Origin of the sequence: Brucella pecoris (assembly GCF_006376675.1) — a bacterium.
GTDB classification, from domain to species: Bacteria; Pseudomonadota; Alphaproteobacteria; order Rhizobiales; family Rhizobiaceae; genus Brucella; species Brucella pecoris.
The window spans coordinates 114,207-171,877 of record NZ_VEWK01000005.1 but is presented as its reverse complement, the minus strand read 5'-3'; the positions used below and the strand labels follow the sequence as shown (position 1 = coordinate 171,877).

Here is a 57,671-nt window from a genome sequence, read left to right as displayed (position 1 = left end):
AGTTTCTTTTCTTCCGATTGGCGCGTGACGCGGTAAAGATCGCTTGCCTCGATCAGGCTTGTCGGCGCAGCCGACACGATGCCGCGCGACTTGCGAAACAGCCCGCGGCTCACCAGTTCATCGACGTCGCGATGCGCTGTCATCAGGCTGATGCCGAACCGTTCGGTGAGGTCCTCGATACGCATCGAGCCTTCAGCCATTACAGTTTCCGCAATCTGCTGGCGCCGGACGAGCTGACGCGCATGCCGGCTGTCGTTCGGCACCTGCTCCGTCATCAGCTTGTCAATGCTTGCTTTGTTGCTCACTGCCATGCCTGTCACTTGTCCCCTTGCTTGCGCGTTCCGAAAGCTTTGGAATCGCCTGATAGGCCCTATATTGCGTGGGACTTCTGGAAATGCGCACCCCGAAAGTGTTTCTGCTTACGGGATGCGCCTTGTTCAAACCTTACTGTTCGAGAACGAACGGCGAGGTGTACTTGTCGACATTGTCCTTGGTGATCAGGATGCAGTCGAAGAGCTGCTTTTCCTGATCCACACCGGTCTTGCCGGTCTTGATGAAGTTGTCGGCCTGCTTGACGGCAGCTTCCGAAAACACGGCAACAGGCTGAAGAACAGTGTACTGCAGTTCACCGGCCTTGATGGCGGCAACCGCATCCGGCGAACCGTCGAAACCGCCAACCTTCACCTGATCCAGCTTGCCAGCCTTCTTCAGAGCAGCAATCGCGCCCAGAGCCATTTCGTCATTGCCGGAGATAACGCCGATAATGTCCGGATTGGCCTGAAGCAGCGCCTGCATCTTGTCGTGGCCCTGGGTGCGATCCCAGTTGGCGACGTCCTGACCGGCCTTCACCAGGTCCGGATACTGCGACAGAACGGTTTCATAGCCGTTCGAACGCGTTGCGGCGTTGTTGTCCGATGGCGAACCGAACAGTTCGACATACTTGCCCTTGTCGCCAACGCTTTCGACCCACTGGGTCGCACCGATAGCGGCGCCCTGTGCGTTGTTGGAAACGAGCTGCGCCTTGGCCAGACCTTCCTGGTTGATTTCCGCATTGACGAGGAAAACCGGGATATTGGCGGCGATTGCACGCTTGACCGCACCAACCGAACCGTCCGCATTGGCCGGATCGAGAATAATGGCAACCGACTTGTTGGTGATAGCCGTGTCGATCAGGTTGCTTTCGGTGTTGGTGTCGCCCTTGTGGCCACCGACAACAGCCTTGTAACCGAGACCTTCGGCGGTCTTCTTGGCGATTTCACCTTCGGTGTACCAGTACGGGTTGGACGGATCGTTGACGATGATCGTCATCAATCCTTCGGCCCAGGCCGTGCTGGCGATGAGAGGCAACGCTGCCGCAGCGGCGAACAGAACGCGCATACCCTTCTTGAACATAGTCTCACTCCCTTGACGTTTTTCATTTGCGTTATGCCGGTTCCCCGGCGGTACTTATTTCCATTGGGCCGTTTTCGAGATGGTGCGCCTTCCTGGAAACCGTTCGATACACCCGGATGTTTCTGCGGCTCCGCCCGGAACGGTGGACAGAGCCGCTATCGATCATCGCCGGGAGTATTGAATGCTGTTGAGCAGAACCGCGAGCACGATCACCGCGCCGGTAAAGACGGTCTGCCAGTAGGAGGACACACCGATAATCACGAGGCCGTCGGAAAGGAAACCAATCACGAAGGCGCCGAGAAGTGTGCCCTGGATAGTACCGCGCCCCCCAGTGAGCGCAGCGCCACCGATAACCACAGCAGCGATTGCCGTCAGTTCATAGGTGGTGCCTGCCGTCGGACCAGCCGACGTAAGCTGCGAAGAAAGAACCAGACCCGCGATGGCAGCGCAGATGCCGGAAATGACATAGACCGACACCTTGACGCGCTTGACCGGAACGCCGGACAGTTCAGCCGCACGTTCATTGCCGCCCGATGCATAGAGCCAGCGGCCGAATGCAGTGCGGTTGAGAACGATGGCGCAGATAATGGCGAGAACCGCCAGAACAAGAACGCCAATCGGCACGCCGAAAAGCTTGTTGAAACCGAGCCAGTCAAAGCCGGTATTGCCAAGCTCTGGACGTCCGCCAAGATTGTTGTAGGTCAGGCCATTGGTCATCAGCAGCGCCACACCGCGCGCGCAATAGAGAACGCCAAGCGTCGCGACGAAGGCTGGAACGCGCAGATAGGCGATCAGCACACCATTGACCGCTCCCACGAAAGCGCCAAGCGCGCAGGTGATGAGGACCACGGCCCAGACCGGAAAATAGAGGATGATGCCGAATTCCTGCAGCGTCACGCCCTGCATCAGGAAGCCCGCAACCACGCCTGCCAGTCCCAGTGTGGAGCCGACAGAAAGATCGATGCCGCCATTGAGGATGACGAGCAGCATGCCGATGGCAAGCAGACCGAAAATGGCGACGTGCGACGACATGATGAGGAAGTTGTCGACCGTGAAATAATAAGGCGAAAGGAACGAGAAAACTGCAATGATCGCGATCAGCGCAAAAAATGCACGACCTTCGAGCAGCAGATGCACGATACCGGGTTTCCGCTTCGCGCCGTTCGGAGCCGCTGTTTCTTTGTTGGTGCTCGTGACTGACATTCTATCAGTGCTCCATGATTATTTTAATGACCGACCATGGCTTCGCCCGAGGCGGCCATGATCTTTTCCTTGGACACGTCCGATCCGAATTCGGCGGAGATGCGTCCACGGTGCATGACGATGATACGGTGCGCGATGCTGAGGCATTCACCGACTTCCGATGTCGTATAGACAACGGCCAGCCCCTGCTTCGCCTTTTCGGCCAAAAGCTTGAACACTTCGGCCTTCGCCCCGATGTCGATGCCGCGACTTGGCTCATCGAGCAGGATGACCTCTGGCTCGGTCGCCAGCATCTTGCCGATCACGACCTTCTGCTGGTTGCCGCCGGAAAGCGAACCGATTGCCGCTTCGCCGCCATCCGTCTTGATGTGCACATTCTTGATCGACTGATCGACGATCTGTTTTTCGCGCTTGCGCGACGTGAACAGCCCCTTCGTCATTTCGGCAATGCTGGCGAGCGACAGGTTTCTGCCGACCGTCATCGTCTGAACGAGACCGTCGCGCTGGCGATCTTCCGGCACCAGCACAAGCCCCTTCTCGATGCGCTGCGCGATGGTGAGGCTGGAGACGTCCTGCCCTTTCAGAACAACACGTCCACCGCTTGCCTTGAGGCGACCGGCGACGGTTTCCAGAAGTTCGGTGCGGCCTGCGCCCATGAGGCCATAAATGCAGACAATTTCACCAGCCCGAACATCGAGCGACATGCGGTCGACGAGCGCGAAGCCCGCGCCGCCCGGATCGGGAACCGTCAGGTTCTCCACGGAGAGCGCCACGTCGCCCCAGTCATATCCGGTCGGAGGCGAACCCAGATCGAAGTTTGCGCCAACCATGTTGCGCACGATCCATTCCAGATCGATTTCCTCGCGCGGTGCATAGGCCGTCATGGTGCCGTCGCGCAGCACCACCGCATGATTGGTGATCTGCAGCGCTTCTTCCAGATGGTGCGAAATGTAGACGATGGCCACACCACGCGCCGTCAGGTCGCGGATCACCTTGAACAGGACCTCGACTTCCGAGGCGCTGAGCGCCGATGTCGGCTCATCCATGATGAGAATGCGCGAATTGACCGAAAGAGCGCGGGCGATTTCCACGACCTGCTGCTGGCCAAGGCGCAGTTCCTCGACCGGCGTCAGCGGGTCGATGTCTTCTTCCAATTCCTTCAGAAGCTCACGTGTCAGCCGTTCTTCCTCGGCAAAATCAACGCCAGTGGCGGTGCGGATTTCGCGTCCCATGAAGATATTGTCGCGCACGTTCATGTTCGGCGCGAGGCTTAGCTCCTGATGGATGATCGAGATGCCGCGGTCGCGCGCTTCAGTAGACGAGTTAAACGTCACCGGTTCGCCATCGAGAATGATCGTGCCGGAGGTCGGCTGGATGACGCCGGAAAGCACCTTCATCAGCGTCGATTTTCCGGCACCGTTTTCGCCGAAAAGTGTCGTGACCTGGCCACGACGGATTTCGAAATTCACGCCCTTCAGGGCATGAATGCGACCGTAGGATTTGGCGACGTTGTGCGCGGCAAGAACGACATCGCCGTTTTTGCCTTCAATTTTTGGAGCGGCGCTCATTTCACTTCGAGCCCCACAGGCGTGACGAGCCAGTTCTTCGGATTGACGACCTTGAAGACGCCAACCACCGTCACGGTCTTGCCGACGAGATTCTCGACATCGACGCCCGAAAGCACCTGCTTCTTCATCTCATTGTTCAAAGCCGAGCCGGCGTTCTGATATTCGATCTGGTTCTTAAACTGGCCGAACTGGATTTCGCCGGTCGCATCGCGCAGATCGGTGCCGTTGACGGCAGGGCCGGTCTGGACACGGATGACGACGCCTTCCGGCAGGCCATCGACCTTTACGACATTGTAGTTGGACTTGCGCTCTTCGACGACGCCCGTGAACTTGACCGGGATGACCGGATTAACATCGCCGACGCCATATTTCTTTCCGGCTGCCGCCTTGTCGGCTGCGAGCGCAGTCCCCACTTCGGCGGCATCGACGGCACGTTGCTCGACGCTGGCCTTCACCTTGGAGAACTCGGAAGCACCGTAAGCATCAGGAGAGAAAGCCTGCTGGCGCACATCGGAATCAGACCCGATCTTCACGACCTTCGTGTCGAAGGCAATCGCGCCGACAACCACGATCGCTGCGATCACGCTCCAGACGACGGCGCGGCTCAGCTTGGCGGGTTTTTGTGAAACTTGACTGGTTTGTGCACTCATTATCAAACGCCTTCAGCAATTCTGCCGTATTGTCGTTATGGAAACGGATGATGCGGCTGGATTTAAGCCGCCTGTAGACTACTCTCGATCATTGCCATCGGGCCTGCCGGATAGGCAGGAGCCTCCGCCAAAGCAGTGCAAGATGCGATAGACAAGATCACGATAGCCTCCACATGAATTCCAGGGCCCCGCTCCTCCGTGCAACCTGGAAACAGATGCGCCGCAATCAGAGCCTATGATAGCGGTGTGTTATTAACTCCAATAATGATGTTATAAAGCTTGAAAGCTGTCAATCGGATGTTTTCGAAACACCGGTTAATTAGCACCATTCCATGCTGAATCCACATCACAATCCAGAGAAATCCACTACATATTCCGTTACAACGCGAATTATTCACACCGCGACTTTTCACGATAAATGCATATGGAAATGTAAGGACTTCCCTAAATATTATTATTTATTTCATACAGTTAGTAACTTACTGATGGAAAAATCGTTGCTAGAAAGAAAAGAAACGGGGCAAAATCCGCACATTGAATCACAGCGATTTCCCCTGCAATCACTGTTTGGTGAAAAAAAATGCTCGCTATCGAAAATTTTACAGACAACGTGGTAGCGTTATGTTATCTCCAGCATACGCCATCGCCCGATTTCATTATAAACAGGGCTGCGAGCGACGTATTTTCAGTCGCCGGAGGAATCCAAATGTCTATGAAAGCACATATCCGCCATGCGTGAGACAGGTGACATCATCATCGGGATCGACGCGGGCACATCCGTGCTCAAGGCAGTCGCTTTCGACCTCGGCGGACGCCAAATCGGAACGGCGGCTGTTCGCAACAAATACGATACCGGCGATCATGGCGCCGTCACACAATCCCTCTCCCAGACATGGCAGGACTGCGCGCGCGCATTGCGCGACCTTGCCGCCAAAATGCCGGGCCTTGCCGAACGCACCGTAGCGATAGCCGTTACCGGACAGGGTGATGGCACCTGGCTTGTCGGTCGCGACAATCAGCCGGTCGGAGATGCATGGCTATGGCTCGATGCCCGCGCGGCAACGACGGTCACACGTCTTGCCGCAGGTCCCATGAACCGCGCGCGCTTTGAAGCGACCGGCACCGGGCTGAACACCTGCCAACAGGGTTCCCAGATGGCGCATATGGATAGCATCGCGCCCGAGCTTCTGGACAATGCCGAAGTCGTGCTCCACTGCAAGGACTGGCTTTACCTCAACCTGACCGGCGTCCGCGCCACCGACCCGTCGGAAGCAAGCTTCACCTTCGGCAACTTCCGCAATCGCCAGTACGACGATACGGTCATTGATGCACTCGGCCTGACGAAACGCCGTGGATTGCTGCCGGAAATCATCGACGGCACCGAAGTGCAGCACCCGCTTTCCCCCGAAGCAGCAGCCGCCACCAGCCTGAAGGCTGGCACCCCTGTCAGCCTTGGCTATGTGGACATGGCCATGACCGCGCTTGGCGCAGGCGTGCGCGGCGGTACAGCAGGCGCTGGATGTTCAACCATCGGCTCCACGGGCGTGCATATGCGCGCCAAGCCGGTTGCCGATATCCATTTGAACAAGGAAGGCACCGGCTACGTCATCGCGCTGCCCATTCCCGGTATCGTCACGCAGGTGCAAACCAATATGGGTGCGACGATCAATATCGACTGGATATTGCAGGTCGCTGCCGATCTCATGTCGACGCCGGACAAGCCGATTTCGCTCGGTGACCTTATTCCCCGCCTTGATGACTGGTTCAATGCCAGCCGTCCGGGCGCGATCCTCTATCATCCGTATATTTCGGAAGCGGGCGAACGCGGCCCCTTCGTCAATGCCTATGCCAGAGCCGGTTTCGTCGGCCTTTCCAGCCGCGACCGTTTCCCGGAAATGGTGCGCTCGGTTGTCGAGGGCCTCGGCATGGCGACGCGCGATTGCTACACGGCCATGGGTGAAATGCCTGCCGAATTGCGCATCACCGGCGGTGCCGCACGCTCAAAGGCTTTGCGCAGCACCCTTGCCGCAGCCGTGAATGCGCCAGTGCGCGTTTCCTCGCGCGAAGAGGCGGGGGCCGCAGGCGCCGCTATGATGGCGGCGGTAGCCGTCGGCGCCTATCCCAGCATGGATGCGTGCATTGCGGAATGGGTCGAGCCGCTGCTTGGCCCTTGCGAAGCCCCGGACGGTCCGCGCGCAAAGCACTATGAGGAACTCTTCGTTGCCTATCAGGAAGCCCGGCTGGCACTGACGCCGGTGTGGGACAAGTTGGCACGCATATAGACTATGGGATGCGATTGCATTCGAAGGAGCACGAAATGGCTGAACCGGAAACCTGCGATCTGTTTGTCATCGGCGGTGGTATCAACGGCGCGGGCGTGGCCCGTGACGCCGCCGGGCGCGGCCTGAAGGTGGTGCTGGCGGAAAAGGACGATCTGGCGCAGGGAACATCATCGCGCTCCGGCAAGCTGGTGCATGGTGGCCTGCGTTATCTCGAATATTATGAGTTCCGCCTTGTGCGCGAAGCGCTGATCGAGCGCGAAGTGCTTCTGAACGCCGCCCCCCATATCATCTGGCCGATGCGTTTCGTGCTGCCGCACAGCCCGCAGGATCGTCCGGCCTGGCTGGTGCGGCTCGGCCTGTTTCTCTACGACCATCTGGGCGGTCGCAAGAAGCTTCCCGGTACACGCACGCTGGATCTGCGCCGCGACCCGGAAGGCACGCCGATCCTCGACCAATATACCAAGGGTTTCGAATATTCCGACTGCTGGGTGGATGATGCGCGTCTGGTTGCACTCAATGCGGTTGGTGCTGCTGAAAAGGGCGCAACCATCCTCACCCGCACGCCTGTCGTCTCCGCACGCCGCGAAAAAGGCGGCTGGATCGTGGAGACCAGAAACAGCGACACAGGCGAAACCCGCACATTCCGCGCGCGTTGCATCGTCAACTGTGCCGGGCCGTGGGTCACGGATGTCATCCACAATGTTGCCGGATCGAACTCCTCGCGCAATGTGCGCCTCGTCAAGGGCAGCCACATCATCGTTCCGAAATTCTGGTCGGGCGCAAATGCCTATCTTGTCCAGAACCACGACAAGCGCGTGATCTTCATCAATCCTTATGAGGGCGACAAGGCACTGATCGGCACCACCGATATCGCCTATGAAGGCCGTGCCGAAGACGTTGCGGCGGACGAGAAGGAAATCGACTATCTGCTGACGGCTGTGAACCGCTATTTCAAGGAAAAGCTGCGCCGCGAGGACGTGCTGCACTCCTTCTCCGGTGTGCGCCCGCTGTTTGACGACGGCAAAGGCAATCCTTCCGCCGTCACGCGCGATTATGTCTTCGACCTCGATGAAACCAACGACGCACCGTTGCTCAACGTCTTCGGTGGCAAGATCACCACGTTCCGCGAGCTGGCAGAGCGCGGCATGCATCGCCTCAAGCATATCTTCCCAAAGATGGGCGGCGACTGGACGCATGGCGCACCGCTTCCCGGCGGCGAAATCGCCAATGCCGACTATGAAACCTTCGCCAATAGCTTGCGCGACACTTATCCGTGGATGCCGCGCACACTCGTCCATCATTATGGCCGCCTCTACGGTGCGCGCACGAAAGACGTAGTTGCAGGCGCGCAGAACCTCGAAGGTCTCGGTCACCATTTCGGCAATAGCTTCTATGAGGCGGAAGTGCGCTATCTGGTGGCCAAGGAATGGGCGAAGACGGCAGAGGACATTCTCTATCGCCGTACCAAGCATTACCTGCACCTGACCGAAGCCGAGCGTGCCGCATTCATCGCATGGTTCGACAACGCAAATTTTACTGCCTGAGGAAGCCATGGCCCTGACGCTTTCGCTGAACACCAATCCACTGGTCAACCGCTTTGCAGAGCCGGACGATCTGATCGAAACCGTTGCGCGCGATCTGCGCCTCCGTGACCTTCAGCTTACCCACGAATTCATCAATCCAAGCTGGCAGGCTTCGACCATTCGCCGCCTGACGCGCGACATGGACAAGGCACTGCAGCGCACCGGCGTTCGTGTCACCTCCGGCATGACCGGTCCCTATGGCCGCCTCAATCACTTCGGCCATCCGGACGCAGAAGTGCGTCGCTATTATATCGACTGGTTCAAGACCTTTGCTGATATTATCGGCGATCTTGGCGGCAAGTCCGTCGGCACGCAGTTTGCGATCTTCACCTATAAGGATTTTGACGATCCGGAACGCCGCGAAGATCTGATCAAGATTGCCATCGATTGCTGGGCGGAAGTCGCCGAACATGCGAGCCGTGCCGGTCTCGACTATGTGTTCTGGGAACCGATGAGCATCGGGCGGGAATTTGGCGACACAATTACTGAAAGCATCAAGCTTCAGGACCGTCTCACCGCCACCGACATGGCGTTACCCATGTGGATGATGGCCGATATCGACCATGGCGACGTGACCTCGCCCAATCCCGACGATTTCGATCCTTATGCGTGGGCGCGCGCTGTCCCGAAAGTCTCGCCGATCATCCACATCAAGCAGAGCCTGATGGACAAGGGCGGCCATCGTCCGTTCACCGCGGCATTCAATGCCAAGGGTCGTATCCAGCCGGAACCGCTTCTGAAAGCCTTTGCCGAAGGCGGCGCGCAGGACAATGAAATCTGCCTCGAGCTTTCATTCAAGGAACGCGAACCGAACGACCGCGAAGTCATTCCGCAGATCGCGGAAAGTGTGGCTTTCTGGGCCCCGCACATTGACACCGGCGCTAAGGATTTGAAGATATAGAGCATTTCCAGCAAAAGTGCGAAGCGGTTTTGCGTCGGATAATGCGGCAAAACAAATAGTTAGGGCGGTTCCAACGATTCGGTATTAATCGGAACCGCTCTAGAAAAAACAGGGGCCAACCGCTTTTAAGATGGCAGATTCGGACGACTCTCTGGCGCTGCGCGCTGCATGGCTTCATTTCGTGGCGGGCATGACCCAGTCAGCCGTTGCGAAACGCCTTGGTCTGCCCTCGGTGAAGGCGCATCGCCTCATCGCCAAGGCTGTCGCCGATGGCGCGGTGAAGGTCAGTATCGACGGTGATATCACCGAATGTATCGATCTCGAAAACCGTCTCGCCGACATGTATGGCCTCCACTATTGCGAGGTCGCGCCTGACATTGGCGAAGAGGGTCTGCCGCTCATGGCGCTCGGCCATGCCGGCGCGGATTTCATGCGGCGCGAGATCGAACATGGCGATCATGAAGTCATCGGCATCGGCCATGGCCGCACGCTTTCGGCCGCAGTCAACTATATGCCCCGCGTGGTGGCCAACGACCTGCGTTTCGTCTCACTGCTCGGCGGCCTGACTCGCAATTTTGCCGCCAACCCGCATGACGTGATGCACCGCATCGCCGAGAAGACCGGCATGCCCGCCTATGTGATGCCAGTCCCCTTCTTCGCCAACACGGCGGAGGACCGCGAAGTGCTGCTCGCCCAGCGTGGTGTTGTCACTGTTTTCGACATGGGTTGCCGTGCTGAATTGAAGATCGTCGGCATCGGCACCGTCGATGCCCAAGCGCAGCTCGTCACATCCGGTATGATAGAACTGGCCGAGGTCGAGGAGATTGCCAGCCTCGGCGGCGTTGGTGAAATGCTCGGGCATTTCTTCGACGCGGACGGCCAGCGCCTTGAAACCGCGCTGACGGCCCGTACCATCGCCGCTTCGGTGGAAAACGCGGATATGAGCCGAATCGTTGGGCTTGCCGGTGGAGTTTCCAAGGCGGAAGCCATCCGCGCCGTGCTGAAAAGCGGGCGTCTTTACGGCCTCATAACCGATGAACGCACGGCAAAGGCACTCGTTGAAAAGACAGATGGAAAATAACAAAGTAACATTTTTGCAATGGATTATTTTGTGATTTTGTGATTTAACTTCGCGCAGAAAATGTTCCGCCAATGAGATCGGAAACAGCGTGAAGCGCGACGACAGAAGACAGGCGATCATCAACCTTCTGATCGAAAATCAGGCTGTCGATCTCGACGATCTGGCGGATCGGTTTGCCGTTTCAAAAATGACGATCCATCGCGATCTGGATTCGCTGGAACATTCCGGCGTATTGCGCAAGGTGCGTGGCGGCGCGACGATCGATACCGGCACCCAGTTCGAAAGCGATTTCCGCTTCCGCGAGCGACAGGACGGCGAAGCGAAGCAGAAAATGGCCCGCGCAGCACTTGAGCTGGTTGAGCCGGGCATGACCGTGATGATCAATGACGGCTCTATGGCCGCAGTCCTCGGCGGTTTGCTACTGGAAAAACGCCCGCTGACGGTCATCACCAACAATGCCGTGATCATCGAGGAACTAAAGGGCGAGAGCGGGATCAATCTCATTGCGCTCGGCGGTGTTTTCTCGGCCAAGTTCAATGCGTTTTTCGGCATTCTGACAGAAAGCGCCTTGTCGCATCTCAGCGCCGACATCGCCTTCATTTCCTCGCCCGCAGTCAATGGAAAGCTCGTCTATCACATGGATGAAAACGTGGTGCGTACAAAGCGCGCCATGACGGCATCCGCCGCCCGCACCTGTCTTCTGGTCAATCACCAGCGGTTCGGACGCCCTGCCCTGCATGTCATGGCCGATCTTTCCGATTTCGACGCGATCATAACCGATGCCTCCCCCGACGCGACGGTCCTTACCGATCTTGCTCAGGCAGGCATTGCGCTGACCATCGCTGACGACTGCGCATAAACCTAAAGGACGAAAATTGAGCATGACCAAATTCTGGATTGGCACGAGCTGGAAGATGAACAAGACGCTGGCTGAAGCCCGCGTTTTCGCCGAAGCGCTGAAAACTGCCGATGCGAGCCGGTCGTCGGACATCCAGCGCTTCGTCATCCCGCCGTTTACCGCCGTGCGCGAAGTGAAGGAAATTCTCTCCGGCACATCCGTCAAGGTGGGTGCGCAGAACATGCATTGGGCCGATCAGGGTGCATGGACGGGCGAGATTTCGCCGCTGATGCTCAAGGACTGCAATCTCGATATTGTCGAACTCGGTCACTCGGAGCGTCGCGAACATTTCGGCGAAACCAACGAAACTGTTGGCCTGAAAGTGGAAGCTGCCGTGCGTCACGGTCTGATCCCGCTCATCTGCATCGGTGAGACACTGGAAGACCGTGAAAGCGGGCGCGCGGCGCAAGTGCTGGAAGAAGAAGTGCGCGGCGCACTTTCCAAGCTTTCCGACGACCAGAAGAAAGCCGAAATCCTGTTTGCCTATGAACCGGTCTGGGCCATCGGCGAAAACGGTATCCCGGCATCGGCGGACTATGCCGATGCGCGACAGGCGGAAATCATTGCGGTTGCAGAAAGCGTGCTTGGTCGCCGCGTGCCTTGCCTTTATGGCGGCTCGGTCAATCCGGACAATTGCGAAGAGCTGATCGCCTGCCCGCATATCGACGGGCTTTTCATCGGTCGCTCGGCATGGAACGTCGAAGGCTATCTCGACATTCTGGCCAAATGCGCCGCCAAAATTGCATCCAAATAAGGAGTAACGTCATGAAAGTAGCAGTAGCAGGCGACAGCGCCGGTGAAGGTCTGGCCAAGGTTCTCGCCGATCATCTCAAGGACCGCTTCGAGGTCTCGGAAATCTCGCGCACGGATGCTGGCGCAGATGCATTCTACGCTAATCTTTCCGACCGCGTGGCTTCGGCCGTTCTCGATGGCACCTATGATCGCGCCATCCTCGTTTGCGGCACCGGCATCGGCGTATGCATCGCGGCCAACAAGGTTCCCGGCATCCGCGCCGCGCTGACGCACGACACCTATTCGGCGGAACGCGCAGCGCTCTCCAACAATGCGCAGATCATTACCATGGGCGCCCGCGTCATCGGTTCGGAAGTGGCCAAGACCATCGCCGACGCCTTCCTCGCGCAGACCTTTGACGAGAACGGCCGTTCGGCTGGCAATGTTGACGCCATCAACGAAGTTGACGCGAAATACAACGCACGTTGATCTTCAACGCATGAAACAAAAAAGCGGAGGGTTTCCCCTCCGCTTTTCTTTTGCCGTATCGGCTGAATTTAGCTGAACTTCGGATCCAGCGAGCCATCGCGATAACGCTTTGCCATTTCGGAAAGCGGGATCGGACGGATGGATGCAGCATGACCGGCAGTGCCGAACTGCTCGAAACGCTCCTTGCAGAGCTTGGTCATCGCAGCCATTGCCGGCTTCAGATATTTGCGCGGATCGAACTCACTCGGATCTTCCTGCAGGACGCGGCGGATCTGGCCGGTCAGCGCCATACGGTTGTCGGTGTCGATGTTGATCTTGCGCACGCCATGCTTGATGCCGCGCTGGATTTCCTCGACCGGAACGCCCCAGGTCGGCTTCATCTGGCCGCCGTATTTGTTGATGATTTCCTGCAGCTCTTCCGGCACCGAAGACGAACCGTGCATGACAAGATGCGTGTTCGGCAGCTTGCGATGGATTTCCTCGATCACATTCATGGCGAGCACGGAACCGTCCGGCTTGCGGCTGAACTTGTAGGCGCCATGCGACGTGCCCATGGCGATTGCCAGTGCATCGACCTTGGTTTCGCGCACGAATTTCACAGCTTCGTCCGGATCGGTCAGAAGCTGGTCGTGCGACAGCACGCCTTCCGCGCCGTGGCCATCTTCAGCGTCGCCCATGCCGGTTTCGAGCGAACCCAAAACGCCGAGTTCACCTTCCACCGAAATACCGCCGAGATGCGACATCTCGCTGACCTGACGCGTGACGGAAACGTTGTAGTCCCAGTCGGCAGGCGTCTTGCCGTCAGCCTTGAGCGAGCCGTCCATCATGACGGAGGTGAAGCCTGCCTGAATGGCGGTCATGCAGGTGGCGGCTTCGTTGCCATGGTCGAGATGCACGCAGACCGGAATATGCGGATAGATTTCCGTTACCGCATCCATCATGTGACGGAGCATGATGTCGTTTGCATAGGAACGCGCGCCGCGCGAAGCCTGCAGGATCACCGGCGCATCAGCGGCATCCGCCGCTTCCATGATGGCGAGCGCCTGTTCCATGTTGTTGATGTTGAATGCCGGGACGCCGTAACCCTTTTCAGCGGCGTGATCGAGCAATTGCCGCAGCGTAATGCGCGCCATTTCTAGCCTCCTAGAGCGCATCCCGAAAAGTGTGAAACGGTTTTCGGAACAAGATGCGCGTAAAAACAAATGGATGGAGCATTGCCAATGCTCCAGACGATGTCAGATCAGGTTATTTCGCGAAGTATTCGCCGAGGATATCCACCTCTTCGGCCACGCCGAACACCAGCGCACTGCGGTCGTGATAGGTTTGCGGGACGATATCGAGAATGGATCTCGAACCGTCGGTCGCCTTGCCACCCGCCTCACGGGCGAGGAAAGCAATGGGATTGGCTTCGTAGACGAGCCGCAGGCGGCCCTTTTCGTAGCCAGGGCGGCTGTCATTCACATAGAAGAACAGGCCGCCGCGCTGCATGATGCGGTGCATGTCGCCCACCGCAGCACCGAGCCAGCGCATGTTGAAGTTACGCCCGCGCGGGCCTTCCTTTCCAAGGAATGCATCGTTGACATAGGCTTGCATGCCAGCGGACAAATGCCGCTGGACAGATGCGTTGAACGCCAGATCGGACGTGCGTTCCGGCAGCGTCACATTGCGGCGCGTGATATGGAAAACCCCGCTTGCCGGATCGAAGGTAGCGAAGATCACACCCTCGCCGACCGAAAAGCCGAGATCGACCGAATTGCCGTAGGAAACATAACCGGCAGCAATCTGGCGGTTACCGGGCTGCAAGAACGGCTCCGCCGTATCCGCCGGGAAAACCGAGAAAATCGTGCCAAGCGGGGCGCCGAGACCGACATTGCCCGAACCGTCAAGCGGATCGATGGCAACGGCGATCAGCCCATCGGCCTTGCCTGCTACGGGAAGATCCGCTTCCTCCGAAAGAATGGAGGCCGCACCTGCCGCGATCAGCAGCTCAACGAACAGATTGTGCGAACCGACATCAATGCACTTCTGCTGGTCCTGATCGCTGTTAACACCGACGAGCTTGCCCGGATCACCGGGAAGCGAACCGCGTGCGATGCGACCGGCAAGCCGCGTTGCGCCAGCCAGAATAGCCTTGATCGCATCGGCGGTCGCAAGGCGCAGCGCGTCCTTGCCAGCCCAGTTGTCGAGATAGGCGCCGACAGCTTCGGCTTCCACGCGATCGCTATCGCCCACCAGAACCAGCGGAGAAAAATTGCCAGCCATCGTCATTTGCCCTGCTCCAGCAAGAATTTGGCGCGGGCGATAATCGCATCGGCCGTAATGCCGAATTTTTCATAGAGCACCTCGGCCGGTGCCGAAGCGCCAAAGCCATCCATGCCGATCACATCGTCTTCACTATCGACATAACGCGTCCAGCCGAATTTGCCTGCGGCCTCGACGGCGATGCGCGGCGCATCGCCCAGAACGCCCTTGCGGTAATCCTTGCTCTGCTTTTCGAACAGATCCCAGCTCGGCATGGAGACGACCGCCGTTGCGATGCCTTCTTCGGCAAGCTTTTCGGCAGCCTTCACCGCGAGCGAGACTTCCGTGCCCGTGGCAAGCAATGTGATCTGGCGTTCGCCTTTTGCTTCACGCAGTACATAGGCGCCACGCGCGGAGAGGTTCTCGCCATTGTCGGTGCGCAACTGCGGCACGTTCTGGCGCGAAAGGGCCAGAACCGAAGGCGTATGCGGATCGGAAACCGCTACAGCCCAGCATTCCAGCGTTTCAATCGTGTCTGCCGGGCGGAAGACATGCAGGTTCGGCATGGCGCGCAGGCTGGCCAGATGTTCAACCGGCTGGTGGGTCGGGCCGTCTTCGCCGAGACCGATGGAGTCATGCGTCAACACATGGATGACACGCACACCCATGAGCGCCGAAAGGCGGATGGCGTTGCGGGCGTAATCGGAGAACACCATGAAGGTGCCGCCGTAAGGGATGAAGCCGCCATGGACCGCGATACCGTTCATGGCTGCGCCCATCGCAAATTCACGCACGCCGTAGCTGATATAGCGACCGCTCTTTTCCGCCGTGAAATCGCTGTCGACGGCAGGAACGCGGGTGAGGTTCGAATGGGTAAGGTCAGCCGAGCCGCCGATCATTTCCGGCAGGGCTGCCGTCAGGCTTTCAAGCGCGATCTGGCTTGCCTTGCGGGTCGCAACATTCTGCGGCTTGTCGAGGAGACGTTGCTTGGCATCGCCGACGACCGCTGCAAAGCCTTCCGGCAGAACGCCAGCAATACGACGGTCGAATTCGGCGCGTTCGGCTTCTGGCAGCGCATCGACGCGCTTCTGCCATGCTTCACGTTCCGAGACACCACGCGCACCGGCTTCACGCCAGACATTGAGCAACGGGGCCGGAATTTCAAAAGCTTCCGCTGTCCAGCCGAGCGCTGCCTTGGTGGCGGCATTTTCAGCGGCACCCAGCGGCGCGCCGTGCACACCGCTCGTACCGGCGCGATTTGGCGAACCATAGCCAATGACGGTCTTGAGCGCGATCAGTGTCGGACGGTCGGACTGTGCCCTGGCGCGCGTCAGAGCAGCGTCGATAGCATCATGATCGTGACCGTCGACCTTTTCGACGTTCCAGCCACACGCCTTGAACTTGGCGGGAATATCGTCGGTGAAGGCGATTTCCGTGCTGCCGTCGATGGTGATGCCATTATCGTCATAAAGCAGGATCAGCTTGCCGAGGCGAAGGTGACCCGCCAGCGAGATCGCTTCCTGTCCCACGCCTTCCATGAGGCAGCCGTCGCCGCAGAACACATAGGTGCGGTGATCGACGATATCCTTGCCGAACTGGTCGGCGAGCGCGCGTTCGGCGATTGCCATGCCGACCGAGCTGGCAAGCCCCTGACCGAGCGGGCCGGTGGTCAGCTCAACGCCTTCGGTATGACCATATTCCGGATGACCGGCGGTCTTCGAACCCCACTGACGGAAGTTCTTCAACTCATCGATGGATACGTCCTTGTAGCCCGCCAGATAGAGCGCGCTGTAAAGCAGCATCGAGCCGTGGCCGTTGGAGAGCACGAAACGGTCGCGGTCCGCCCAGTTTGGCGTCGACGCATCGAATTTGAGGTGCTTCGAGAACAAAACGGCGGCTGCATCGGCCATACCAAGTGGCATTCCCGGATGGCCGGAATTGGCAGCATCGACGGCATCGATCGAGAGAGCGCGAATGCAATTGGCGAGTTGCAGCATATCTGATACGGGCGGGGCGAAATTCATCGGCGGCAACCTCCTTGCCAAAGCAAAGCCTTAAGCATGTCGCGGAAACTGAGAACGGCTTTCCGACGCCGACATGCATAAAAACAACAAAGCCGGAGCGCATTTACGCAAAGGCAATTGCGTGCGAAGCGCTCGCGTTGCCCGAGATTTTGCGGTCTTTTCGGGACCAGCGCCCCAGGCACCAATTGCGGTAACACCGTTTCAAAAGCATAACAATACGGCCATAACATTATAACGATTTAAATGTGATATTGAGTGTGATTTTTCTTTCCACATCCTTGTTTTTGGCCGTTTAGAGGGGGCGAATCGCAGCTTCAGCGCCGCGACTCACCTCCCAAAACGCAAAAAGCAGTCCGTGGATGACCACAGACTGCTCCTTATAATGGTATCGAGATGAGGCGGATTACGCGCCGGCCATGCGCTGGCGCCGTTCACGCAAAAGCATCGGACCATATTCGAGAACATAAAGCCCGAAAGCGCCCATCCAGAGCAAGGCCGATGCGGCGAGGATGGTATGGAAGAAATTCGGCATGACTTCCGCCAGCGGGCGGATCAGCGCGGCGGCAACCAGGCACAGATAGGCAATCTGCGTGACGGGCGAGGCCGTCAGCTCGCGTCCGGTATGGCCTCGCGTCGCCCGTGTCATGACCGCCAGCATCATGCAGCCGATCGCGCCCACGGTTACGATATGCAAGGCGGAATAAGGATTGAGGCGATCGATGGCCGAGAGACCTATGGCGATGAAACCGAGCGGAATGAATGCGTAGGCAACATGAAGGATAAGCAGCAGCCTTTCCCGTGCGACCGACCATCCCCGCCAGCGGTAAAGCCGAACGATATGAAACAGGGCTGCAATCCACGCCAGAACGGCGGTTATCGTCTGATCGGGTGCGGCGATCCAGCCGATACACGCAGCCACCCCGACGAGAATACTGAAGCCGTCATAGCGGTTGAACGGCACCGGAAATCGCGTCCGCCCCATCTTGTTGAGCCAGTTGCGGGTGAAGCTTGGCACAATGCGCCCACCGATCACCATGACCAGCAGGACATAGGCACTGACACCAATGCGGTTGGCCAATGCCACGTCGCCATCGGTCAGGATCAGATAATGAAAGACGAGATTGGCAACCATCACCGTTGCGACGCCGACCAAAACCTTCAGGTTTTTCCATTGGCGTCCGGCAATGATTTCCCGTCCGCAGATAAAAAGCAGCGAGGGCAGAAACAGGCTTTCGACCGCAACGGCGAACCGTATATCGACAAGATCAGGCTCCAGAAACACGAGCCGCCCAGCAAGCCATATTCCACAAAGAACAGCAAGCGGTATCCCCGACACCGGCAGACCGCCGGTCCAGTTCGGAATGGCTGTCAACAGGAACCCTGCCAAAACGGCGGAGGAGAAGCCAAACACCATTTCATGGGCATGCCAGTTCAGCCCGCCGTAGGAACCGCCGAGCGGCATTCCAAGCGTCAGCGACAATATCCAGAAGAGCATGGCCAGAACGGCCCATATGGCTCCGCCCAGAAAGAATGGGCGGAAGCCATAGCTGAGGAGGACGGGACCGGTCATTTTCAGTCCACGCGGCATACCTTTTTGATCGGATGGCATCGCAGCAGGTACTGCCTGCAGGCTTGGCTGTCTGGTCATGATGTCCTCGTCATGTAGCCGGTTCAAGTTCGGCTCATCGAGAGTTTTCAGTCAATCTTATTTGGCGCTGGCGATGACCTTTTCCAGCCGTTCCTGAACGACTTTTGGCTTCTTGGCCGAAACGATCTGGTCGAGATTGGCCGGGCTATCGCCCACTGCAATCAGCGCGATCATGCCCATGGCATAATGCGGTGTGCACTTTACCAGATATGCGCCGGGCTGGGTAACCGTCAGCACATAGTTCTCATTGATCTTGCTTTTGAACTTTTCGGCACCTTCGGGGATCATGTCCTTGATGGACTCGACATTGTGCCCCTTGTCGATCGGTATGAAGGTGATCGTGTCACCGGGATTGGCCTTGATATAGGCGGGCTCGAAAACCATGGCGCCTTCGGCACCCTTGTTGAGCATGTGTACTTCGATATTTTCAGCTAAAGCGGGGGCCGCCAGCATGGCAAGGATGCCTACCGCAGCAAATTTGATCGCGAGGTTACGCATTTTTGTCCTGATCTCCATCGATGGGCGCGTCTGCCATTTGGGCCTCGATGCGCCCGCGTAACCGGATTTAGACCTGTCCCCGATCAACCTCTTTGATTTGGATCAAAGAGGTGAAGTTATTCCTGATAACAACGGTCAGATTTCGATCCGAATAAAATTGATTGATTTTCAGCATCCGGCTAACGCACCATTGACGAACACAGGCAGGAGAAACGGCCCGTTTTCCACCAGCCCTTTTGCCGCAGTTTCAGACCCGCCCGCCCGGCATGACAATACTGCATGCATCTTGTATGCATTCAGAGATCAGTAGCCACCTCTGGAACTGCCCCAACACTGCCAAGGAATGACAGAATGAGCGATACCATTTCGATTTCGACGGAAGAACTCGCAAAGCTTGTGCGAGAAATCCTGAACAAGGCGGGGTTCAGCGCCGGCCATGCCGCAGCCATTGCCAAAACCATTGTGGCGGGCGAACGCGACGGCTGCAAATCGCATGGTGTGTACCGCATCGAAGGCTGCCTTCGCACACTGAAGAGCGGCAAGGTTGCAGCCGATGCCGAACCGGTCGTCACGACTGACGATAGCGCTGTCGTCCGCGTCGATGCGAAGGGCGGTTTTGCCAATCTGGCCTTCGAGCGCGGCACGCCTGCCCTCGTTGAAAAGGCGCGCAAGCTCGGCATTGCGGCGCTGGCGATCAATGATTGCACCCATTTTGCAGCCTTATGGCCTGAAGTCGAAGCGCTCGCCGAGCAGGGCCTTGCGGCAATTGCCATGTGCCCAAGCTACGCCACCGTGGCGCCCGCCGGCGGAACGAAACCGCTTCTCGGCACCAATCCCTTCGCCTTTGGCTGGCCTCGCCCCGGCGATTATCCTTATGTGTTTGATTTTGCCACCAGCGTTGCTGCGCGCGGCGAACTGGAACTCTATCGTCGCGCCGGAAAACAACTGCCAGAAGGTTGGGCCGTGGATGCGGACGGCAACCCGACGACCGATCCGGAAGCCGCCCTTGCAGGCGCGATGCTGCCTTTCGGCGGGCACAAGGGATCAGCGATTTCGACAATGATCGAACTTTTGGCCGGTGTAATGATCGGCGATTTCACCAGCCCCGAGGCGCTCGATTTCCTCGGCACGACAACGCTTGCGCCACGCCACGGCGAACTCATCATCGCCTTCGACCCTGCCCGCATGGCCGGTGGCCGCGGCAACCCTGTGGAGCGCGGCGAAATCCTGATCGAAGCGATTGCCGGACAGGGCGCGCGCCTGCCGTCGCAGCGCCGCTTTGCTGCCCGTCGCGATTCACTGGCCAAGGGCATTGCACTCACTGCAGCCGAGATCGCGTTGTTGGAAAAACTGAAGGAAAAGGGACTGGACGCTGTGTCCTGACCCGAAACCGACAAAAAAGGCGCCGGAATTCGGCGCCTTTTTCTTTTATCTCAATCGATTTCAGGCTGCGTATTTCGCTGCGACGCCGCCATGCTTGTTCCAGTCGGCATACCAGGTCTGGAACAGCGTCAACTGGGTTTCGCAATAGCCGCGCTGGCTATCGGACAGCTTGTCCGTCTCGTTGAAATGCAGCTCATATTCCGGATTGCCGGTCAGAACCATCATATGCTTGTAGAAAAGAACGAGGTCCGGGCCTTCGTCGAAGGACGACAGCACGTCCAGTGCGGCTTCCAGTTCCAGCGCCAGCTTGCGCGCTTCGCCATCGCCTGCGGCCGCAGCCTTCGACAGCGCTACCAGATGCTGCACTTCCTTCGGCAGCACATTGCCAATGCCGGTGATCGCGCCGGTCGCGCCGCAATTGACGAAGCCGTGGAAAACGCCGGTATCGACGCCAACCATCAAAGTTACATCATCATCGGCGCTTGTGATGTTTTCAGCAGCGTAGCGCATGGCTTCCGCACCGCCGAATTCCTTGAACCCAATGAGGTTCGGATGTTCTGCGCGCAGTGCGAAAAACAGGTCGGCGCGGGTCGCAAAACCATAATACGGGCTGTTGTAGATAACGGCTGGCAGATCGGGAGCCGCTGCAAGGATTGCCTTGAAATGGGCCTTCTGCGCCGAAATCGATGAGCCGCGCGAGAGAACGCGCGGGATGACCATCAGGCCCTTCGCTCCAACCTTCTGCGCATGAGCGGCATGGGCGGCGGCAATCTTCGTGTTGACGGCGCCGGTGCCGACGACGACGGGCACGCCAGCCTTGGCAAGCGCTTCAACGCCAGCCATGCGTTCTTCGTCCGAGAGGAGCGGCCAGTCACCCATGGAGCCGCAGTAGACGACCGCAGACATGCCCTTCGCGATCAGTTCCTTGCCTTTGCGGACCAGCGCATCGAAATCCGGCGTGCGGTCGGGCTTGCAGGGGGTCATGAGGGCCGGAATGCAACCGGAGAAAATGTTAGAGGTCATAGCGTTTTTCCTTGAGCGCTTTTCACACAACCTGAATCTACAATCGGTCTGCCGAGCGTTGTATGGAAACAAATATACACTTTGTATTTTTCTTGTCGACCAAAATTTTATTTGAGGTTAGGATTGCTTGACTGACCGGGTCCAAACTGGTGTTTAGAATGCGGTTGGTCCGCGCTGAGCCTGTTTCCGGGTCGCCAGAACATCACGACAGAGGACAAGCACGATCATGGACAAAGACGACGCAAACCAGTCAGCCGATCGGAAGAAGGGTTCGGGCGTCAAGCTGGTTTACGACGTATTGCGTGACGAGATCATCGATCTTTCGCTCGCGCCGGGTAGCCCCATTGATGAAAACCAGCTCGCAGAACGCTTTTCCATGTCGCGCACGCCTATACGTGAAGCATTGGTGCGGCTTGCAAGTGACGGGTTCGTAACCACGCTCCCCAACCGCTCCACCGTGGTATCCAATATCGACTTTCTGAGCCTGCCCGCGTTTTTCGACGCAGTGACGCTGATGTACCGTGTGACGACGCGGCTTGCCGCCCGCAACCGGACCGACAAGGATCTCGAAAATATCCGTGCGCATCAGGAAGCCTTTGCCCGCGCAGTCCGCTCACAAAATGCGCTGGAAATGATCGCAACCAACCGCGACTTTCATGCGGCTATTGCGGAAGCGGGTCGCAATCCCTTCTACACGACTTTCTTTTCGAGGCTTCTCGATGAAGGCCGCAGGCTGTTGCGTCTCTATTACCAGTCCTTTGCCGATCGCCTGCCGGAACGCTACGTCACCGAGCACGAAGACATGATCCGCGCCATCGAAGAACGGGACGTGGATACCGCCGATCTGCTTGGCAAGGCACATGGAGACCAGATCGTCTATCAGATCCGCAAGCTGATTGCGGAAGACCGTCGCGACCAGCTCGATTTATAGAACTGCATTTCCGGCAGAGAGGCCGCTGTCACACGGCTTCCGGTAATTGCCGGGGTTCCATCACACGGTCGAACCATCCCAGCGTTGCCTTGCTATCCGCCGCCAGAAGGATACCGCAGTCACCGGCAAAGTCGTTCCATCCGTCGACATAGGATTCCCGCACCACCGTCAGTACCGGAATCTGGCGCGCATAGGCCGTTTCGATGATGGCGCGGAAACCGTGCCCTTCCGTCTCGCCCTTGCCGAAACGGTTGAGGATCAGCATATCGGCGCCGCCGTCCAGTTCCGCCAGAAGCGAGCCTGCTACATCGGCAAGTGCCGCCGGATCGAGACGGCATCCCTTCGAACCCGAACCGAGCGACTGCGAGATGATCTGCGTCACGCCGGTGCCTATATGCTCGATCTCGATATCGCGGCAGCATTCATCCGTGTTCTTTTCGCGGTGCTGAAGAAAGCCAGCAACGCGCAAACCCGCCTGCCTGGCACGGTGCGCCACGCCTGCCAGAAGCTGATCCACCGGCTCGTCCTTTGCGGCCCGGATGGCCGCAAGCATCGGTACACCGCTCATCCATCCACTCCCTCATTCGAAAGCAGATCGATACCGGTAATATCGGCATCCGCTGCGAGGATCGCGATATATTGCGACACGGCCTTCGACCAGGTGGAAGCTTCCAGCCAACCAGCGATCCTGTCGGCAACATAGTCGAACGGGAGCTCTTCGCCTTCGATGCGGCGATCAAGGCGCACAATGTGAAAGCCAAAGCGGCTTTCAATCGGCGCCGGCGTTATTTCGCCGGGCGTGAGGCGCTCCAGCGCCCGTTCGAATTCGGGCACTGTGCTGCCGCGTGTGAGCTGGCCCAGATTGCCGCCTTGCGCGCCCGAAGGGCAGGACGAGTATTCATGGGCGACCGAAGCGAAAGTGGCAGGCTCGGTAATCACCGAGGTAGCCAGATAGGATGCCGTCGTGCGGGCCTTCTCACGCTCGCGCTGGTCGGCCGGATCGGCAGCGATCAGGATATGGCTTGCCTCCAGAATGGGCGCACTGGTGAAGCGATGGCGGTTGTTTTCGTAGAAGCGCAAGGCTTCCTCGCGCGTGGCGGAAGGCACCTCGACCTCCCGTTCAATCACCATGCGCACGAGGGCATCTTCATCAGTCTCGCTGCGCCCCTCCGCATCTTTCTCGCTTTCAGGCACGATGCCGGTTTCCCTTGCGCGCTGCAGAAGTAGTTCACGCACTGCAAGCGCCCGGGCGGCAGCAAGCAGTGCCGCGCCGGGATTTTCCGACGGATGGTTTTGTGCCTCCGTCAGAATGTCGGTTTCGTTGATCGCCACGCCATTGACGGACACTGCATCGAAAACCGGGCGTGGTTTTGGCGGCACCCGCGTATCCGGCTCCTGATAGGTCGTGTAACCGGTGTTATGATCATGGGCATGGGCGTGGGCGCCCTGATGCTGTTCAGACGGCTGTTTCCGGTCAAAAAGTGTCACCATGAGCCTTACTCCGCAGGAATACGCATATGCGAGGGCTGAGCGGTATGGTTGCGCTCACGCACAACCTGATAGCCCGGACGCCAGATGTAGCGCACCGGCGCACTCAGCATATGCACAAGCCGCGTGAACGGGAACAGCAGGAAGATGGTCAGCCCCAGGAAGATATGCATCTTGAAGATGAACGACGCATTGGCGATGTAGCTGGATGCCGCCGGATTGAAGGTGAAGATACCTTGTGCCCAGTTCATGAATGTCACCATTTCGCCGCCGTCGATATGCTGCAACGAGATCGGGATGGTGCCGAGGCCCAGCAGAAGCTGCAACCACAACAGAATGATAATCAGCGTGTCGGATGGCCGCGAGGACGCACGAACGCGCGGATCGAACACACGACGATGCACCAGCATGCTGGCGCCAACGATTGCCATCACACCGGCGATGCCACCCGCCACAACGGCGAGAATCTGCTTCGCCTCATGGCTGACGCCGAGCATGTCGAAGACCCAGATTGGCGTCAGCAGGCCAACCAAATGACCGGCGAAGATAAACAGCACGCCAAGGTGAAACAGAACCGAACCCCACATGAGCTGCTTGCGGCGCAAAAGCTGGCTTGAGCCCGAACGCCACGTATAGGGCTCGCGGTCGTAGCGGAAGATCGAGCCGAGCGCGAGCACGCTCAGCGCGATATAGGGATAGATGCCGAAAAGAAACGTATGGAGATAAGCCATTTTCCGTCTCCTAGATATGTGAAGGGTTGGACGGGGTGCCGGGCTTGCGCTGCGCTGCACGCATCTGCGTGCGCAGCCGGTCCGGGCCGCAGGGATTTTCGCCCGCATTGCCGCCAAACGTTACCGCTTCTTCTTCCCAGATGCGGTCGAGCGCGGCGAGATCGTTCGGGTCGTCTTCCTCCTGCCGAAGCAACTCTCCGACGAGGTTCTTGTCCGGCTTGGCATTGGCGACATGAAGCAGCGCCGCAAAGGCGTTCGCATAAGGCGATTGACGCTTGCGCAGACGCTCGCCGATAGCCGCTGTAATATGGCCCGTCTGGGTGAGGAGATCGTGGATTTCCTCCGGCGAACGCGTCGACAGGAATTCCAGGAACAACGGCAGATAATCCGGCAGTTCCTTGGCATCAACGACAAAGCCGTTGTCGTCATACATCTTCATCAGATCGACCATCGCCTGGCCGCGGTCGCGGCTTTCACCGTGTACATGCTCGAAAAGATGCAGCGACAGCGACCGCGTGCGGTCGAAGAGATGCACGTAGCGTTCCTGTGCCTCGTAGAGATCGCAGTCGCAGACATAATCGACGAGACTATCGAGGAGCCTGCGGATGCCGGGGGAAAGTTTTTCCCCCGCCAGCACCTCTTTCAGTTCCCCTCCGCCAAGCTGCAGCTCAGCGGACGGATAGGAAAGAAGCAACGAAATGATTTTCAGGGTCTTGTTCATTACACCTGCTCCCGGAAAATATCCGTTGGTGTCTGGACGACCTTCTGGCGCTTGGAGCCGAACAGGTCTTCGGTCGATGTTCCACCCGAGCAGCCATTGCCGAAGGTGAAGCCGCACGAGCCGCGCACATCATAGGCGTCCTCGCTGATTTCGCGATGCGTGGTCGGAATGACGAAACGGTCTTCGTAATTGGCGATCGCCATGATGTGGTACATTTCCTCGATCATCGCACCGCTCATGCCGACACGGTCGGCAATCGCCTCGTCTAGAACGCCGTCGACGGTCTTGGCGCGCATATAAGCCCGCATGGCGAGCATACGTTCCAGTGCCGAGATGACCGGCTCTTCCTTGCCTGCCGTCAGAAGATTGGCGAGGTAGCGGACCGGAATGCGCATGGAGCGGACATCCGGCAGCGGGCCATCCATGCCAAGCTTGCCAGATGCAGCAGCCGACTGCAGCGGCGAGAGCGGCGGTACGTACCAGACCATCGGCAAGGTGCGGTATTCAGGATGGAGCGGGAAGGCGATCTTCCAGTCCATCGCCATCTTGTAGACCGGCGAATGCTTGGCCGATTCCAGCCAGGCTTCCGGCACACCGTCCTTGCGCGCCTGTTCGATCACGGCAGGATCGTTCGGGTCAAGGAAGATGTTGAGCTGTTCCTGATAGAGATCCTGTTCGTTGGCTGTGGAAGCGGCTTCCGCAATACGGTCGGCATCGTAGAGCATGACACCCAGATAGCGGATGCGGCCGACGCAGGTTTCCGAGCATACGGTCGGCTGACCGGCTTCAATGCGCGGATAGCAGAAGATGCACTTCTCGGACTTGCCCGAACTCCAGTTGTAATAGATCTTCTTGTAGGGGCAGCCGGAGACGCACATGCGCCAGCCGCGGCACTTTTCCTGATCGATCAGGACGATGCCGTCATCTTCGCGCTTGTAGATCGCACCCGACGGGCAGGCTGCAACGCAGGTCGGATTGAGGCAGTGCTCGCACAGGCGCGGCAGATACATCATGAAGGTGTTTTCGAACTGGCCGTAGATTTCCTTCTCCACGCCTTCGAAATTGTAGTCCTTCGAACGCTTGGCAAATTCGCCGCCGAGAATTTCTTCCCAGTTCGGACCCCATTCGATCTTTTCCATCCGCTCGCCGGAGATCAGCGAGCGCGGGCGGGCGGTCGGCATGGTCTTGCTTTCGCCTGCGGTCTGGAGATGGCCGTAATCGAAGTCGAACGGCTCGTAATAGTCGTCGATTTCAGGCAAGTCCGGATTGGCGAAAATCTTGGCGAGGATGCGCCACTTGGAGCCCATCTTCGGCTCGATCTTGCCGTTCTTCTTGCGGACCCAGCCGCCGTTCCACTTCTTCTGGTTTTCCCATTCCTTCGGGAAGCCGATGCCGGGCTTGGTCTCGACATTGTTGAACCAGGCATATTCCACGCCTTCACGGTTGGTCCAGACGTTCTTGCACGTCACGGAGCAGGTGTGGCAGCCGATGCACTTGTCGAGATTGAGCACCATTCCAATTTGGGCACGGATTTTCATTCTGCTGCCTCCTTCGCTGCGGAGCTCTGGTTGCCTTCTTCGAGCGGACCTTCCATCCAGTCCACCTTCTCAAGCTTGCGCACCACGACAAACTCATCGCGATTTGAACCAACGGTCCCGTAATAGTTGAAACCATAGGACTGGTGAGCGTAGCCGCCGATCATATGCGTCGGCTTGGTGATGATGCGGGTGACGGAGTTGTGAATGCCGCCGCGCTGGCCAGTGAGCGGCGAGCCGGGCGTGTTCACGATCTTTTCCTGCGCGTGATACATAAAGACAGTGCCGTCCTTCATGCGCTGGGAAACAACCGCGCGAGCCACAATGGCACCGTTGGCGTTGTAGACTTCCACCCAGTCATTATCGACGAGACCTGCCCTTGCGGCATCAGGCTCCGAAATCCAGACAACCGGCCCGCCGCGATTGAGCGTCAGCATCAACAGATTGTCCGTATAGGTGGAGTGGATGCCCCATTTCTGGTGCGGCGTGATGAAGTTCAGCACCAGATGCGGCTTGCCGTCCGCCTTTTCACGGATTGCCGGGTTGACCGTCTTGGTGTCGATCGGCGGACGATAGACGCAGAAGCCTTCACCAAAAGCACGCATCCACAAATGATCCTGATAGAGCTGCTGACGGCCGGTCAGCGTGCGCCACGGGATCAGCTCATGCACATTGGTATAGCCTGCATTGTAGCAAACGGTTTCGGATTCGATGCCCGACCAGGTTGGCGAAGAGATGATCTTGCGCGGTTGCGCAACGATATCGCGATAGCGGATCTTCTCGTCTTCTTTTGGAATGGCCAGATGCGAATGGTTGCGACCGGTGAACTTCGACAGTGCCTCCCACGCCTTGACCGCTACTTCGCCGTTGGTTTCCGGCGCAAGCGACAAAATGACTTCGGTCGCGTCGATGTCGGTATAGATGCGCGGACGTCCTTCGCTTGCGCCTGGCTCATCCACTTTTCCGTTAAGCTTGGCGAGCAGGTCCACCTCATGTTCGGTGTTCCACGAAATGCCCTTGCCGCCATTGCCCAGCTTGTCGAGAAGCGGCCCGACAGACGTGTAGCGCTTGTAGAGGTTCGGATAATCGCGCTCCACAACCACGACCGATGGCATTGTCTTGCCGGGGATCGGCTCAACCTCGCCCTTCTTCCAGTCGAGAACATCCTTTGGCTGCGCAAGCTCGCCTGCCGTGTCATGCAGGGTCGGCACAAGAACAATGTCTTTCTCGACGCCCAGCACTTCCGGCGCCACTTCCGAGAACTTCTTCGCAATGCCCTTGAAGATTTCCCAGTCGCTGCGGGATTCCCATGCCGGGTCTGCTGCGCTCGACAGCGGATGGATAAAGGGATGCATGTCGGACGTGTTGAGATCGTTCTTTTCATACCAGGTCGCAGTCGGCAGAACGATATCGGAATAAACGCAGGTCGTGGACATACGGAAATCAAGCGTGACCAGCAGGTCGAGCTTTCCTTCCGGAGCATTCTCATGCCACACGGCCTCGCGGCTTTCCTGTGCGCCTTCCTGACCCAGATCCTTGCCGAGCAGGCCGTTCGAGGTACCGAGCAGGTGCTTCAGGAAGTACTCATGCCCCTTGCCCGACGAACCGAGCAGGTTCGAACGCCAGACGAACATGTTGCGCGGCCAGTTGGCCTCATGGTCCGGGTCTTCGCAGGACATCGTGACGGTGCCGTTCTTCAGCGCATTCGCGATAAAGTCCTTTGGCTCCTTGCCCGATGCGGCGGCCTCTTTGGCGAGTTCCAGCGGGTTCGTCTGGAGCTGCGGAGCGGAAGGCAGCCAGCCCATGCGTTCGGCGCGGATGTTATAGTCCATCATCGTGCCGTCCCATGCACCCTCGGGGGCCGTCGGCGAGAGGATGTCCTGCACCTTGACCGTCTCGTAGCGCCACTGGTCGGTATGCGCATAGAAGAACGAGGTTGAGTTCATGTGGCGCGGCGGACGGTTCCAGTCGAGCGCAAAGGCAAGCGCTGTCCAGCCGGTCTGCGGACGCAGCTTTTCCTGCCCCACATAATGGCTCCAGCCGCCGCCGGACTGACCGACGCAACCGCACATCACCAGCATGTTGATGATGCCGCGATAGTTCATGTCCATGTGGTACCAGTGGTTGAGACCGGCACCGAGGATGACCATCGAACGACCGTTGGTCTTTTCGGCATTGGTTGCGAATTCGCGGGCGACCGCGGTGATCTGGTCGCGCGGGACGCCCGTGATTTTTTCAGCCCAGGCCGGAGTGTATGGCAGGCCCTCGTCATAGGACTTGGCAGAGTTCTCGTCGCCAAGCCCGCGATCAAGCCCGTAATTGGCGGCAAACAGGTCGAACACTGTCGCCACCATGACGTCGCCGCCCTTGATCTTCAGCTTGCGGGCCGGAACCTTGCGCACCAGCACACTGTCATGGTCCGTGCCTTCAAAGTAATCGTGCTCGCGGTTACCGAAATATGGGAAGGCCACATCGGCAACGGCATCATGGCTGTCCTTGTCGATGAAGCTCTTGGCAAGTTCCACATCCTTGCCCTTGCCGTCCTTCTCTTCAAGGTTCCACTGGCCGTCGTCACCCCAGCGGAAACCGATGGAGCCTTGCGGCGCAACATAAGCGCCCGATTTCGTATCGAAGGCGACTGTCTTCCAGTCCGGATTGTTGCCTTCGCCGAGATCGCCCTTGAAGTCAGACGCGCGCAGAAAGCGGTCCGGCACGTAACGCCCGTCCTTCTTCGTGAGCATGACCAGCATCGGGAAGTCGGAATATTTACGGCAGTAATTCTCGAAATAGGGAACCTGCCGGTCAATGTGATATTCGCGCAGGATGACATGGCCGAGCGCCATGGCTAGCGCGGCATCGGTGCCCTGCTTGGGATGCAGCCACAGATCGGAAAACTTTGCGGCTTCCGAATAGTCGGGGCAAACGACGACCGACTTGGTGCCCTTGTAACGCACTTCCGTATAGAAATGCGCATCCGGCGTGCGGGTCTGCGGTACGTTGGAACCCCAGAGCATCAGAAAACCGGCATTATACCAGTCAGCCGATTCCGGCACGTCGGTCTGTTCACCCCAGGTCTGCGGCGATGCTGGCGGCAGATCGCAATACCAGTCATAGAACGACATGCAGACGCCACCCAGCAGCGACAGGTAACGCGAACCGGCCGCATAGGAAACCATCGACATGGCCGGTATCGGCGAGAAGCCGATCACGCGGTCCGGTCCGTAAGTTTTGGCCGTATAGGCGTTGGCCGCAGCGATAATCTCGTTGACTTCGTCCCAGGTTGCGCGAACGAAGCCGCCGAGACCGCGCACCTTCATATAGTCGGCGCGCTTGGCAGGGTCCTGCTGAATTGCGGCCCAGGCTGCGACTGGCGTTTTCACCGCACGTTCCTTGCGCCACAGCTTCAGGAGACGGGAGCGGATCAGCGGATATTTCACGCGGTTGGCCGAATAGACATACCAGCTATAGCTCGCCCCGCGCGAACAGCCGCGCGGCTCATGGTTCGGCAGGTCGGCGCGCGTGCGCGGATAATCCGTCTGCTGGGTTTCCCAGGTGATAATGCCGCCCTTGACGTAGACTTTCCACGAGCAGGAGCCGGTACAGTTCACGCCATGGGTGGAGCGGACGATCTTGTCGTGCTGCCAGCGCTTGCGATAGGCGTCTTCCCAGTCACGGTTTTCATTGGTCGTGACGCCATGGCCTTCCGAGAAGGTGCCGACATTCTTGCGCGCAAGAAAATTCAGGCGGTCGAGGAGTAGACTCATGATTTTATCCTCACTTTATTTCTTCAGGCAGCAGCAGCGGCTGTCTTGTTGCGGCGCTCGACGTCATAAAGCAGACCGCCTTTTCGGGTGTAGACGCCCCAGGTGATGACGAGGCATGTCACGTAAAAGATCAGGAAGGCCCAGAGTGCTGCTTCCGGTCCGCCGGTCATGCTGATCGAGGTGCCGTAGCCCTTCGGAATGAAGAAAGCGCCGAAAGCAGCAATGGCCGAGGTGAAGCCGGTGATGGCAGCAGATTCCTTGTCCGCTTCGTGACGGCGTTCTTCCGGGGTGGCGTTTGGCATCAGCCGCACCATTTCCTTCGACATGATCGCCGGGATCATCTGGAACGTGGAGGCATTGCCGATACCGGTTGCGAAGAACAGCAGGACGAAGGAAGCAAAGAAGCCCCAGAAAGCATTCGGCTGTTCCTTGATGCCGACGAAATACAGCACGCCCGCCACGCCGATCATCATCAGCACGAATGCCCAGATGGTAACGCGACCGCCGCCATATTTATCCGCAAGCCAGCCCGAACCCGACCGCGACAGTGCGCCGACGAGAGGTCCGAGGAAGGCGAATTGCAGCGCATTGATCTCGGGGAACAGGATGTTGGTCAGAAGCGGGAAGCCAGCCGAATAGCCGATGAACGAACCGAACGTGCCGGTGTAAAGCCAGCACATAATCCAGTTGTGCTTGCGGCGGAAAATCACGGCCTGATCAGCAAACGATGCTTTGGCCGAGGCGATATCGTTCATGCCGAACCAGTTGGCGAAAGCGGTGATGACGATGAACGGTACGAAGATGAAGCCGGCGTTCTGGAGCCAGAGCGGGGCTTCGCCTGATGCGGTCGCGACCATTGCCGGATCGCCACCAAGCTTGCCGAAGATACCGGCAGTGATGACGAGCGGAACGACGAACTGCACGACGCTGACGCCGAGATTGCCGAGACCCGCATTGAGCGCCGCCGCATTGCCCTTTTCATGCTTCGGGAAGAAGAACGAAATGTTGGACATGGAGGAGGCGAAGTTGCCGCCACCGAAGCCACAGCAGAGCGCCAACAGCAGGAAGATGAAGTAAGGCGTATTCGGGTTCTGCACGGCATAGCCAATACCGATGGCCGGAATGACCAGCGACCAGGTGGTCAGTGTGGTCCACAGGCGGCCGCCGAAGATCGGCACCATGAAGGAATAGAAGATGCGGAACGTCGCGCCCGAAATGCCGGGGAGCGCTGCCAGCCAGAAGAGCTGGTCGGTCGTGAACTGGTAGCCCACCAGCGGCAGCTTTGCCACCACCACGGACCAGACCTGCCAGATGGCGAAGGACAGGAGAAGCGCGGGGATCGAAAGCCACAGATTGCGCTTGGCGATCCTTTTTCCTTTCTGTTCCCAGAAGGTCGGATCGTCCGGGCGCCAGTCGGTCAGGACGGAATCGCCCTTTGCAGGTTTGACTTCGGCCTTCTTGAGCCCCTGCAGTTCGGCAAAGGCCGGAAGCTCTTCCGTGGCCTTGCCTTCGGCTGCACGCTCCATCTGGCGGATCGAGACATGCATCCAGGCAAAGGAGACCGCGACGATGACAAAGAGCAGCATGAAGCAGCTCGTCCAAAGGCCGGTCTGGTCCAGCAGCACGCCGAACAGGATCGGCAGAATGAAGCCGCCGAGACCACCGATCATACCCACCAGGCCGCCGACAGAGCCGACATTGCCCGGATAATAGACCGGAATGTGCTTGAAGACGGCGGCCTTGCCGAGCGCCATGAAGAAGCCAAGGATGAAGACGGTGATGGTGAAACCGATCACGCTCATTTCAGCATGGAAAGCAAGCGGGCCGTTATCGCTCTGGATGACATAATCCGTCGGCGGATAGGACAATACGAATGTCGCGACCAGCGAAACGGCGAAGGTCCAGTACATGACCCGGCGCGCGCCGTAGACATCCGAAAGATGCCCGCCATAGGCGCGGAAAAGGCTGGCCGGGACAGAGAAGAACGCCGCGATGATGCCTGCCAGGCGAATATCGACACCATAGACATGGATCAGATACTGCGGCAGCCACAACGCGAGAGCCACGAAAGCGCCGAAGACGAAGAAATAGTAAAGCGAGAAACGCCAGACCTGCACGTTCTTGAGCGGTTCCAGCTCCATCAGCGTGCTTGTCGGTTTTTCGCCCTTGCGCCGACGCTCGACCAGAACCGGATCGTCGCTCGTGGTGAAGTAGAAGATCAGTGCCATGACGACCATCGCGGCCGCCCAGATTTCGGCGACCGCATGCCAGCCGAATGCAACCATGACCATCGGCGCGAAGAACTTCGTCACCGCCGACCCAACATTGCCCGCGCCGAAAATGCCGAGCGCAACGCCCTGCTTCTCGGGTGGGTACCAGCGCGAGACATAGGCAACACCGACCGAGAACGACCCGCCCGCCACGCCGACGCCGAGTGCTGCAATCAGCATCTGCGGGTAGGTGGTGGCATAGGTCAGAAGCCAGGTGGCAACCGCCGAGACCAGCATGGTCAGCGTGAAGATGGCGCGGCCACCATAGCGATCCGCCCAGATGCCCAGGATGACACGGATCAGCGATCCCGTAAGGATCGGCGTACCGACGAGCAGGCCGAACTGGGTTTCGCTTAAGCCCAGCTCGGATCGAATTTCAATGCCGATGATTGCGAAGATGGTCCAGACCGCAAAACAGACTGTGAATGCGGTCGTACTCATCGCCAGCGCGGTAGTCTGCGCCCTGGGATTTTCCCCTGCGACATGTTGCATAGGCGTACTCCGAATTGAATACCATGGAAGGTTTCGTTTGCACTTATGCGTCGACTTTCAGATGAATACATTGATTAAGATCAATATCGCCGGACTATTCAAGTTGAATTTAAGATATTCGTGAGTTAACGCCAAAAATAGATTTAGTTTGTCCGAAGTATTGATGAATACGCATTGCCTAATTGATATTAATCAAGCATAATAGACCAACAAAAACTTGACCCCAAAAGTGAGGTTTAATGCGGAAGGAAGATATCGACGCGCTGAGAAATCTGCCGCTTTTCATGGATATGGCAGATGCCACATTCGAGCGGATCATGCGTCCGAGCTTCGTGCAGTCATTTCCGCCGCGAACGACCTTGATCAAGGAAGACGAGCCCGCCGACTTTCTGTTTGCGATCCTCGATGGCCTTGTGCTGATGTCGGCGAAATCGGATGACGGCGAAACGGCACTGGAGATATTGCGCAATGACGATATTTTCATTCTCGCTGCGGTTCTCAATGACGATGTTTGCCTGCAGACCGCGCAGACACTGACGCCCACCCGCGTGTTGATGGTGCCCTCCAGCCTTGTCCGGGATTTGATGAGCGAGGATGTCGGCTTCATGCGCGCCGTCGTTTTTGAAACCGCACGCTCCTATCGCCGTCTGGTCAAGGAACTGAAGGCACAGAAGCTTCGAAGCAGTGTGCAGCGCCTCGCCAACTGGATCGTCAAGGAATCGCTGTTGAACAACGGCGCGGAGGTCGTGATGATCCCCTATGAAAAACGAACGCTGGCCGCCTATCTCGGCATGACGCCGGAGAACCTGTCACGCAATTTTGCGACACTCGGTTCCCATGGCGTCAGTGTGCAAGCCTCCGCAATCAAGATCACGAACAAGAACAAGCTGCTGCAATTCGCAGCCCCTTCCCATCTGATCGACAAGGAAGAACCGGCCCGCATGGCCGACAGGGTTTAGCGCTGCTATCTCACGTCCAGAAATACCGCACGATATGAAAGAAGACAGGCGCCGAAAAAACGAGGCTGTCGGCACGGTCAAGCATCCCGCCATGTCCTTCAATCATGTGTCCCCAGTCCTTCACGCCGCGATCACGCTTGATGGCGGAAGCGACCAGCCCGCCGAAAAAGCCCATGATGCAGGAAGTTGCAGCAAGTGCGCCCGCCTGAACCGGCGAAAACGGCGTCAGCCAGGCAAGCCCTGCTCCCAAAAGAGACGCTGCGGCAACCCCGCCGACAAACCCCTCCCAGGTCTTCGACGGCGATATGCTGGGCGCGATGCGATGTTTGCCGAACAGTTTGCCGAAAATATACTGCAACACATCGCTGCCCTGAACGGTCGCCACCAGAAACGCGATCAGCAGCAGTTTCTTGCCATCAAAACCGGGAATATCGAGCGTCATCAGCGCGGGCACATGGCTGATGCAATAGACCGACAGCATGATGCCCCATTGCTGCTCGCTGATGCGCTCCAGAAAGCGCGACGTGTCCCCGGAAAGTGCAGTCAGAACCGGCATGGCAAGGAAACAATAGACCGGGATGAAGATGGAATAGAGCCCGTACCAGTCGATCCAGATCAGATAATATTGCACCGGAATGACCAGCAGGAACATGCCGAGCAGCACGCGATGGTCGGCGCGGCGGGTCTGGGTCAGCGTCGCATATTCGCGCAAGGCGGCGAACGAGATCAGCGCAAACAGCACGATCACGCCGCCCTTGCCGAACAGGAAAGCGATGCACATGGCGCCGACCATGATCCACCATGCTTTGATGCGGGCATTGAGATTGACGAGCGTGGACGAAAGCGGTTTTGGCGCGCGCCATGAAAGAACACCGGCAACGGCGCTTGCCGTTGTCAGAACGCCCATGAGGCCAAGAAAGAGTCGGGTCGTTTCACTCATGGGTGCTTACCATTATGGGGCTGAATATCGAGAAGGCTCTGGCGGGCGCGGACGAGAAACTCCTTGCGGTCCTCGCCGTCGCGAAGCTGCACCGGCGCACCGAAAATGACACGGCACAGAAGCGGTACTGGCAGCATTGCGCCCTTGGGCAAAACACGCGACATATTTTCGATCCAGCAGGGCACCAGCTCGACATCAGGACGCGCCAGCGCCAGATTGTAGATGCCGGAACGAAAGCGCAGCAGCGCTTCATCGGTCATGTTGCGTGTGCCTTCGGGAAAGATGATGAGCGAGTGACCATCGGCCAAAGCTTTCAGCATCACTTCCATCGGGTCCTGCGTGCGTTCCACCCAGTTGCGCTCAACCAATACGGTGCGCAGCAAAACTTCCGCCATGAACTGGCGCACGCGGTTTCCCCGCCAGTAATCCGCACCGGCAACAGCGCGGGTGCGCGCACGCTCCTCCTGATCGAGACAGGAGGAAAGCAGGATAAAATCGCCATGGCTGGTGTGGTTGGCAAAATAGATGCGCTGAGTACGCGATGGCCCGGTGCCACTCCAGATTGGCCGCACGCCGGTAATCCCGCGCGACAGGATTGCCAGAAGCGAGCCGAAAATCGATTGCACCTGATGGCGGATCAGTTCCCGCATATCAAAGCCCCTGACCGAATGGCACCGTGGCCATGAGAATGAAAAGTACGATACCCAGCCCCATGAAGAACCGCAGACGCCCCATGATGCGTCGCGAGCCTTCCATCCTTTTCGCAAGTGGACGGACCGTGCCGTCATTGGAGCGCAAACCCATGCGCTCAAGAATGCTGTCTACCTCACCCAATCCCGTTTCACCGGAACCGGCGATCAGGCGGAAAAGCGCAGCATCGAACAAAAGGTGCGCTGCAATCCCCAGCACGATCAATGCGCTCGCCAGCAGCAGCGGCCAGATCAGCCAGAAAGCCAAATCGTGTACCGGGCGCATGAAAGGGGCGACCGCAAGAAGAACGACAGCGAAAGCAATGCCGAGAACGGCATTGCGGCGCAACACAATCGCGATGGACGTTGCCGGAGAATTCATGCCACCCCCTCGGCACGATGCAGATGGACAGGCCAGCCCTTGGAGCGGATCAGCGCTTCAGCTTCCCGCGCGTTGGCAGCGTGGCCGGTAGACACGAGCCACGCAACTGCAACCGTGGCGCTGCGCTGAAAACCAAGCGCACAACAGATGAGCACCGGACCACGATGGCGCGCAGCTTCAACGGCATCGGATGCCAGTCGCACTGTTTCGGATGCAGGTGCGATCAGATCAATCGTGCCAAAGCTTTTCCATTCAATTGAATGACTTGGCAAATGGCGTGGCGGCACCATTTCAGCGGCAAGATCAACGACGGCAGCAAAGGGGGAAAGCTCCGCTGGTTTTGGATACCGTCCAAGAAACACCCCGTCGGCCAGTTCGACATGTGGCGGCAGTTTGCGCGTCCAGAACCGCACGTTCAGTCGGGCAAAAAGCCGGTAAGGCCAAAGCAGCCAACGGCTTGCAAGGCTGACCGACCCGTCTGTCTGCTTCTGGAAAATGCCAGCCCCCGCACCGAGATAGCCAAGAGCGACGATGGCAAGTGCCGTCGCGGGCCAGAGCCAGAAAATCGCATAGCCAGTGATGGACAGGCCGTGGATTGCCAGAGCCAGAAACGGGACTCCACCCGCCAGATAATAAAAACCGATCCGTTTGGCTCTCATATCGAAAGTGAAATGAAAGCCCCCAAGCGGCGAAGGACCGCTGCGCGGAAAAAGCCATAGGGCAAACAGGCCAAGCAACGCGCCTGCCGGAATATCGACCGCGTGGTGCTGATAGGTGGTGAGCACCGACAGACCGATCAGCAGACACCAGACATGCCAGACCACGCGCATGGCGTCGCCCATTATGCGGCGCATCTGGTCCCAGATGATAATCAAGAGCGCAATATGCAGCGATGGCGCCTGATTGAAGGGTTTGTCGAAGCCGCCAAGCACATCGAACATGAAACCCGGAAGCCCGGCTGTTGCCGGTTTTACGAAAGTTGCGGTCAACGGAAAAGCGACAAAGCAGAGAACAGCGACGATCTGCGCGGTGAGATAGCGCTTTGCCAGCCGGTCGACCTGTTCCGGGCTGTCATTGACGAACAGCGCAATCGCATAGAACAGATTGACCGACCAATAGGGAATGATGCTCCACGCGATGAAGGGAACATGGTGTTCCCACTCGAAAGCAAGGTTCGGTACGTGACTTTGCTGCGATGCGAACCAGTTCGCCGTACCGTAGGTCAGGTAGAAAAAGGGGCCAAGAAACAGAAGCCAAAGGATGGCGCGGCGGATCACTGACCACCGTGAAGATCCATCCACTTCCGTTAATTGCGTGGTCACGCTTCGCCGTCTCCAACGCGTTCTGCAATCGATACGGAGAAAATGCCCCACTGATCGATGCGCTGTTCGAGCTTGCGATAGCCTGCCTTCTCGACAAGCTGGTCCATTTCGCCCTGCGTGCGCCGACGCATCACCCATGCCTCTCCGCCGCGATGCGACGTCAAAGCCCGTGCGATCATTTCAAGCTGCGGATGCCATGGCTGGTTGGTGTAGATCAGCAATGAGCCGGGTCTCTGCACGCGGGCAAGCCCCGACAGCGAACGATTGATCAGCGCATTATCGGGGAAAAGTTCGTAAAGACCGGACACGATGGCAAGGTCCGGCTGCGGCGTCACCGCTGCAAGGCTTTCCTCGTTGAAAGCGTCGCCCTCTTCCATATGAGCGATGGATTCCAGCCCGCGATCCCTGATGAGCTTGTTGCCTGCCAGCACATTGATCGGCGAATAATCGCGCAGGTGAATGCTGTCCGGCATTTCGTCGGCGCGCGCCACCGCATCGATGACATAACGGCCATGGCCGCAGGCAATGTCGAGGATATTGGTCGAACGGCCTTCGCTTTTGAGGCGCTTGATCGCCGCACCGATCAGTTCCTCCAGATGCACCTTGCGCTGGCGGATACCACGCCAGCCGATCGCTTCCAGAAACTGCTTGTCGATAAGCTTGCCGCCCGGCCCGAGGCCCCGCGCTTCATTCTCATAGACGTAATCGAGCGTGGAACCGGAATCGAAGCCCGTGCGCTTGCCGACTTTCAAGCCTTCCGAAAACAATGCGCCGAAGGCTATCGAAGCGCGTGTCGACGCCCAGTAAAGCCCCTGTGCCGTCAGAAGCGGCAGCGGGCTCGACAAGCGGTCCGCTTCGTCGCGCGTATGGCCCGCTATATGCGCTTCCGTCAGATCGGCGCGCTGCGGTGCTTCCGCAAAACGGGCCTCGATGAAATCGTGGATGCGTTCCACTGCCGGTTTGCGATCCCGTTCGCCCAGCGTGTCGTGGTAAAAACCTTTCAGAACATGCCGCTCCTTGATGCGGCTGCCAAGGTTCTCGAAGAAGCGATGTTGCGGCGCGGGGCGCACGACAAAATCGCTGCCGGAAATGAGCAGTTGCGTCGGAACCGTAATCGCCCGCGCATCGTCCACCACGCGCTTTGCCGCCTCATAAAGCTGAAGCAAGATATGCGATGCGATGGGCCGCGTGATCAGCGGATCAGTGCGATAGGATTCGATGCGTTCCGGATCATGAGTCAAAAACTGTGGTTTGACGTAGGAATTGACGTAGAACGTGCCCTTCAGCTTCTGCCACAGGCCGATGCTCTCCTTGGCGAAGGGCACATAGAGCTTGATGTCGAAGGCAGGTGAAGCCAACACCAGCGCACGAATATTCGGCGCATAATCATGCACCCAGGCAGCGGCCAGCACCGCGCCAACACTCTGCGCGATAATCGCCACATCTTCGATGGCGGCGCCGGTTTCCTGCCGGATATGGGTTACGAAACTATCCAGGTCACGGATCGACGCACCGAATGAGGGCGAGAAGCCACGCACGCCCGGCGACTGGCCGTGGCCGCGCGCATCCCACGCATAGAAGGCATAGTCATCCAGCCCCAGCTCATCGACGAGGTGCGCGACGCGTCCGCTATGCTCGTGCCCGCGATGCAGCAGAACGATGACGCCTTTCGGCTTTTCGCAGAGTGATGGCCAGAAACGGTAAAACAGCGAGCTGCCGTCATGGGTGACGAACTGGCTTTCCTGCGCGGCGCGATGCGGTTTTACTGCGTGCTCGTTCATGCCATCCCCTCTGCACCTGTTTCCTCACGGGCCGATTGCCCCCAATTTCTCCCAATTTCTATTGAGTGAAACCAAATGTTTGAATAAACGAGCTGGAGCGAACCGCAAATAGCTGTTCAATACTTATTCTTCGTTTCCCAAGAGATTCTTGATGTCGGTTTATCAACTTAAGTCGCGTTTCCAGAATTTACTGAGACCTCTTGTCGTGCGACTTGCCGCAGGCGGTGTAACGGCCAATCAGGTTACAGTCACCGCCGCGCTCGTCTCAATCATACTTGGCGCTTTTCTGGCGTGGTGCGCAAATCCGGCATGGTTTGCGCTCGTCCCGGTCTGGCTGTTCCTGCGCATGGCGCTCAATGCCGTCGATGGAATGCTGGCGCGCGAACACGGGCAGAAATCGACGCTCGGTGCCTATCTCAACGAGATCGGCGATGTCGTCTCCGATGCCGCGCTGTACGCACCGTTTGCGATCATCGCACCTTTGTCAGCGCCCTGGATTTTCGCGATTATCTTTCTGGCCACCCTGACGGAGTTTGCAGGCGTTACCGGCGCTTCACTTGGATCAAGCCGCCGCTATGACGGCCCGATGGGCAAGAGCGACCGCGCCGTGGTCTTCGGCGTGCTTGGCGCCTGGATCGCCATCGATGGCGCGCTGCCGGAGTGGACTTTCTGGCTGCAGCCGCTCCTGTGCCTGCTTCTGGTCGCGACCACCGTGAAACGCATCGCAAACGGCATAAACGAGACAAAAACCTGGTAAAAGAGGTTAAATCCAGCCTTCCGGCACTGGTATTGACGCAATTGGGGCCTATGTTGGTCCATTCAATTCCAGCTCAATCGGAGGCCATGCCAATGAAGAAAGCTAACGCTGCTTTTCTGCTTGCGGGCATACTCGCATTCTCATCCGGGTTCAGCCCGGCGTTCGCTGCCAGCAATGGCAGTTCGAAGCAAAGGGCGCAGGAAGTCACCGCTGTCGTCAATGCTGTCGCGCAGAAAATGCCCGACCAGCCGATCAATACGGTGATGTATATCCGCTCCAATAATTTCGAGGTTCTGGCCGGCGACTGCACCGTGCGTGCACATATCGTTTCGTCGGACCACAAGGCGAAAAGTGCCTCTCCCGACAGGATCAAGGTCCGGCTCAACAAGCGGCGCTGCGCGCGCTAATTCCCATTGAGTTGAGACCTTGCGACCGTCTTGACCACCCAGTCGGCAAAGACGCGCAGGCGGTTGCTGAGGTGCCGGTTGGGTGGATAGACCAGATAGATCGGCATCGGCTCGATTTCCCATTCCTGCAGGACAGGGCGCAACGTGCCGTTTTCAAGATCCTCGCGCACCATGAACAATGGTGCCTGCACCACGCCGAGCCCTGCCCGCGCGGCGGCGAGATAGGTGGTCGATTCATTCGCTGCCACGACATAGCGCCCGTTGACCTCGATTTCCTCTGTTCCCTTTTTGAAACGGAACGGCATCTGCTGGCCGGTCGAGGGACGGAAATAGCCAACCACCGTGCAGTTCCGGCCAAGATCGGACGGGTGGAGCGGGGTGGAACAACGGTCGAGATATTCGGCGGAAGCGCAGGCAGTGAAATGCATGTCGCCGATGCGGCGCGCAATCAGCGACTGGTCGGTCAGCTCGCCGATACGAATAGCGCAATCGACATTTTCCGCCACATAATCGACAGGCCGGTCCGATACGCCGAGATCGATCTGGATATCGGGATAACGCTGGTGAAACTCGATCAGCGCCGGAATGATGATGAGATTGGCGACCGCGCTTGCCATTTCAACGCGCAGCCGACCTTTGGGCAAGGTCTGGGCACTCGACAGACTGCCGTCAAGTTCTGCTAGATCGGCCAGCAATCGTGCTGCACGCTCATAGTAAAGCGCGCCGTTCGGTGTTACGAGAACACGGCGGGTCGTACGATTGAGGAGTTTTGTACGCAGATGGGCTTCCAATCCCTGGATGAGATTGCTGATCGTTGCCTTGGGCATATTGAGCGAGGCGGAGGCGCGCGTGAAATTCCCGGTTTCAACAACCCGGAGAAAAGCACGCATGGCCGAGAGCTGGTCCATCTTCAATAACCATCATTGTTCGAGATTCTGGATAGTGTAAACAAATCTAGGGGACTATTCCAGCCTATAGACAATGATAATATCTGACCATGGCGGTTTGCCGCTATACACGAAAGCAAGAAAGATGTGCGAGAAGTTCACGGTAGAGACAATGCAGGTTCATGGGCAGGTTCATGGGAACACCCATGGGCAGGCGGGCAGCGCCACCTGCACGGCACGCGTTTATCGCGGTGCCAAGTTGCTCTCTCCGCCGCCGGTGGTGTTGCACCTTCACGGCGGGGCTTTCTCGGTCAGTTGCCTTGGTGCCTGCGAACGCGTTGCCGAAACACTTGCCGAGGCAGGTGCGGTGGTCGTCTCGCCGGAATATTCGTCAGCCTGCCTCAACCCGTTCCCGGCGGCGCTTGAGATAACCTACTCGATTTTGACTTCGATGCGCGAGCGTTGCCCGGAATTTGCGCACAAGAAGTCGATGCTGTTCGTCGCCGGTGAAGAGGCGGGCGGTAATATTGCAGCCGGCGTGGCCCTCATGGCGCGCGATCAATATCTGACCGATCTCAAGGGCCAGATACTGCTTTCGCCCATGCTCGATCCCTGCCTCGCCACGGCGTCTTTCCGCAAATATTGCCCGGAAAGCGCCGTCCAGACGATGTCGGATGGCTGGCAGCATTATCTGGGCGAGTGTGCGGGTTTCACCCACCCCTATGCTGCGCCTGCCTTGTGTACGCGTCTTGCTGGTCTGGCACCCACTTTGCTTGTCACCAGCGCCCAATGCCCGATGCGCGATGAAACGCAGGCTTATGCCGAGCGTCTCCGTCAGGCGGGCGTGAAGGTTCAGTCTCATGTCCTGCCCGGAAAAGCCGGCTGGATACCCGAAAACAAGGTGGCGGGCACCGATTGGTCGCCACAGGAACATAAACTTATCGACCTGTTTGCCGATTTCTTCCGGCAGGCAGGAGCAAAGCCAATCGCAGCATAACATCAGTTTTGAAGTCCTCCCAAGCTTTGATCTGATGCTCACATTGAGACCGGCCCCCACCGGTTAGGAGATACAACAATGACATCGATCACAGCCCGCCGGGCCCTCTGGGGCGCCGGCCTGAGTATCCTATTGTCTGCAGCAGGCGGCGGCGCCATTCTCTTTGGTGTTCCTCACCTCAAGGCCGACGCCGCAACCGATATTTCCGCTCCGCCGCCTGCCGTGCCGGTTTCTGTCGCCAAGGCGGAATCGCGACGCATCGTGAGCTGGGAAGAATTCTCCGGTCGTCTGGAAGCGATTGACCGGGTTGAAATTCGCCCGCGCGTCGGCGGCGCTATCCTGAAAGCTCATTTCCGCGAAGGTGCGCTGGTAAAGCAGGGCGACCTGCTCGTCACCATCGATCCCGAGCCCTATGCAGCAGCGGTCGAAAAGGCGAAAGCGCAGGTTTCAGCCGAAGAAGCCCGCGTTGCGCTGGCCAAGACCGAACTGGATCGCGGGCGCCAGCTCGTGACCACCCGCACCATTGCCCAGAGCGGCCTCGACCAGCGCTCCAGCGCCTATGACGAGGCGCAGGCAAGCCTGCGTTCCGCCAAGGCCGCGCTTCGTTCATCCGAGCTTGACCTTCAATATACGGAAGTGCGCGCGCCGATTTCCGGTCGCGTCGGACGGCTGGAAGTCACGGCGGGCAATCTGGTTGCCGCAAGTTCCGCTTCGCCGGTCCTGACCACGCTTGTTTCGGTCGATCCGATCTATGCAAGCTTCAGCGCCAATGAGGAAGTCGTCACCAAGGCGCTTGCCAAGCTTGCCGCCTCACCCGGCGGAAGTGCCATCGAGCGCATTCCCGTCCAGATCGGCACTGCTTCTGATGAAGGCACTCCGATTTCCGGCCATATACAGCTCATCAACAATGAAGTCGATGCCACGACCGGAACGATCCGCGTTCGCGCTGCGATCGACAATCCGGATGGAAGGCTCATACCGGGCCAGTTTGTCCGCATTCGTTTCGGCGAACCGGAACCGGATGAAAAACTGGTGGTGAGCGACCGGGCGATTTCTTCCGATCAGGACAAGAAATTCGTCTTCGTGGTCGGCGCGGATAACAAGGTTGAATACCGACAGGTGGTTCTCGGTCGCAATTATGACGGCCTGCGCATTGTCGAAAGCGGGTTGAAGCCCGGCGAGAATATCGTCGTGAACGGCCTGCAACGCATTCGTCCGGGTGTGGTCGTCGTACCGCAGCCTGTCACCGAAACGCTTGCCAAGAATTAGTTGAAACGGCGCGCCTTACGGCGCGCGCTAGACGCAAGAACTCAGCCTCATCAACCCGCGAGAACGCACGTTTCCGCGGGTCAGGAGAGTCTTTGCCTTCCCGCTTAAGGGGGATAAACAGATGAACTTTTCACGCTTTTTCGTTGACCGCCCGGTCTTCGCTGGCGTTCTGTCGGTTCTGATCTTCGTTGCCGGTCTGATCGGCATGACAGGTCTGCCGATCTCGGAATATCCAGAAGTCGTGCCGCCACAAATTGTGGTTCGCGCGCAATATCCCGGCGCCAACCCGGCCGTTATTTCCGAAACCGTCGCAACGCCGCTTGAAGAACAGATCAACGGTGTCGAAGGCATGCTCTACATGCAGAGCCAGGCGACCGCCGATGGCGTCATGACGCTGACCGTCACTTTCGCGCTCGGCACCGATCCCGATCAGGCCCAGCAGCTCGTACAGAACCGTATTTCGCAGGCCGAGCCACGCCTGCCGGAAGAAGTGCGCACGCTGGGCGTCACAACCGCCAAAAGCTCGCCGGACCTTACGCTGGTCGTTCACCTTATCTCGCCCGATGGGCGATATGACGTGAACTATCTGCGCAATTATGCCGTTTTGAACGTCAAGGACCGTATCGCCCGCGTTCCGGGTGTCGGTCAGGTGCAGATATTCGGCGGTGGCGATTATTCGATGCGCGTCTGGATAGACCCGCAGAAGGCTGCCGAACGCGGACTTTCCGCAAGCGACATCGCCAATGCCATCCGCCAGCAGAACGTTCAGGCTGCTGCCGGTGTCATCGGCGCATCGCCGTCGGTTTCGGGTCTCGACCTTCAGCTTTCTGTCAATGCGCAAGGCCGTCTCCAGTCACCGGAAGAATTTGCCAACATCGTTGTAAAATCGGGCAGCGAAGGTGAAATCACCCGGCTGGGCGATGTTGCGCGCGTTGAAATGGGGGCTGCCGATTATTCCCTGCGCTCGCTGCTCGACAACAAGCAGGCTGTGGGCATGGGCGTGTTCCAGGCCCCCGGCTCCAATGCACTTGAGATTTCCGAGAACGTCCACGCCGCCATGGCCGATCTGAAGAAGACCATGCCGGAGGGTGTGGATTTCGACATCGTCTATGACACGACAGCCTTTGTGAAAGCCTCCATCGAGTCGGTCGTTCACACCCTGCTCGAAGCAATTGTTCTGGTGGTTATCGTGGTCATCATGTTCCTGCAGACATGGCGCGCCTCGATCATTCCGCTGGTTGCCGTTCCCGTTTCCATCGTCGGCACGTTCGCGGTCATGTATGTGTTCGGCTTCTCCATCAATGCACTCAGCCTCTTCGGCCTCGTGCTTGCCATCGGCATTGTGGTCGATGACGCCATCGTGGTGGTGGAAAATGTCGAGCGCAACATCGAACAGGGCCTGTCGCCGGTCGAGGCAACCTATCGTGCCATGCAGGAAGTGTCCGGGCCGATCATTGCCATCGCGCTGGTGCTGGTTGCGGTCTTCGTGCCGCTTGCCTTTATCACCGGCCTGACTGGCCAGTTCTACCGCCAGTTCGCTCTCACCATCGCGATCTCGACCGTGATCTCCGCGTTTAATTCGCTGACGCTTTCGCCTGCTCTGGCAGCCCTGCTGCTGCGCGGTCACGATGCGCCGAAGGATCGGCTTACCCGCATCATGGACAAGGCGTTCGGCTGGTTCTTCCGTGGCTTCAACCGTTTCTTTGGTGCAAGTTCAAACGCCTATGGACGCGGCGTTGGCAGTATTCTCTCGCGCAAGTCGCTGGTCATGGGCCTCTATGTCGTGCTGCTTGGTGTCACCTTCGTTCTGTTCCGTGCAGTGCCCGGCGGCTTCGTTCCGGCGCAGGACAAACAATATCTGATCGGCTTCGCGCAATTGCCGGATGCGGCAACGCTCGACCGTTCGGAAGATGTGATCCGCCGCATGAGCGACATTGCCCTCAAGCATCCGGGCGTGGCCAATGCCATTGCCTTCCCCGGCCTGTCGATCAACGGTTTCACCAATTCGTCGAACTCCGGCATCGTTTTCGTGACGCTGAAGCCGTTCGAGGAACGTAAAACCCCGGAGCTTTCGGCCAATGCCATCACGGGAGACCTGAACCAGCAGTTCGGTGCCATTCAGGATGCTTTCATCGCCATGTTCCCGCCGCCGCCCGTTCAGGGTCTCGGCACGACAGGCGGCTTCAAGCTTCAGCTTGAGGATCGCAACGGGCTTGGCTTCAAAGCGCTTGACGATGCGACCAAGGCGTTTCTCGCCAAGGCGTATCAGACACCGGAACTGGCCGGGCTCTATTCGAGCTACCAGATCAATGTGCCGCAGCTTTATGCCGATCTCGACCGCACGAAGGCGCGTCAGCTTGGTGTGGCGGTGACCGATGTGTTCGAAACCCTGCAGATCTATCTGGGTTCACTCTATGTCAACGACTTCAATGCCTTCGGGCGGACCTACAGCGTGCGCATTCAGGCCGATGCGAATTATCGCAGCCATGCCGAGGATATCGGCAAGCTGAAGGTTCGTTCGCAGTCGGGCGAGATGATCCCGCTGTCGGCTCTTCTGAAAGTCGAACAGACTGTGGGTGCAGAACGCGCCATCCGTTATAACGGCTTCCTTTCCGCTGATATCAACGGCAACCCGGCTCCCGGATTCTCGTCCGGTCAGGCGCAGGCTGCCATCGAACGGATCGCGGAAGAAACCCTGCCTCCGGGCATCGCTTACGAGTGGACCGACTTGACCTACCAGCAGATTCTGGCTGGCAGTTCCGGTTTCCTCGTCTTCCCGCTGGCGCTGCTGCTCGTCTATCTGGTTCTGGCTGCACAGTATGAAAGCCTTGCCCTGCCGCTTTCGATCATCATGATCGTGCCGATGGGGATCATGGCAGCGCTCACTGGCGTCTGGCTGACAGGAGGCGACAACAACGTCTTCACACAGATCGGCTTGATCGTCCTTGTGGGGCTATCGGCGAAGAACGCGATCCTGATCGTGGAATTCGCCCGCGAGCTGGAATTGTCCGGACGAAGCGTCGTGCAGGCTGCAGTCGAAGCCAGCCGGTTGCGTTTGCGCCCGATCCTGATGACTTCGATGGCGTTCATCATGGGCGTGGTGCCTCTGGTGACGTCGACAGGTGCCGGTGCGGAAATGCGCTCGGCCATGGGTATCGCGGTCTTTGCAGGCATGATCGGCGTGACCGCTTTCGGTATCTTCATGACGCCGGTGTTCTATGTGCTGATCCGCAAGCTCTCCGGCGAACGCCCGCTCAAGCATTCGGGCGCGAAGATCGAAGCCCCGCATCTGGCTCCGGGGGAATAACCCAGAGTCTTCCCTTATGTCCAAACAGAAGGGCCGGAGCAATCCGGCCCTTTCTTCATGCAAATTGTGGACTGGCGTCCCGCCGTCGCGATATCGCCCGAATCTCTTTTTTAAGAGGGGCTTGTCCGATGCATGAAGGAGAAGATTGTTGCAGAAACCCGGTTTGCTTGCCCTCGCCCTCGTTGTCACAGCATTGACTGCGTGTTCCGAAACGACGCCCGGCCCGTCGGCAAGTGCCTCCCTCGCAAAGCCGCCCGTCGACCCGACACCCATCACCGGTAACTGGTGCAGTTCCGATGGCCAGCGGTTCTCCATTTCCGGCGAGCGTTTCGACAGCCGCGACAGCCAATGTTCGGTCACGCGGATGAACAATTACGAAGGTACGTTTACCGTGGCCATGTCCTGCACCGCCAACGGCCAGCAGTCGAATGAAAACATCACGATTTCACCCGTCGGCCAGTCCCTGCATATCTCGTTCCTCTCGCTCGGCGGCAAGCGCGCTGTGGTGAGCCGCTGCGCGTCCTGAACAGACCGAAACCACATTAAGGCAAAACCACGATTTGGCGCAGTTTTCGCGCCAAATACGTTTTTGCGACGAGAACCAATACATTCCACCATAGAAATCTATGGCGAACGCCCGGCGAAATCATGGCCAAAATATGGCATATCACGTTTTGGGGACGATGTGATGCGACAGGGCGATCAGGCTCTGCTAAACTTGCCGTTGCAATGATACATCCCAACTGAAGGGAGACAGACATGAAAGTCGTATTCGTGACTACCGCTGTCCTCGCTCTGTCGGTTACAGCCGCGATGGCAGACTGCACCTATCATAGTGCTCAATCCTCCACGAAGATGGAGAAGCCTCAGACAACTGCTAGCATTCAGACAACGGCACCAGAACAGAAGTAATTGTCATATCTTCATTTGTGACGATCGTTGCCATGAGCAACGATCGTCACAAATTTTATGAGCCTAGAACTTCACGTTGAACGAAGCGTTGAAGCCGTTCCGCACGGCTCCATCACCGAATTGCCCCTTGTAACCGGCTGCAAGCGATGCGTTCTCGCTGAACTGGAAGTTCAGGCCAGCTTCGATCAGGGCTGCATCTTCAGCAATCGGCACACCTGCTACATTGAAGGTATCCGAACCGGTAAATGCATGACGGGCAACGGGAGTCGTGTCCCCGACCGCATGCTGCCAGCCGACCGTTGCCTGCAATGTCGAAGCGATACCGCCAAGCGTCAGATCGGTCGCGGCTCTCAAACCAAGCGTCGTATAGGTGACGTCGTCATTGTCGCTGCCGCTGTGAAGACCGGCAACACCATCCTCATCATATCCATCAGTATGAAGCCGGACATAGGCCAGATTGGCAAAAGGCTCGAAGCTCGTGCGACCGGCCTGCATCTTGTAACCGGCCTCGCCGAACAATTGCAGCGCCCTTGCGTCGTATGAAGCCTCTTCCGCCGCATTGAAACCGGCAAAGGAAACCGAGCGTCCGGTGTCGATATCGTACCAGCTATGGGTTGCACCAAAGCGAAGCCCGACATCGCCTACCCCAACCTGCCCGACCACGGTTCCGGCATAGGCCCCGAGCGTATAGGTGTCGACGGTAGCACTTGAGAAACGGGCATCGGCATCGAAGGAAGAATGGCCATAGCCTGCCATCAGGCCCGTGCGCCAGTTGCCGACCGGAATGTCGGCACCGATGAACATACCGCCTGCCGAAGTTGAGAGCTTGGCGGCATTGCCGTCGCCGTCATAGGAACCCCAGGCACCATAACCTTGCAGCCAGAAGGCCGTTTCGGCGGTGTTGGCGCAGGCCTGACCGTAAGCTCCGGTGCTGTCTCTGCCTGTCCATACCGAATTGCCCGCCAGGCAATTTGCATCGAACGAAGCGCGTAGGCGATCGCCGATGGCGTCACGTGCAAACCGGTTTTCGTCAATCAGCGCACCTTTGACGCTGGCGTGGATTTCACCCGAAAGAGCATCGAAACCAGCGCGCGCCTCAGCGGCAGTCAGGCTGACAAGCGCATTATAAACTGCGCCGCTGCCCAGCCCATCGGCAGCAAAAGCCACCGCTTTCTGGTTTCGCGTCTCGCCGACGCTGGCAAAGCTGGCATCGTTGCGCTCAAGACGGAGATCGATCGTCGTCGCACCGTAATTCAGACTCGGCGTCAGAAACGCCAGATTGCTGTCGATTGACGCAAATGTTCCGCTGATACCGCCTGCCGAAGTCAGGATCGTATAATTGGTCTGTGGTGCCCAGCCGCCATTTTCGCCAATAATCGAAAGACCGCCCGCAAGCTGCGCCGAACCGCCGATGACGAGATTGCTCGCCAGTCCTGCAGGCGTGGTGTCGATCTGCAGAACACTGTTCGCATCCTGCACCAGATTGCCGCCAATGGTCAGCGTTCCGATGGAACCACCGGGACGCAACACACCGTCATTGGTGACCGATCCGAGAATTGCGCCGTGCCCGCGTAGCGTACCGCCCGTCCTGATGGTGACATCGCCACCCAAAACCGCAGCCGATGGATCGGCATCGCCGACCTTGAGCATACCGTTTTCAATGACAGTGGAGCCTGTAAAGCTCGCACCATTGCCGTTGAAAACCAGCATGCCCGCCCCCTGTTTCACAAGGTTGCCGCTCCCGAAAAGACTACCTGCAAAGGCGCCGTCGCTCTGCTGGTCGAAGACAAGCCGCGCATTATTGGTGATGTTACCTTGAAGGCTTCCCGCATCACCCTGCAAAGTGCCCCCGCTGACGCGCGTGCCGCCGCTATAACTGTTCGCACCCGCCAGGATCAATGTTCCGTTGCCCGATTTGACAAACGTACCGCTGCCCGAAACATTGCCTGCAAAGGTGCCGTCGCTCTGCTGGTCGAAAACAAGTTGCGCATTGTTGGTGATATTGCCTTGCAGGCTTCCCGTATCACCCTGCAAGGTGCCGCCGCTGACAAGCGTTCCGCCGCTATAGCTGTTCGCACCCGCCAGGATCAATGTGCCGTCGCCCGCTTTGACCAGAGCGCCGCTGCCCGAAAGAGCCTGCGAGACCGTAAAGCGTGCTGCCGCATCGGCAATGTCGAAGCCGCCGCCACTGCCGGTCATGGTCAGACTGCGGGCGGTTTGCGAAAACCCGGTTCCTGTGATCCGCAGCGTGCCGCCATCAAGGACGAGACCACTGATGGGAAAGCCAAGATTGCCGTCGTTCGATACCGAAAGTGTGCCGGCACTGATCCGTGTGCCACCATTATAGGCATTGAAGGCATTGAGAACGAGCGTTCCCGCACCGGTCTTGGCGATGCCCTCCATGCCGATGATGACGTTATCGATGGTTGCAGTCCAGTTTGCGCTTGCAGCCGAACCGTCCCCAACGCGAATTTCAGATGCATTTCCGCTGCTGCCGATGAGGATCAGAGCACCGCCATCGAGCCGATAACCGTCGCTGGCAAACTGCATTCCAAGCGCACTCACCGCACCACCGGTATTATCGACCCTGACGAGGCCGGGTGCACCGCCAAATATTGCAAAGCCCGGCTGCGGAATCATGGGGCCGGTCACGCTGCCCTGAGAATCAGTCCAGTTATTATCCGCAACAAACCACGTCCCACTGCCGCCCCCCATCTGCGTCGGGCTGGCTAAACCGTTTGCGTTCCAGAAATTGAGCTGGAATCCAGCCATGTTGATCAGATTGATCTGCTTGCTACCCGTGAGTACTTGGATACTGCTTCCCGAAGGCGGGCTGAACCCACCGTTACTGATGGTTAGTGCTCCTCCAAAACTGAAAAGGTTGTACACGCCCGGCCCCATGCCGCCGCCATCAGTGATATTGAGAACAGAACTGTCGATAGTCAGGTTGCCTTCAACCCTGACACTGTCGCTGAGACCGAAAGTCGTGAAATTCGGACCCGGCGCACCAAACTCGAAATCAAGCTGGCTACCCCGCCCAACCGTGAGATTGCCTCCGACCGTAAGCGTGCCGATGCTGGCACCGGGACTTAAATGACTACCCGAAGCCAGCAGCAGATCACCATCTATGCGACCATGTCCGCCAATTGTTGCACCGGAGGCAACAGTGACATCACCGGCAACTGAAGCATAACTGCCGTTTGTATCTCCTATGATGAGACTACCGGCATTGACGTTGGTAGGCCCCATATAGGTGTTGATGCCGTTGAAAATCTGCTGTCCGCTGCCCTGCTTGACAATTCCACCCGTACCGCTGATCGTCCCGCCGAAAATCTGGCTGGCCGCACCGCTGAAGTTGAGTGTGTTGGCACCAAGCGATACGATCGTTCCAGCAACACCGCTCAATGCTCCAATGGTCTGGCTGCTGCCTCCCCCACTGATATCAAAACCGGCGCCTGCAGCGCCGAGATTTATAGAGCCGCCAGCCGCAAGTGAACCACCGGCACCGAGCGCCAGCGTGCCTGCATCGATCGTCGTACCACCGGTAAAGGTGTTTGCGCCGGTCAGGGTCTGTGTGCCCAAACCGACCTTCTTGATTCCGCCAGTGCCGCCGATTGTTCCGCCGAATGTGACGTTTGAATTATCACCGAATGTCAGGGCGTTCGCGCCCAGGTTGACCTGGCTTCCTGCCGCTCCGGCCAGTGAGCCGATTGCCTGAGCGCCCGCCGCACTGATATCGAAGGCAGTTCCCGAATTTGCAAGATTTACCGTGTTGGTGGACGACAGCGAACCTCCGGGGCCTATAGAAATGCCTCCTGCAGCAATTTTGATGCCGCCAGAGAATAAACTGGCACCGGAAAGGGTCAGCGTTCCGCTACCCTGCTTGATAATGCTACCGGTGCCACCAATTGTTCCGGCGAAAATCTGACTGGTCGCATCACCGAACGTCAACGTGCGGTCACCCAGCGCTACATTCGTACCGCTGACGCCACTTAGCGCGCCGATAGTCTGGTCAGTCCCTGCTCCGCTGATATCGAACCCGGCTCCGGCTGCGCCGAGGGACACGCCGCTGCCCGCAGCGAGTGAGCCTCCGGCACCCAGCGCCAGCGTTCCACTATTGATTGTCGTACCGCCGGTGAAGGTGTTGGCGCCAGTCAGCGTCTCCGTTCCCGGACCTTGCTTGACGATTCCCCCCGTGCCGTTGATTGTCCCAGCGAATGTCTGGTTGACCGTATCGCCAAATAAAAGTGCATTGGCACCGAGTGCGACGGTTGTACCGGCGACGCCATACAGCCCACCGATAGTGTGATTAGCACCTGCGGCGCTGATATCAAAAGAAGCGCCTATACCGTTGAGGTTGACCGCACCGATTGCCGCAAGCGCCCCCCCTGCACCCAGTGCAAGGACGCCGCCGTTGACCGTTGTGCCGCCGGTATAAATATTTGCACTCGTGAATACTGCCGTGCCAGTGCCTTGCTTGATGATGCCGCCAGTACCACTAATCATGCCACCAAAAGCAGTATTAGTCGCGTCACCGAATGTTAGATTATTGGCACCGAGCCAGATCGTGCTTCCATATACCCCAAACAGCCCGCCTATTGTTTGAGCGCCTGCCGCTCTGATATCGAAATAGGTTCCTGGATTTGCGAGATTCACTCGGCTGATTGGCGAAAGAGACCCGCCCATGCCCAAAGCAACCGTTCCCTCGGCAACGGTCAAACCGCCGGTAAACGTGCTGGCTCCGGTAAAAGTCTGTATTCCGCTTCCCTGTTTGACGACACCGCCAATGCCGTTGATCGAGCCAGCGAAGGTGTAACTGCGGGTATCCCCAAACGTCAATATATTGGAACCGAGCTCAACGAAGGTACCGGAAACGCCACTAAGTGCGCCGATAATCTGGCCACCCCCTGCCCCGCTAATATCGAAAACCTGTCCGGATGTGCCGAGGTGGACATCACCAGCCCCCTGAGCGCCCGTTGCGTTCAACCCCAGCGCCGCCGTTGCCATCAACAGCCACGTCCTGCGACGCAATACACCTGTCATGTGAATCCCCCCGGATGCCCGCCTGCAATGCATAGATTTTTACTGGACAACGCGAATGCGCATCACCGCTTTTACATTGCAAATTACAGAAACAAAAGATGAAAATCTCAGTTTCTTGGGAGGAGTATTGGGTTTTCTTGAAGCACTTCCACACTGTACTTACAACCCACAGATGCAAAGACATGCCGCCTGAGAATCGCAAACATTCGTCAACCGTGGCGAGGGAAATAACTGCATTTTCAGTGAAGGGCAAAAAAAAGCGCGCCCTCCAGATGAAGGACGCGAAAGAGTTGCAAGCTCGCTCTGATCGAGGAACCCGAACGGCAGGTTCTTAGGCTCGACCAGATGCCAGTCGGCCATTCTTATCCAGAAAGCAATCGATGAATGCAGGATCGGTTTATTCGTAGCTCGAAACTTTTCCGAGAGTAACCGTTATCGCCGCTTCCGCGCTATCCAGACTGGTTGGCTGCCTATCGACCCCGACTCCCCGCGGTCGATAAGCAGCCCCCGCCCAATTTTGCGCCAGCCTCCTAAGCCCCAACAGGCCGGCGGTTATTAAGTGAACGCTCTAACAGAGAAAAACAATTCCCCTGTTCAGGGGGGTATGTTAGAAAGAAGAACACGTCTTTCTTTCCGAATAACACTTGTAAATGCCGGTAGAGATTGAAAGATTTTGTGAATCAGTTTGATATTTATTTGGCATTGGAACGAAATTTTTTAATGTTACGTGTGAATTGAAGCTTTCAGCGGGTAATTTCGCTTTGCGAACTCAAGAGAACCTTGAAATTGCACACGTCCTCCCGTTTAAGCTTAGATGCATTCGTAACTGTTCGTTTCTGGAGATACCCACGTGTCATGCGCAAACTGGATGTTCGCTTCCCGGCGTCTTCTGGCGCTACAGGCATTGATCGCGTTTTTCGCCATCTGCCAAATCACATATTTTACCGGCGCGGTTGAAGCTGCGCCGCCCACCACACTGACCATTGTCGCTCCGAACGGAACCACGCGTGTGCTGACCGGCGAGGACTTTACAAAACTGCCGCAGAACACGCTGACGACGAACACCGCATGGACCGAAGGGCCACAGAATTTCGACGGAGTGCTGTTGCGCGACGTGCTGGCGACCGTGGGAATCGACGGAAAAGCGGCTGCCGACCATTCGATCACCGTGCTCGCGCTCAATGATTACAGCATCAGCATTCCGCTGGAAGACGCCTACAAATACGATGTTCTCGTCGCGCACAAGATGAACGGCAAGGAGTTGAACCGGCGTGACAAGGGGCCATACTGGATCGTCTACCCGCGCGACCAGCATGAGGAATTGAACGATTCGCGCTATGATCACCGCTGGGCATGGCAGTTGAAGCAGATCGAGGTGAAATGAGACTCAAGCGGGGCTATATTCTTTCCGGCCTGGTCATGGTGGGTTTCGCAGCCCTGCTCGCTTATGCATTCATTCAGCTTCTCGTCATCCAGAAATCGCTCGCAACCTATGTCGGCGAAAACATGGTTTGGGCCATCACCCAGACCGAACGCGACGCCGGGCGGCTAGGCGAAGCGGCGCTGATACTGCCAAGCGGCAACACCAACACAGCCGATCTCTCGCTCCGTCTCGACGTTCTCTACAGCCGCTTTGCGCTTCTGGCGGATGCCCCGCAGAAGAAATATTTCGCAGGCATTCCGGGTGGCGCCCAAACCATCCAGCGCAATGCCGACCGGCTTCCCGAAATCGAGGCGATGATCGACGCCGAGCCGGAAAAATTCGACCCGATTGCCATTTACGAAGCGCTCGTTCCCATGCGCGAGGAACTGACCAAGGTTGCCAATGATGCGATGATCCTGGAACGGGACCGCGGCGGCGCGCAGCGCGACCAGCAATTGCAATCGATCTATCTCATCATGTTCGCGGTGCTGGGTATCATGGCCACCGGGGGCATTCTGTCATGGCAGGTGTTTTCCAACATGCGCAAGGCCGAGCGTGCCAACAAGGCGCTGCAAGAATACAAGCAGCAACTGGAACACACCGTCGCCGACCGCACTGCCGCCCTGCGTGAAGCACTGGAAAACGAACGCAAGGCCAAGGAACTTTACAAGAGCTTCATCACCACAGTCTCGCACCAGTTCCGCACGCCCGTATCGATCATCGACATCATCGCACAGCGCTTCATTCGCCGTGCCGACGAGTTCACACCCGAAATCATCATCGACAAGGCCAAGCGGATGCGTAACGCCAGCCGCCGTCTGATTCTGCTTCTGGAAAGCACGGCCAATGCGGAACGCCTTGATGAGAACGGTTTCCAGATCAACCGGCAGCCAGTCGATTTTTCGGAACTGGTCCGCAATACCTGCACCTACCATCAGGAACTGCATCCCGAGCTGGAACTGGTGATGGACATTCCGGACAGCGAGACCTTCTGTTATTGCGACGGCATTCTGGTCGAGCAGATTCTGGTCAATCTGCTTGGCAATGCCACCAAATATTCGCCCGCCGACAAACCCATCGAAGTGACCACGGAAGAAGACGAGAACGGCTTCCGATGCATCGTCCGCGATTACGGCATCGGCATACCGGCAGAGGATACCGAGCGCATCTTCACGCGCTTTTTCCGCGCCAGCAACGCATCGCACATGGCAGGCACCGGCCTTGGCCTCAGCCTGTCGCGCGCCTTGGCCGAATTGCACGGCGGAACGCTTGTCTTCACTTCGATTGAAGGACAAGGTACGGTGTTCATTCTGACTCTACCAAAGGTGGCCCAGCATGCGACTGCCTGAAATCCTCCCCATGCCCACCGTCCTCTGCATCGAGGACGAAACACACATTCTGGAAGAACTGATCGATGAGCTGAGTACTTCAGGTTTCAACGCCGTCGGCGCAGCCAATGCGACCGAAGCGCTGCGCGTGCTGGACACGACGACACCCGACATCATCATCTGCGATATATTGATGCCCGGCACCAACGGCCTCCAGTTTCTGGAACAGATTCGCAGCTCCCGCTCTGACCTTGCCGGAACGCCGTTCCTGTTTCTGACCGCGCTTGCCGACCGAAGCTACGAGCTGACCGGCAGGGAAGCAGGCGCTGACGATTATCTCACGAAGCCGATCGACTTCGACGTTCTCATTCTCACGATCCGCGCCAGGCTCAATCTGGTCGCGCGCGTGAAAGCGATATCCACCCATCCGGTAGCGGCGGAGCTGGATGGCGAATTCATCCATCTGTCGCGCCGGGAAACCGAAGTGCTGAAGGAAATCGGCATCGGACACCGGAACGGCGAGATCGCGCGCAAACTTGGGCTATCGGAACATACAGTCAGCGACTATGTGAAGGCGATCTATCAAAAACTCAGCGTGTCCTCTCGCGCGGAGGCAACCCGTGAAGCAATCAGGCGTGGCCTGATCGACATGAGATAAGCCAGTGTGGAGTTCAAGCATATTTGTTTGGGGATGACCGGTAATGATCTCGACAACCCGAAAGCCTCAAATTACGATTTGCTCATGAAGCAACCGGTTCGACGACGCGCTGTCTTCTTCATTGGCGGCTACGACCCGAAAACGCCGGAGGCGTTTTTTGGACGATTGAATAGAGAAATCAAAAGGTTCGAGGCACTTTGGGGCGTCCGTTCCGACGTTTCCGATGTTAACGTATCGCCTGATTGCGAAATCGGCTCCGTGTCGATCAGAACCGCTTCGGCCGACGACCGTTGGGCCACCGAAACAGACTTCAATTTTCTTGTGCTGGACAGAATAGTGCTGGCGGATTTCCACCGCCCCCTTCCTGTCAGGCTGGCCAAATATCTTGTGGCATTCGGCGATTTCGTCATAACCGGCACGGCCTTCCGCTTCTTTGCCAAGGCGTGGCGCTTCGGGCTCTATTTCCTCTACCCGTTTCTCGTGCTCGCCTTGTTTGCAGCAGTTGGATATGCGGTGGCGCGGTGGACGGTCCAGTGGCTGGGTGCTGCGAGCTGGTTTGTCGGTCTGGCGGTTTTTTCCGCAGCACTCGCCGTTCTGGGCAAGCGATGGTCAACCAACCATCTGATGGACCTGTGGTCGTTTTCGCTCAATTTCATTCGGGGACGGCGGCAGGACGCCGAATCCCTGATGCAGCGCTTTGCCTCCGGTATCGTCGAACGCATCAGTGCAAAACATTATGACGAAGTTATTCTGATCGGCCACAGCACCGGCGGCATGCTGATGCTGGACGTTGCAGCGCGCTGCCTTGCCATCGATCCGGAATTCAGCAGTCGCGCGCCCAAAGTGACGGTCCTCACACTTGGATCAACCGCGCTCAAGGCAGGCTATCACCCCGCTGGCAAGCATTTTCGCAAAGGCGTGCAGCGGCTGGTGGACGACGGCAAAATCGACTGGGTGGAAATCCAGTGCCTCACCGATGCGATCAATTTCTACAAAACCGATCCTGTGGCCGAGATGGGCCTGAAGCGCGAGCCACAGCGGTCTTTCCCCATCACAAAGACCGTGCGAATAAAGGACATGCT

47 protein-coding genes and 1 pseudogene (2 of these 48 cut by a window edge) are annotated in these 57,671 nt (G+C 58.0%); 23 read left to right on the top strand and 25 right to left on the bottom strand.

Features of this window, described 5'->3' with window-relative positions; all coding sequences use genetic code 11:
- The 5 genes from FIB18_RS11930 to FIB18_RS11905 all read right to left on the bottom strand — a co-directional run.
- Positions 1–311 carry the 5' end (the start) of a DeoR/GlpR family DNA-binding transcription regulator gene (locus tag FIB18_RS11930; protein ID WP_140020913.1) on the bottom strand. 550 nt of this gene lie to the left of the window's left edge, so 311 of the gene's 861 nt are visible here — the first part of the coding sequence; it begins with the start codon at positions 309–311; its stop codon lies beyond the left edge, outside the window.
- A 133-nt stretch (positions 312–444) separates the two neighbouring features.
- Positions 445–1,392 (bottom strand): D-ribose ABC transporter substrate-binding protein, encoded by a 948-nt coding sequence (locus FIB18_RS11925; protein ID WP_140020912.1) that lies wholly within the window; start codon positions 1,390–1,392, stop codon positions 445–447.
- 162 nt (positions 1,393–1,554) lie between these two features.
- Complete coding sequence (locus FIB18_RS11915; protein ID WP_140020911.1) at positions 1,555–2,595, bottom strand: ABC transporter permease; 1,041 nt, start codon at positions 2,593–2,595, stop codon at positions 1,555–1,557.
- 23 nt (positions 2,596–2,618) lie between these two features.
- Positions 2,619–4,163, bottom strand: coding sequence for a sugar ABC transporter ATP-binding protein (locus FIB18_RS11910; protein WP_140020910.1), 1,545 nt, complete (start codon positions 4,161–4,163; stop codon positions 2,619–2,621).
- Positions 4,160–4,813, bottom strand: a complete 654-nt coding sequence (locus tag FIB18_RS11905; RefSeq protein ID WP_140020909.1) for a DUF2291 family protein — start codon at positions 4,811–4,813, stop codon at positions 4,160–4,162. Before FIB18_RS11905 ends, FIB18_RS11910 begins: the two co-directional genes overlap by 4 nt.
- Between FIB18_RS11905 and FIB18_RS11900 the strand changes: the two are divergent.
- The 8 genes and pseudogenes from FIB18_RS11900 to derI all read left to right on the top strand — a co-directional run.
- Positions 4,793–4,886 (top strand): annotated as a pseudogene (locus FIB18_RS11900) (ATP-binding protein); the annotation flags it as partial. The gene FIB18_RS11905 and the pseudogene FIB18_RS11900 overlap by 21 nt on opposite strands.
- A gap of 658 nt (positions 4,887–5,544) precedes the next feature.
- Positions 5,545–7,095, top strand: a complete 1,551-nt coding sequence (locus FIB18_RS11895; RefSeq protein WP_140020908.1) for an FGGY-family carbohydrate kinase — start codon at positions 5,545–5,547, stop codon at positions 7,093–7,095.
- Between the two features lie 35 nt (positions 7,096–7,130).
- On the top strand, positions 7,131–8,639 hold the full coding sequence (locus tag FIB18_RS11890) for a glycerol-3-phosphate dehydrogenase (RefSeq protein WP_140020907.1): 1,509 nt from the start codon (positions 7,131–7,133) through the stop codon (positions 8,637–8,639).
- 7 nt (positions 8,640–8,646) lie between these two features.
- Positions 8,647–9,579: a TIM barrel protein gene (locus FIB18_RS11885; RefSeq protein WP_140020906.1), complete on the top strand. Its 933-nt coding sequence runs from the start codon at positions 8,647–8,649 to the stop codon at positions 9,577–9,579.
- Between the two features lie 130 nt (positions 9,580–9,709).
- A complete protein-coding gene (locus tag FIB18_RS11880; RefSeq protein WP_140020905.1) occupies positions 9,710–10,660 on the top strand; it encodes a sugar-binding transcriptional regulator in 951 nt (316 codons plus the stop codon).
- Positions 10,661–10,748: 88 nt separating this feature from the next.
- Complete coding sequence (locus FIB18_RS11875; protein WP_140020904.1) at positions 10,749–11,519, top strand: DeoR/GlpR family DNA-binding transcription regulator; 771 nt, start codon at positions 10,749–10,751, stop codon at positions 11,517–11,519.
- Between the two features lie 22 nt (positions 11,520–11,541).
- On the top strand, positions 11,542–12,312 hold the full coding sequence (locus FIB18_RS11870; protein ID WP_140020903.1) for a triose-phosphate isomerase: 771 nt from the start codon (positions 11,542–11,544) through the stop codon (positions 12,310–12,312).
- A gap of 11 nt (positions 12,313–12,323) precedes the next feature.
- On the top strand, positions 12,324–12,779 hold the full coding sequence (gene derI, locus FIB18_RS11865) for a D-erythrulose-4-phosphate isomerase (protein WP_140020902.1): 456 nt from the start codon (positions 12,324–12,326) through the stop codon (positions 12,777–12,779).
- Between the two features lie 68 nt (positions 12,780–12,847).
- Here derI and fba read toward each other — a convergent pair whose 3' ends face one another.
- From fba to FIB18_RS11840, 5 genes are all read right to left on the bottom strand, one after another.
- Entirely contained in the window at positions 12,848–13,912 is a 1,065-nt protein-coding gene (fba, locus tag FIB18_RS11860; protein WP_140020901.1) for a class II fructose-bisphosphate aldolase, read from the bottom strand.
- 112 nt (positions 13,913–14,024) lie between these two features.
- Positions 14,025–15,047, bottom strand: a complete 1,023-nt coding sequence (locus FIB18_RS11855) for a class 1 fructose-bisphosphatase (protein ID WP_140020900.1) — start codon at positions 15,045–15,047, stop codon at positions 14,025–14,027.
- A complete protein-coding gene (gene tkt / locus FIB18_RS11850) occupies positions 15,044–17,044 on the bottom strand; it encodes a transketolase (protein WP_140020899.1) in 2,001 nt (666 codons plus the stop codon). Before tkt ends, FIB18_RS11855 begins: the two co-directional genes overlap by 4 nt.
- Before the next feature lie 403 nt (positions 17,045–17,447).
- Entirely contained in the window at positions 17,448–18,692 is a 1,245-nt protein-coding gene (locus FIB18_RS11845; RefSeq protein ID WP_140020898.1) for an NnrS family protein, read from the bottom strand.
- A 57-nt stretch (positions 18,693–18,749) separates the two neighbouring features.
- Positions 18,750–19,190, bottom strand: coding sequence for a pseudoazurin (locus FIB18_RS11840; RefSeq protein WP_140020897.1), 441 nt, complete (start codon positions 19,188–19,190; stop codon positions 18,750–18,752).
- Positions 19,191–19,541: 351 nt separating this feature from the next.
- Between FIB18_RS11840 and FIB18_RS11835 the strand changes: the two genes are divergently transcribed.
- A complete protein-coding gene (locus FIB18_RS11835) occupies positions 19,542–20,573 on the top strand; it encodes an Ldh family oxidoreductase (RefSeq protein WP_140020896.1) in 1,032 nt (343 codons plus the stop codon).
- 60 nt (positions 20,574–20,633) lie between these two features.
- On the opposite strand, the gene FIB18_RS11830 is transcribed toward FIB18_RS11835, so the two are convergent.
- On the bottom strand, positions 20,634–21,596 hold the full coding sequence (locus tag FIB18_RS11830) for a dihydrodipicolinate synthase family protein (protein WP_140020895.1): 963 nt from the start codon (positions 21,594–21,596) through the stop codon (positions 20,634–20,636).
- Positions 21,597–21,822: 226 nt separating this feature from the next.
- On the opposite strand from FIB18_RS11830, the gene FIB18_RS11825 reads away from it, so the two are divergent.
- On the top strand, positions 21,823–22,527 hold the full coding sequence (locus FIB18_RS11825; protein WP_140020894.1) for a GntR family transcriptional regulator: 705 nt from the start codon (positions 21,823–21,825) through the stop codon (positions 22,525–22,527).
- A gap of 28 nt (positions 22,528–22,555) precedes the next feature.
- Here FIB18_RS11825 and FIB18_RS11820 read toward each other — a convergent pair whose 3' ends face one another.
- The 7 genes from FIB18_RS11820 to FIB18_RS11790 are packed head-to-tail and all read right to left on the bottom strand — an operon-like array spanning position 22,556 to position 33,528.
- Complete coding sequence (locus FIB18_RS11820; protein ID WP_140020893.1) at positions 22,556–23,095, bottom strand: DUF2478 domain-containing protein; 540 nt, start codon at positions 23,093–23,095, stop codon at positions 22,556–22,558.
- Positions 23,092–24,018: a peptidylprolyl isomerase gene (locus FIB18_RS11815; protein ID WP_140020892.1), complete on the bottom strand. Its 927-nt coding sequence runs from the start codon at positions 24,016–24,018 to the stop codon at positions 23,092–23,094. Before FIB18_RS11815 ends, FIB18_RS11820 begins: the two co-directional genes overlap by 4 nt.
- A 5-nt stretch (positions 24,019–24,023) precedes the next feature.
- Complete coding sequence (narI, locus tag FIB18_RS11810; RefSeq protein ID WP_140020891.1) at positions 24,024–24,746, bottom strand: respiratory nitrate reductase subunit gamma; 723 nt, start codon at positions 24,744–24,746, stop codon at positions 24,024–24,026.
- Positions 24,747–24,756: 10 nt separating this feature from the next.
- Positions 24,757–25,467, bottom strand: coding sequence for a nitrate reductase molybdenum cofactor assembly chaperone (narJ, locus tag FIB18_RS11805; RefSeq protein WP_140020890.1), 711 nt, complete (start codon positions 25,465–25,467; stop codon positions 24,757–24,759).
- Complete coding sequence (gene narH / locus FIB18_RS11800) at positions 25,467–27,005, bottom strand: nitrate reductase subunit beta (RefSeq protein WP_140020889.1); 1,539 nt, start codon at positions 27,003–27,005, stop codon at positions 25,467–25,469. Before narH ends, narJ begins: the two co-directional genes overlap by 1 nt.
- On the bottom strand, positions 27,002–30,766 hold the full coding sequence (locus FIB18_RS11795) for a nitrate reductase subunit alpha (RefSeq protein WP_140020888.1): 3,765 nt from the start codon (positions 30,764–30,766) through the stop codon (positions 27,002–27,004). Before FIB18_RS11795 ends, narH begins: the two co-directional genes overlap by 4 nt.
- 23 nt (positions 30,767–30,789) lie before the next feature.
- Complete coding sequence (locus tag FIB18_RS11790) at positions 30,790–33,528, bottom strand: nitrate/nitrite transporter (RefSeq protein WP_140020887.1); 2,739 nt, start codon at positions 33,526–33,528, stop codon at positions 30,790–30,792.
- A gap of 239 nt (positions 33,529–33,767) precedes the next feature.
- Between FIB18_RS11790 and FIB18_RS11785 the strand changes: the two genes are divergently transcribed.
- Positions 33,768–34,487, top strand: a complete 720-nt coding sequence (locus FIB18_RS11785; protein WP_140020886.1) for a cyclic nucleotide-binding domain-containing protein — start codon at positions 33,768–33,770, stop codon at positions 34,485–34,487.
- A gap of 10 nt (positions 34,488–34,497) precedes the next feature.
- Here FIB18_RS11785 and FIB18_RS11780 read toward each other — a convergent pair whose 3' ends face one another.
- From FIB18_RS11780 to FIB18_RS11760, 5 genes are read right to left on the bottom strand one after another with little or no spacing between them, the layout of a single operon-like run.
- Positions 34,498–35,427, bottom strand: coding sequence for a phosphatidate cytidylyltransferase (locus FIB18_RS11780; RefSeq protein ID WP_140020885.1), 930 nt, complete (start codon positions 35,425–35,427; stop codon positions 34,498–34,500).
- On the bottom strand, positions 35,424–36,077 hold the full coding sequence (locus tag FIB18_RS11775; protein ID WP_140020884.1) for a lysophospholipid acyltransferase family protein: 654 nt from the start codon (positions 36,075–36,077) through the stop codon (positions 35,424–35,426). Before FIB18_RS11775 ends, FIB18_RS11780 begins: the two co-directional genes overlap by 4 nt.
- Before the next feature lies 1 nt (position 36,078).
- Positions 36,079–36,498 carry a hypothetical protein gene (locus FIB18_RS11770; RefSeq protein WP_140020883.1) on the bottom strand — a complete coding sequence of 140 codons (420 nt, stop codon included), beginning with the start codon at positions 36,496–36,498 and terminating at the stop codon, positions 36,079–36,081.
- Positions 36,495–37,820, bottom strand: coding sequence for a phosphatase PAP2/dual specificity phosphatase family protein (locus FIB18_RS11765; protein ID WP_140020882.1), 1,326 nt, complete (start codon positions 37,818–37,820; stop codon positions 36,495–36,497). The genes FIB18_RS11770 and FIB18_RS11765 overlap by 4 nt, the downstream gene beginning before the upstream one ends.
- On the bottom strand, positions 37,817–39,601 hold the full coding sequence (locus FIB18_RS11760) for a bifunctional alpha/beta hydrolase/class I SAM-dependent methyltransferase (RefSeq protein WP_140020881.1): 1,785 nt from the start codon (positions 39,599–39,601) through the stop codon (positions 37,817–37,819). The genes FIB18_RS11765 and FIB18_RS11760 overlap by 4 nt, the downstream gene beginning before the upstream one ends.
- Positions 39,602–39,752: 151 nt before the next feature.
- On the opposite strand from FIB18_RS11760, the gene FIB18_RS11755 reads away from it, so the two are divergent.
- Together FIB18_RS11755 and FIB18_RS11750 are read left to right on the top strand one after the other, a co-directional pair.
- On the top strand, positions 39,753–40,358 hold the full coding sequence (locus FIB18_RS11755; RefSeq protein WP_140020880.1) for a CDP-alcohol phosphatidyltransferase family protein: 606 nt from the start codon (positions 39,753–39,755) through the stop codon (positions 40,356–40,358).
- Positions 40,359–40,450: 92 nt separating this feature from the next.
- Complete coding sequence (locus FIB18_RS11750) at positions 40,451–40,765, top strand: hypothetical protein (RefSeq protein ID WP_140020879.1); 315 nt, start codon at positions 40,451–40,453, stop codon at positions 40,763–40,765.
- On the opposite strand, the gene FIB18_RS11745 is transcribed toward FIB18_RS11750, so the two are convergent.
- Positions 40,762–41,673, bottom strand: coding sequence for a LysR family transcriptional regulator (locus tag FIB18_RS11745; protein ID WP_140020878.1), 912 nt, complete (start codon positions 41,671–41,673; stop codon positions 40,762–40,764). The two genes, FIB18_RS11750 and FIB18_RS11745, sit on opposite strands and share 4 nt — an antisense overlap.
- A gap of 124 nt (positions 41,674–41,797) precedes the next feature.
- On the opposite strand from FIB18_RS11745, the gene FIB18_RS11740 reads away from it, so the two are divergent.
- The 5 genes from FIB18_RS11740 to FIB18_RS24825 all read left to right on the top strand — a co-directional run bounded on the left by FIB18_RS11740 (position 41,798) and on the right by FIB18_RS24825 (position 48,137).
- Positions 41,798–42,649, top strand: a complete 852-nt coding sequence (locus FIB18_RS11740; protein WP_407921856.1) for an alpha/beta hydrolase — start codon at positions 41,798–41,800, stop codon at positions 42,647–42,649.
- A 78-nt stretch (positions 42,650–42,727) separates the two neighbouring features.
- The gene (locus FIB18_RS11735; RefSeq protein ID WP_140020877.1) at positions 42,728–43,918 is read left to right on the top strand and encodes an efflux RND transporter periplasmic adaptor subunit; all 1,191 of its coding nucleotides are present in this window, start codon (positions 42,728–42,730) and stop codon (positions 43,916–43,918) included.
- Between the two features lie 121 nt (positions 43,919–44,039).
- The gene (locus FIB18_RS11730) at positions 44,040–47,225 is read left to right on the top strand and encodes an efflux RND transporter permease subunit (RefSeq protein WP_140020876.1); all 3,186 of its coding nucleotides are present in this window, start codon (positions 44,040–44,042) and stop codon (positions 47,223–47,225) included.
- 148 nt (positions 47,226–47,373) lie between these two features.
- Entirely contained in the window at positions 47,374–47,751 is a 378-nt protein-coding gene (locus tag FIB18_RS11725) for a hypothetical protein (protein WP_140020875.1), read from the top strand.
- 233 nt (positions 47,752–47,984) lie between these two features.
- The gene (locus tag FIB18_RS24825) at positions 47,985–48,137 is read left to right on the top strand and encodes a hypothetical protein (protein ID WP_155723819.1); all 153 of its coding nucleotides are present in this window, start codon (positions 47,985–47,987) and stop codon (positions 48,135–48,137) included.
- Between the two features lie 63 nt (positions 48,138–48,200).
- Here FIB18_RS24825 and FIB18_RS11720 read toward each other — a convergent pair whose 3' ends face one another.
- Positions 48,201–53,180, bottom strand: a complete 4,980-nt coding sequence (locus FIB18_RS11720; protein ID WP_158295705.1) for an autotransporter-associated beta strand repeat-containing protein — start codon at positions 53,178–53,180, stop codon at positions 48,201–48,203.
- A gap of 55 nt (positions 53,181–53,235) precedes the next feature.
- Between FIB18_RS11720 and FIB18_RS24820 the strand changes: the two genes are divergently transcribed.
- From FIB18_RS24820 to FIB18_RS11700, 5 genes are all read left to right on the top strand, one after another.
- Complete coding sequence (locus FIB18_RS24820; protein WP_158295704.1) at positions 53,236–53,373, top strand: hypothetical protein; 138 nt, start codon at positions 53,236–53,238, stop codon at positions 53,371–53,373.
- 657 nt (positions 53,374–54,030) lie between these two features.
- Complete coding sequence (locus tag FIB18_RS11715; RefSeq protein ID WP_235894883.1) at positions 54,031–54,564, top strand: molybdopterin-dependent oxidoreductase; 534 nt, start codon at positions 54,031–54,033, stop codon at positions 54,562–54,564.
- Positions 54,561–55,952: a sensor histidine kinase gene (locus tag FIB18_RS11710; RefSeq protein ID WP_140020873.1), complete on the top strand. Its 1,392-nt coding sequence runs from the start codon at positions 54,561–54,563 to the stop codon at positions 55,950–55,952. Before FIB18_RS11715 ends, FIB18_RS11710 begins: the two co-directional genes overlap by 4 nt.
- A complete protein-coding gene (locus FIB18_RS11705) occupies positions 55,939–56,589 on the top strand; it encodes a response regulator transcription factor (protein WP_140020872.1) in 651 nt (216 codons plus the stop codon). The genes FIB18_RS11710 and FIB18_RS11705 overlap by 14 nt, the downstream gene beginning before the upstream one ends.
- Before the next feature lie 84 nt (positions 56,590–56,673).
- Positions 56,674–57,671: the 5' portion of an alpha/beta fold hydrolase gene (locus FIB18_RS11700; RefSeq protein WP_140020871.1), read on the top strand. It continues 187 nt past the right edge of the window; only the first 998 of its 1,185 coding nucleotides appear in the window; it begins with the start codon at positions 56,674–56,676; the stop codon falls past the right edge of the window.

What these genes read in the sequence shown, in the direction of transcription:
- FIB18_RS11925 (WP_140020912.1), bottom strand. Translation starts at nt 1,392, where the DNA reads ATGTTCAAGAAGGGTATGCGCGTTCTGTTCGCCGCTGCGGCAGCGTTG.
- FIB18_RS11915 (WP_140020911.1), bottom strand. Translation starts at nt 2,595, where the DNA reads ATGTCAGTCACGAGCACCAACAAAGAAACAGCGGCTCCGAACGGCGCG.
- FIB18_RS11910 (WP_140020910.1), bottom strand. Translation starts at nt 4,163, where the DNA reads ATGAGCGCCGCTCCAAAAATTGAAGGCAAAAACGGCGATGTCGTTCTT.
- FIB18_RS11905 (WP_140020909.1), bottom strand. Translation starts at nt 4,813, where the DNA reads ATGAGTGCACAAACCAGTCAAGTTTCACAAAAACCCGCCAAGCTGAGC.
- FIB18_RS11895 (WP_140020908.1), top strand. Translation starts at nt 5,545, where the DNA reads ATGCGTGAGACAGGTGACATCATCATCGGGATCGACGCGGGCACATCC.
- FIB18_RS11890 (WP_140020907.1), top strand. Translation starts at nt 7,131, where the DNA reads ATGGCTGAACCGGAAACCTGCGATCTGTTTGTCATCGGCGGTGGTATC.
- FIB18_RS11885 (WP_140020906.1), top strand. Translation starts at nt 8,647, where the DNA reads ATGGCCCTGACGCTTTCGCTGAACACCAATCCACTGGTCAACCGCTTT.
- FIB18_RS11880 (WP_140020905.1), top strand. Translation starts at nt 9,710, where the DNA reads ATGGCAGATTCGGACGACTCTCTGGCGCTGCGCGCTGCATGGCTTCAT.
- FIB18_RS11870 (WP_140020903.1), top strand. Translation starts at nt 11,542, where the DNA reads ATGACCAAATTCTGGATTGGCACGAGCTGGAAGATGAACAAGACGCTG.
- derI (WP_140020902.1), top strand. Translation starts at nt 12,324, where the DNA reads ATGAAAGTAGCAGTAGCAGGCGACAGCGCCGGTGAAGGTCTGGCCAAG.
- fba (WP_140020901.1), bottom strand. Translation starts at nt 13,912, where the DNA reads ATGGCGCGCATTACGCTGCGGCAATTGCTCGATCACGCCGCTGAAAAG.
- FIB18_RS11855 (WP_140020900.1), bottom strand. Translation starts at nt 15,047, where the DNA reads ATGACGATGGCTGGCAATTTTTCTCCGCTGGTTCTGGTGGGCGATAGC.
- tkt (WP_140020899.1), bottom strand. Translation starts at nt 17,044, where the DNA reads ATGAATTTCGCCCCGCCCGTATCAGATATGCTGCAACTCGCCAATTGC.
- FIB18_RS11845 (WP_140020898.1), bottom strand. Translation starts at nt 18,692, where the DNA reads ATGACCAGACAGCCAAGCCTGCAGGCAGTACCTGCTGCGATGCCATCC.
- FIB18_RS11840 (WP_140020897.1), bottom strand. Translation starts at nt 19,190, where the DNA reads ATGCGTAACCTCGCGATCAAATTTGCTGCGGTAGGCATCCTTGCCATG.
- FIB18_RS11835 (WP_140020896.1), top strand. Translation starts at nt 19,542, where the DNA reads ATGAGCGATACCATTTCGATTTCGACGGAAGAACTCGCAAAGCTTGTG.
- FIB18_RS11830 (WP_140020895.1), bottom strand. Translation starts at nt 21,596, where the DNA reads ATGACCTCTAACATTTTCTCCGGTTGCATTCCGGCCCTCATGACCCCC.
- FIB18_RS11825 (WP_140020894.1), top strand. Translation starts at nt 21,823, where the DNA reads ATGGACAAAGACGACGCAAACCAGTCAGCCGATCGGAAGAAGGGTTCG.
- FIB18_RS11820 (WP_140020893.1), bottom strand. Translation starts at nt 23,095, where the DNA reads ATGAGCGGTGTACCGATGCTTGCGGCCATCCGGGCCGCAAAGGACGAG.
- FIB18_RS11815 (WP_140020892.1), bottom strand. Translation starts at nt 24,018, where the DNA reads ATGGTGACACTTTTTGACCGGAAACAGCCGTCTGAACAGCATCAGGGC.
- narI (WP_140020891.1), bottom strand. Translation starts at nt 24,746, where the DNA reads ATGGCTTATCTCCATACGTTTCTTTTCGGCATCTATCCCTATATCGCG.
- narJ (WP_140020890.1), bottom strand. Translation starts at nt 25,467, where the DNA reads ATGAACAAGACCCTGAAAATCATTTCGTTGCTTCTTTCCTATCCGTCC.
- narH (WP_140020889.1), bottom strand. Translation starts at nt 27,005, where the DNA reads ATGAAAATCCGTGCCCAAATTGGAATGGTGCTCAATCTCGACAAGTGC.
- FIB18_RS11795 (WP_140020888.1), bottom strand. Translation starts at nt 30,766, where the DNA reads ATGAGTCTACTCCTCGACCGCCTGAATTTTCTTGCGCGCAAGAATGTC.
- FIB18_RS11790 (WP_140020887.1), bottom strand. Translation starts at nt 33,528, where the DNA reads ATGCAACATGTCGCAGGGGAAAATCCCAGGGCGCAGACTACCGCGCTG.
- FIB18_RS11785 (WP_140020886.1), top strand. Translation starts at nt 33,768, where the DNA reads ATGCGGAAGGAAGATATCGACGCGCTGAGAAATCTGCCGCTTTTCATG.
- FIB18_RS11780 (WP_140020885.1), bottom strand. Translation starts at nt 35,427, where the DNA reads ATGAGTGAAACGACCCGACTCTTTCTTGGCCTCATGGGCGTTCTGACA.
- FIB18_RS11775 (WP_140020884.1), bottom strand. Translation starts at nt 36,077, where the DNA reads ATGCGGGAACTGATCCGCCATCAGGTGCAATCGATTTTCGGCTCGCTT.
- FIB18_RS11770 (WP_140020883.1), bottom strand. Translation starts at nt 36,498, where the DNA reads ATGAATTCTCCGGCAACGTCCATCGCGATTGTGTTGCGCCGCAATGCC.
- FIB18_RS11760 (WP_140020881.1), bottom strand. Translation starts at nt 39,601, where the DNA reads ATGAACGAGCACGCAGTAAAACCGCATCGCGCCGCGCAGGAAAGCCAG.
- FIB18_RS11755 (WP_140020880.1), top strand. Translation starts at nt 39,753, where the DNA reads ATGTCGGTTTATCAACTTAAGTCGCGTTTCCAGAATTTACTGAGACCT.
- FIB18_RS11750 (WP_140020879.1), top strand. Translation starts at nt 40,451, where the DNA reads ATGAAGAAAGCTAACGCTGCTTTTCTGCTTGCGGGCATACTCGCATTC.
- FIB18_RS11745 (WP_140020878.1), bottom strand. Translation starts at nt 41,673, where the DNA reads ATGGACCAGCTCTCGGCCATGCGTGCTTTTCTCCGGGTTGTTGAAACC.
- FIB18_RS11740 (WP_407921856.1), top strand. Translation starts at nt 41,798, where the DNA reads ATGTGCGAGAAGTTCACGGTAGAGACAATGCAGGTTCATGGGCAGGTT.
- FIB18_RS11735 (WP_140020877.1), top strand. Translation starts at nt 42,728, where the DNA reads ATGACATCGATCACAGCCCGCCGGGCCCTCTGGGGCGCCGGCCTGAGT.
- FIB18_RS11730 (WP_140020876.1), top strand. Translation starts at nt 44,040, where the DNA reads ATGAACTTTTCACGCTTTTTCGTTGACCGCCCGGTCTTCGCTGGCGTT.
- FIB18_RS24825 (WP_155723819.1), top strand. Translation starts at nt 47,985, where the DNA reads ATGAAAGTCGTATTCGTGACTACCGCTGTCCTCGCTCTGTCGGTTACA.
- FIB18_RS11720 (WP_158295705.1), bottom strand. Translation starts at nt 53,180, where the DNA reads ATGACAGGTGTATTGCGTCGCAGGACGTGGCTGTTGATGGCAACGGCG.
- FIB18_RS24820 (WP_158295704.1), top strand. Translation starts at nt 53,236, where the DNA reads ATGCGCATCACCGCTTTTACATTGCAAATTACAGAAACAAAAGATGAA.
- FIB18_RS11710 (WP_140020873.1), top strand. Translation starts at nt 54,561, where the DNA reads ATGAGACTCAAGCGGGGCTATATTCTTTCCGGCCTGGTCATGGTGGGT.
- FIB18_RS11705 (WP_140020872.1), top strand. Translation starts at nt 55,939, where the DNA reads ATGCGACTGCCTGAAATCCTCCCCATGCCCACCGTCCTCTGCATCGAG.